This is a genomic window from Staphylococcus agnetis (genome assembly GCF_011466855.1).
GTDB lineage: Bacteria > Bacillota > Bacilli > Staphylococcales > Staphylococcaceae > Staphylococcus > Staphylococcus agnetis.
The window spans coordinates 2,364,534-2,422,204 of the sequence record NZ_CP045927.1; the positions used below are offsets into that span (position 1 = coordinate 2,364,534).

38 protein-coding genes and 4 pseudogenes (1 of these 42 only partly in view) are annotated in these 57,671 nt (G+C 38.0%); 23 read left to right on the forward strand and 19 right to left on the reverse strand.

Translation table 11 applies throughout. The features are described 5' to 3' along the window. From GJE18_RS12395 to GJE18_RS11805, 12 genes and pseudogenes are all read left to right on the forward strand, one after another. Nucleotides 1–2,871: pseudogene (locus tag GJE18_RS12395) on the forward strand (SdrD B-like domain-containing protein); its annotated part reaches 429 nt to the left of the window's first position; the annotation flags it as partial. Between the two features lie 3 nt (nucleotides 2,872–2,874). Beyond that, a pseudogene (locus GJE18_RS12400) lies at nucleotides 2,875–4,278 on the forward strand (SdrD B-like domain-containing protein); the annotation flags it as partial. 66 nt (nucleotides 4,279–4,344) lie between these two features. Then, nucleotides 4,345–5,187 (forward strand): annotated as a pseudogene (locus GJE18_RS12405) (SdrD B-like domain-containing protein); the annotation flags it as partial. 422 nt (nucleotides 5,188–5,609) lie between these two features. Beyond that, nucleotides 5,610–6,314 (forward strand): exotoxin beta-grasp domain-containing protein, encoded by a 705-nt coding sequence (locus GJE18_RS11765; RefSeq protein WP_107368450.1) that lies wholly within the window; start codon nucleotides 5,610–5,612, stop codon nucleotides 6,312–6,314. Nucleotides 6,315–6,339: 25 nt separating this feature from the next. Then, nucleotides 6,340–8,403: an LPXTG cell wall anchor domain-containing protein gene (locus GJE18_RS11770; RefSeq protein ID WP_107368451.1), complete on the forward strand. Its 2,064-nt coding sequence runs from the start codon at nucleotides 6,340–6,342 to the stop codon at nucleotides 8,401–8,403. Nucleotides 8,404–8,627: 224 nt separating this feature from the next. Further along, nucleotides 8,628–10,163: an Ig-like domain-containing protein gene (locus GJE18_RS11775; protein ID WP_107368452.1), complete on the forward strand. Its 1,536-nt coding sequence runs from the start codon at nucleotides 8,628–8,630 to the stop codon at nucleotides 10,161–10,163. Between the two features lie 136 nt (nucleotides 10,164–10,299). After that, on the forward strand, nucleotides 10,300–11,016 hold the full coding sequence (locus tag GJE18_RS11780) for an exotoxin beta-grasp domain-containing protein (protein WP_060552108.1): 717 nt from the start codon (nucleotides 10,300–10,302) through the stop codon (nucleotides 11,014–11,016). A 356-nt stretch (nucleotides 11,017–11,372) separates the two neighbouring features. Next, a pseudogene (locus GJE18_RS11785) lies at nucleotides 11,373–14,387 on the forward strand (SdrD B-like domain-containing protein); the annotation flags it as partial. 576 nt (nucleotides 14,388–14,963) lie between these two features. Then, nucleotides 14,964–18,371 carry an SdrD B-like domain-containing protein gene (locus GJE18_RS11790; RefSeq protein WP_165886168.1) on the forward strand — a complete coding sequence of 1,136 codons (3,408 nt, stop codon included), beginning with the start codon at nucleotides 14,964–14,966 and terminating at the stop codon, nucleotides 18,369–18,371. Nucleotides 18,372–18,621: 250 nt separating this feature from the next. Next, nucleotides 18,622–19,311 carry an exotoxin beta-grasp domain-containing protein gene (locus GJE18_RS11795; RefSeq protein ID WP_107368455.1) on the forward strand — a complete coding sequence of 230 codons (690 nt, stop codon included), beginning with the start codon at nucleotides 18,622–18,624 and terminating at the stop codon, nucleotides 19,309–19,311. 170 nt (nucleotides 19,312–19,481) lie between these two features. Continuing rightward, nucleotides 19,482–20,192, forward strand: coding sequence for an exotoxin beta-grasp domain-containing protein (locus GJE18_RS11800; RefSeq protein WP_165805073.1), 711 nt, complete (start codon nucleotides 19,482–19,484; stop codon nucleotides 20,190–20,192). 204 nt (nucleotides 20,193–20,396) lie between these two features. Further along, entirely contained in the window at nucleotides 20,397–21,110 is a 714-nt protein-coding gene (locus GJE18_RS11805) for an exotoxin beta-grasp domain-containing protein (RefSeq protein ID WP_107368457.1), read from the forward strand. 304 nt (nucleotides 21,111–21,414) lie between these two features. Here the strand turns inward: GJE18_RS11805 and GJE18_RS11810 are convergent, their stop codons facing one another. The 4 genes from GJE18_RS11810 to GJE18_RS11825 all read right to left on the reverse strand — a co-directional run bounded on the left by GJE18_RS11810 (nucleotide 21,415) and on the right by GJE18_RS11825 (nucleotide 25,154). After that, nucleotides 21,415–21,576, reverse strand: a complete 162-nt coding sequence (locus GJE18_RS11810; RefSeq protein ID WP_082624772.1) for a DUF308 domain-containing protein — start codon at nucleotides 21,574–21,576, stop codon at nucleotides 21,415–21,417. Between the two features lie 25 nt (nucleotides 21,577–21,601). Continuing rightward, a complete protein-coding gene (gene nrdG, locus GJE18_RS11815) occupies nucleotides 21,602–22,135 on the reverse strand; it encodes an anaerobic ribonucleoside-triphosphate reductase activating protein (RefSeq protein WP_107368458.1) in 534 nt (177 codons plus the stop codon). Next, nucleotides 22,122–23,984 carry an anaerobic ribonucleoside-triphosphate reductase gene (gene nrdD / locus GJE18_RS11820; RefSeq protein ID WP_107368459.1) on the reverse strand — a complete coding sequence of 621 codons (1,863 nt, stop codon included), beginning with the start codon at nucleotides 23,982–23,984 and terminating at the stop codon, nucleotides 22,122–22,124. The genes nrdG and nrdD overlap by 14 nt, the downstream gene beginning before the upstream one ends. 243 nt (nucleotides 23,985–24,227) lie before the next feature. Next, nucleotides 24,228–25,154: a lactate/malate family dehydrogenase gene (locus tag GJE18_RS11825; RefSeq protein ID WP_168429112.1), complete on the reverse strand. Its 927-nt coding sequence runs from the start codon at nucleotides 25,152–25,154 to the stop codon at nucleotides 24,228–24,230. Between the two features lie 223 nt (nucleotides 25,155–25,377). On the opposite strand from GJE18_RS11825, the gene GJE18_RS11830 reads away from it, so the two are divergent. Continuing rightward, a complete protein-coding gene (locus GJE18_RS11830; protein WP_240928884.1) occupies nucleotides 25,378–25,518 on the forward strand; it encodes a DUF6440 family protein in 141 nt (46 codons plus the stop codon). A 52-nt stretch (nucleotides 25,519–25,570) separates the two neighbouring features. Here the strand turns inward: GJE18_RS11830 and GJE18_RS11835 are convergent, their stop codons facing one another. Further along, nucleotides 25,571–26,461 (reverse strand): 5'-nucleotidase, lipoprotein e(P4) family, encoded by an 891-nt coding sequence (locus tag GJE18_RS11835; RefSeq protein WP_060552115.1) that lies wholly within the window; start codon nucleotides 26,459–26,461, stop codon nucleotides 25,571–25,573. Between the two features lie 355 nt (nucleotides 26,462–26,816). On the opposite strand from GJE18_RS11835, the gene GJE18_RS11840 reads away from it, so the two are divergent. The 4 genes from GJE18_RS11840 to GJE18_RS11855 all read left to right on the forward strand — a co-directional run bounded on the left by GJE18_RS11840 (nucleotide 26,817) and on the right by GJE18_RS11855 (nucleotide 32,346). Next, nucleotides 26,817–27,317 (forward strand): phage tail protein, encoded by a 501-nt coding sequence (locus GJE18_RS11840; protein WP_107368460.1) that lies wholly within the window; start codon nucleotides 26,817–26,819, stop codon nucleotides 27,315–27,317. A gap of 93 nt (nucleotides 27,318–27,410) precedes the next feature. Continuing rightward, complete coding sequence (gene aryK, locus GJE18_RS11845; protein WP_107368461.1) at nucleotides 27,411–29,639, forward strand: transcriptional regulator AryK; 2,229 nt, start codon at nucleotides 27,411–27,413, stop codon at nucleotides 29,637–29,639. A gap of 138 nt (nucleotides 29,640–29,777) precedes the next feature. After that, entirely contained in the window at nucleotides 29,778–30,965 is a 1,188-nt protein-coding gene (locus GJE18_RS11850) for a M20 family metallopeptidase (protein WP_107368462.1), read from the forward strand. Further along, complete coding sequence (locus GJE18_RS11855; protein ID WP_107368463.1) at nucleotides 30,958–32,346, forward strand: MFS transporter; 1,389 nt, start codon at nucleotides 30,958–30,960, stop codon at nucleotides 32,344–32,346. The genes GJE18_RS11850 and GJE18_RS11855 overlap by 8 nt, the downstream gene beginning before the upstream one ends. A gap of 40 nt (nucleotides 32,347–32,386) precedes the next feature. Here the strand turns inward: GJE18_RS11855 and GJE18_RS11860 are convergent, their stop codons facing one another. Together GJE18_RS11860 and GJE18_RS11865 are read right to left on the reverse strand one after the other, a co-directional pair. Beyond that, nucleotides 32,387–33,334: a S41 family peptidase gene (locus GJE18_RS11860; RefSeq protein WP_107368464.1), complete on the reverse strand. Its 948-nt coding sequence runs from the start codon at nucleotides 33,332–33,334 to the stop codon at nucleotides 32,387–32,389. A gap of 15 nt (nucleotides 33,335–33,349) precedes the next feature. Then, complete coding sequence (locus GJE18_RS11865) at nucleotides 33,350–34,204, reverse strand: GIY-YIG nuclease family protein (RefSeq protein WP_107368465.1); 855 nt, start codon at nucleotides 34,202–34,204, stop codon at nucleotides 33,350–33,352. A gap of 217 nt (nucleotides 34,205–34,421) precedes the next feature. Here GJE18_RS11865 and fabG point away from each other — a divergent pair, with 217 nt between their 5' ends. Beyond that, nucleotides 34,422–35,180 (forward strand): 3-oxoacyl-ACP reductase FabG, encoded by a 759-nt coding sequence (gene fabG, locus GJE18_RS11870; protein ID WP_060552120.1) that lies wholly within the window; start codon nucleotides 34,422–34,424, stop codon nucleotides 35,178–35,180. 110 nt (nucleotides 35,181–35,290) lie between these two features. On the opposite strand, the gene sbnI is transcribed toward fabG, so the two are convergent. The 11 genes from sbnI to GJE18_RS11925 form a co-directional block, all read right to left on the reverse strand. Further along, a complete protein-coding gene (sbnI, locus tag GJE18_RS11875; protein WP_060552121.1) occupies nucleotides 35,291–36,055 on the reverse strand; it encodes a bifunctional transcriptional regulator/O-phospho-L-serine synthase SbnI in 765 nt (254 codons plus the stop codon). Next, complete coding sequence (locus GJE18_RS11880) at nucleotides 36,015–37,226, reverse strand: type III PLP-dependent enzyme (RefSeq protein ID WP_107368481.1); 1,212 nt, start codon at nucleotides 37,224–37,226, stop codon at nucleotides 36,015–36,017. The genes sbnI and GJE18_RS11880 overlap by 41 nt, the downstream gene beginning before the upstream one ends. A 71-nt stretch (nucleotides 37,227–37,297) precedes the next feature. Continuing rightward, a complete protein-coding gene (locus GJE18_RS11885; protein ID WP_107368466.1) occupies nucleotides 37,298–38,071 on the reverse strand; it encodes an HpcH/HpaI aldolase family protein in 774 nt (257 codons plus the stop codon). Beyond that, nucleotides 38,052–39,821: a staphyloferrin B biosynthesis protein SbnF gene (sbnF, locus tag GJE18_RS11890; RefSeq protein ID WP_107368467.1), complete on the reverse strand. Its 1,770-nt coding sequence runs from the start codon at nucleotides 39,819–39,821 to the stop codon at nucleotides 38,052–38,054. Before sbnF ends, GJE18_RS11885 begins: the two co-directional genes overlap by 20 nt. After that, complete coding sequence (locus GJE18_RS11895) at nucleotides 39,808–41,493, reverse strand: IucA/IucC family protein (RefSeq protein WP_107368482.1); 1,686 nt, start codon at nucleotides 41,491–41,493, stop codon at nucleotides 39,808–39,810. The genes sbnF and GJE18_RS11895 overlap by 14 nt, the downstream gene beginning before the upstream one ends. Further along, nucleotides 41,483–42,754 (reverse strand): MFS transporter, encoded by a 1,272-nt coding sequence (locus tag GJE18_RS11900; protein ID WP_107368468.1) that lies wholly within the window; start codon nucleotides 42,752–42,754, stop codon nucleotides 41,483–41,485. The genes GJE18_RS11895 and GJE18_RS11900 overlap by 11 nt, the downstream gene beginning before the upstream one ends. Beyond that, nucleotides 42,747–44,507, reverse strand: a complete 1,761-nt coding sequence (gene sbnC / locus GJE18_RS11905) for a staphyloferrin B biosynthesis protein SbnC (protein ID WP_107368469.1) — start codon at nucleotides 44,505–44,507, stop codon at nucleotides 42,747–42,749. Before sbnC ends, GJE18_RS11900 begins: the two co-directional genes overlap by 8 nt. Before the next feature lie 43 nt (nucleotides 44,508–44,550). Beyond that, the gene (gene sbnB, locus GJE18_RS11910) at nucleotides 44,551–45,561 is read right to left on the reverse strand and encodes an N-[(2S)-2-amino-2-carboxyethyl]-L-glutamate dehydrogenase SbnB (RefSeq protein ID WP_107368470.1); all 1,011 of its coding nucleotides are present in this window, start codon (nucleotides 45,559–45,561) and stop codon (nucleotides 44,551–44,553) included. Between the two features lie 112 nt (nucleotides 45,562–45,673). Beyond that, complete coding sequence (gene sbnA, locus GJE18_RS11915) at nucleotides 45,674–46,660, reverse strand: 2,3-diaminopropionate biosynthesis protein SbnA (RefSeq protein ID WP_165886169.1); 987 nt, start codon at nucleotides 46,658–46,660, stop codon at nucleotides 45,674–45,676. Between the two features lie 251 nt (nucleotides 46,661–46,911). Further along, the gene (locus GJE18_RS11920) at nucleotides 46,912–47,613 is read right to left on the reverse strand and encodes a response regulator transcription factor (protein WP_107368472.1); all 702 of its coding nucleotides are present in this window, start codon (nucleotides 47,611–47,613) and stop codon (nucleotides 46,912–46,914) included. Further along, the gene (locus tag GJE18_RS11925) at nucleotides 47,610–50,120 is read right to left on the reverse strand and encodes a sensor histidine kinase (protein ID WP_107368473.1); all 2,511 of its coding nucleotides are present in this window, start codon (nucleotides 50,118–50,120) and stop codon (nucleotides 47,610–47,612) included. Before GJE18_RS11925 ends, GJE18_RS11920 begins: the two co-directional genes overlap by 4 nt. 276 nt (nucleotides 50,121–50,396) lie before the next feature. Between GJE18_RS11925 and GJE18_RS12390 the strand changes: the two genes are divergently transcribed. The 5 genes from GJE18_RS12390 to GJE18_RS11950 all read left to right on the forward strand — a co-directional run bounded on the left by GJE18_RS12390 (nucleotide 50,397) and on the right by GJE18_RS11950 (nucleotide 56,708). Then, nucleotides 50,397–50,471 (forward strand): potassium-transporting ATPase subunit F, encoded by a 75-nt coding sequence (locus tag GJE18_RS12390; RefSeq protein WP_370682792.1) that lies wholly within the window; start codon nucleotides 50,397–50,399, stop codon nucleotides 50,469–50,471. Nucleotides 50,472–50,488: 17 nt separating this feature from the next. Continuing rightward, the gene (gene kdpA, locus GJE18_RS11935) at nucleotides 50,489–52,159 is read left to right on the forward strand and encodes a potassium-transporting ATPase subunit KdpA (protein WP_107368474.1); all 1,671 of its coding nucleotides are present in this window, start codon (nucleotides 50,489–50,491) and stop codon (nucleotides 52,157–52,159) included. Continuing rightward, nucleotides 52,156–54,150 (forward strand): potassium-transporting ATPase subunit KdpB, encoded by a 1,995-nt coding sequence (gene kdpB, locus GJE18_RS11940; protein ID WP_060552131.1) that lies wholly within the window; start codon nucleotides 52,156–52,158, stop codon nucleotides 54,148–54,150. Before kdpA ends, kdpB begins: the two co-directional genes overlap by 4 nt. 14 nt (nucleotides 54,151–54,164) lie before the next feature. Further along, nucleotides 54,165–54,746, forward strand: a complete 582-nt coding sequence (kdpC, locus tag GJE18_RS11945; RefSeq protein ID WP_165886170.1) for a K(+)-transporting ATPase subunit C — start codon at nucleotides 54,165–54,167, stop codon at nucleotides 54,744–54,746. A gap of 516 nt (nucleotides 54,747–55,262) precedes the next feature. Then, nucleotides 55,263–56,708, forward strand: a complete 1,446-nt coding sequence (locus tag GJE18_RS11950; protein WP_107368476.1) for a C3-binding domain-containing protein — start codon at nucleotides 55,263–55,265, stop codon at nucleotides 56,706–56,708. A gap of 385 nt (nucleotides 56,709–57,093) precedes the next feature. Here GJE18_RS11950 and isaB read toward each other — a convergent pair whose 3' ends face one another. After that, nucleotides 57,094–57,591, reverse strand: coding sequence for an immunodominant staphylococcal antigen IsaB family protein (gene isaB, locus GJE18_RS11955; RefSeq protein WP_107368477.1), 498 nt, complete (start codon nucleotides 57,589–57,591; stop codon nucleotides 57,094–57,096). Between the last annotated feature and the right edge of the window lie 80 nt (nucleotides 57,592–57,671).

Here is a 57,671-nt window from a genome sequence, read left to right on the forward strand (position 1 = left end):
ACAGAAAAAAACAACACGTTTACAGAAGTTATTTACGTAAACCCTAAAAATGTAGACTTAAGCGCTGCACGGTTAATTATGGGGAAAGATACACCTAATAGTAATGCCTTAATTGATTACAACACTACCAACTTTCACATTTATCAAGTGCCTGATCCAAGTGTGTTAACAGACAGTTACTATTTTAATCCTGCAGGCTATCAAGATTTAGCTCCAGAATTTTATCAAAACGGCTGGATTTATACGAATCTTGACGGTAACTTAGAAATCGATTTTGGTGCAATCCGCACACCTTTTGTTGTGGTGATGGACGCTCATTTTGATCCTAACCACAGCAATGATTTATCAACAAGAGCCACACTCATTGCGACAGATCAAAAGAACTATACCTCAAATTATAATTTTGATAATGGCTTTTTGGTCGAAACGAGCTCTGGTACCGGTGATGGCACGGTAAAAACGTATCGTTTAGGAGACTATGTCTGGAATGATGCGAATCAAAACGGCATTCAAGATGAAGGTGAAGACCCGATTGAAGACGTCGTCGTAACACTTAGAAACAGCAACGGTGATGTTGTAAAAACAGGTGTGACAGACAATTACGGAAACTACTTATTTACTGGTTTGCCGAATGGTACCTATACAATTGAATTTGTTCCTCCAGAAGGATATCTTCCTACAGCGGTGGGGTCAGGTACGGATAGAACGATTGATTCCAATGGTGAGATTGTAGACGTAACAATCAACGGAGCGGATAATTTTACGATTGACTCTGGCTTTTATCAACCTACTCCTGAACCAACGCCAGTCCCTGCTACGTATGAGCTCGGTGACTATGTCTGGAATGATTCCAATAAGGACGGAATTCAAAATTCCAATGAAGTCGGGATTGCCGGTGTCAAAGTTACATTAACTAAGCCCGATGGTTCTACTGTGACAACGACAACGAATGCGTCTGGGAAATATGTCTTTACCGGCCTTGAAAACGGCACATATACGGTAACGTTTACTACACCAGCGGGATTTGAACCGACCAAAATAAATATCGGCGATAGTCGTTTAGATTCTAACGGTTTATCAACGACCGCAACCATTAACAACAACGACAATTATTCTGTGGACTCTGGATTCTATCAACCTACTGTCGAACCGACACCCGTACCCGCTACGTACGAACTCGGCGACTATGTCTGGAATGATTCCAATAAGGACGGAATCCAAAATTCCAATGAAGTCGGGATTTCTGGCGTCACAGTCACATTAACCAAACCCGATGGTTCAACGGTTACCACAACGACGGATGCCACTGGGAAATATGTGTTTAAAGGACTTCAAAATGGCACGTATACGGTGACGTTTAAGACACCGGCAGGATTTGAGCCGACCGCAACGCATGTTGGTGATTATCGTCTTGATTCTGATGGTTTATCTACTACTGCTATAATTCAAAACGCAGACAATTTCACCATCGATTCAGGGTTTTATCAACCTACAAGCACGCCAGCACCCGTGCCTGCCACATACGAGATTGGGGATTACGTTTGGAATGACTCCAATAAAGACGGAATTCAAAATTCCAATGAAGTCGGGATTTCTGGCGTCACGGTGACATTAACCAAACCCGATGGTTCGACAGCAACGACGACGACCGACGCGTCTGGAAGATATGTTTTTACAGGACTTCAAAACGGTGACTACACAGTGACCTTTACGACACCAACAGGGTTCGAACCGACCGCAACCCATGTTGGCGATACACATTTAGACTCTGATGGCTTATCAACAACTGTAAAAATCAATAATGCAGACAATTTCACCATCGATTCGGGATTTTATCGCCCAACCGTTGAACCGACACCTGTGCCTGCCACATATAAATTAGGCGATTACGTTTGGAATGACTCTAACAACGATGGTATCCAAAACTCCAATGAAGTCGGTATCGCTGGCGTTGTCGTCACACTCACAAAACCTGATGGTACGACAGAAACGACAACGACCGACGCGTCTGGGAAATATGTCTTTACAGATTTACAAAACGGCGAATACACGGTGACTTTTACCACACCACAAGGCTATGTACCAACACGTATTAACGTTGGTGACGATCGCTTAGATTCAGACGGCTTGTCTACAACTGTCGTTATCAACAATGCAGATAATTTATCGATTGATTCAGGCTTCCATCAACCTGTCACAAACCCTATCCCTTCTGCAAGTAAACACAACTTAGGGGACTATGTTTGGAATGATAGTAATCGAGATGGTATACAAAATTCGAACGAACACGGCATTGCTGGCGTTACTGTAACATTGACAAAACCAGATGGTACAACAGAAACAACAACGACCGATGCATCTGGGAAATATTTATTTACTGGCTTAGATAACGGTGAGTATACTGTGACCTTTACCACACCACATGGATTAGAACCAACGTTAACTAATGTCGGTGACGACCGCTTAGATTCCAATGGCTTATCGACAACCGCAACTATCGATAATGCGGATAACTTATCGATTGATTCCGGATTCTATCAACCTGTTGCGGAACCGACACCCGTGCCTGCGACATACAAATTAGGAGATTACGTCTGGAACGATTCTAACAATGATGGCATTCAAAATTCGAATGAAGTGGGTATTGCAGGCGTGATTGTGACATTAACCAAACCTGATGGTTCAACGGTAACAACCACAACCGATGCTTCTGGAAAATATGTCTTTAACGGTCTGGAAAATGGCGAATACACCGTCACTTTTACCACACCACAAGGCTATGTGCCAACAGCAATTAATGTCGGCGATGAGCGTTTAGATTCCAATGGCGTTTCAACGACAGCTATTATAGATAATGCCGACAACGTCACAATCGATTCCGGGTTCCACAAACCTGTGACACCACCGACACCCGTGCCTGCCACGTATGCGTTAGGCGATTACGTATGGAACGATACGAATAAAGACGGCATTCAAAATTCAAATGAACATGGCATTGCCGGCGTCACTGTAACACTAACGAAACCGAACGGCTCGACGGTAACAACGACGACCGATGCCTCTGGAAAATACGTCTTTAACGGTCTAGAAAATGGTGACTATACGATCACCTTTACGACACCAGCAGGTTATGAACCGACAAAAATTAATGTCGGTGATGATCGTTTGGACTCTAATGGATTATCCACAACAGCCACAATCAATAACGCTGACAACATGTCCGTTGATTCCGGATTCTATCAACCCGCTTCACAACCAACACCGGTACCTGCGACTTATGAACTCGGGGATTACGTGTGGAATGATACGAATAAAGATGGCATCCAAAATTCTAATGAACATGGCATTGCCGGCGTCACTGTAACACTGACAAAACCAGATGGCTCGACAGAAACGACGACAACCGACGCTTCTGGTAAATATGTTTTCAAAGGTTTAGAAAATGGTGACTATACAATTACCTTTACGACACCAGATGGCTATGTCCCAACTCAAATCAACATCGGGGACAACCGTTTAGATTCGAATGGGGTCTCTACAACCGCAACAATTCATGATAATGACAACTACACTGTAGATTCTGGCTTTTATCAACCAACGACAGAACCGACACCGGTGCCTGCCACTTATGAACTTGGGGACTATGTTTGGAACGATTCTAATAAAGACGGTATCCAAAATTCTAATGAACATGGTATTGTTGGCGTCACTGTGACACTCACAAAACCAGATGGCACGACAGAAACAACGACAACCGACGCCTCTGGCAAATATGTTTTCAAAGGATTGGAAAATGGAGAATACACCGTTACCTTTACGACACCTCAAGGTTATGAACCGACACAATCCCATGTCGGAAATCACTACTTAGATTCAAACGGTGTTTCTACAAAAGCAACGATTAATGACGGGGATAACTTCACCATCGATTCTGGTTTTTACCAACCGACAATAGAACCGACACCGGTGCCTGCCACTTATGAACTCGGGGACTATGTTTGGGACGATTCTAATAAAGACGGCATCCAAAATTCTAATGAACACGGTATTGCCGGCGTCACTGTAACACTCACAAAACCTGATGGCTCGACAGAAACAACGACGACTGACGCTTCTGGCAAGTATGTTTTCAAAGGATTGGAAAATGGGGTATACACCGTTACCTTTACGACACCAAACGGCTATAAACCGACGCAATCTCATGTGGGCGACCACCAATTAGATTCAGATGGTTTAACTTCGAAAGTCATGATTAATAATAGCGATAACTTTACTGTCGACTCTGGATTCTATCAACCAACGGTAACTCCAACACCAGTGCCTGCCACTTATGAACTCGGGGATTACGTGTGGAATGATACGAATAAAGACGGCATCCAAAATTCTAATGAACATGGCATTGCCGGCGTCACTATAACACTGACAAAACCTGATGGCTCAACAGAAACAACGACGACTGACGCTTCTGGTAAGTATGTTTTCAAAGGTTTGGAAAATGGGGAATACACCGTTACCTTTACGACACCAAACGGCTATAAACCGACACACACTCATGTGGGCGATCACCAATTAGATTCAGATGGTTTAACTTCGAAAGTCATGATTAATAATAGCGATAACTTTACTGTCGACTCTGGATTCTATCAACCAACGGTAACTCCGAAGCCAACGCCGGAACCAACACCGGAACCGACACCGGAGCCAACACCGAAGCCAACGCCAGAACCAACACCAGAACCGACACCGGAACCGACACCAGAACCAACTCCGGAACCAACACCTGAACCAACACCTGAGCCAACGCCTGAACCGACACCAGAACCAACACCGGAGCCAACACCGGAGCCAACGCTAGAACCAACACCTGAACCAACGCCAGAACCAACACCTGAACCAACACCTGAGCCGACACCAGCACCAACACCAGAACCAACACCAGAATCAACACCTGAGCCGACACCAGCTCCGGAATCTACGCCAAAATCGTCAGTGGTGCCAAACGTCACACACACTACGTCACAAGCAGTTTCTAGCGAACACAAACATACCACAACGCATAAAACAACATTACCTGATACTGGCCATAAAGACATGAACAGTGGTCTTATAGGTACATTACTTGCCGGACTTGGGGCACTCTTCTTATTCAGAAGAAACAAACGTACGCCTAAAGACTTGCGCAAATAAAAGACACATCCCTTAAGTGAAATACACTTAGGGGATGTTTTTTACTTCTACCACCACCTCCCCCACTAGATGCCTACTTTCTTAAAAGATTCAACATCTACCTCACCAAACACGTCATTCACATGCTACTTGATTTAGAACATCATTTTAAATACATGACCGGCCTAGACAACACACTGAAAACATTGATAAGGCAGTATTTTGTCTTTTCTAATTTTAATTCCTGGAAAAGATACTCCTTTAGTAGTAATTACGCACTAAAGCAGTCATATTTATAACATAATTAATAAACGTTAAAGTTAAGTTAAGCAATATTTAATTTTAACGTTTAACTTTCAGGTCTATAATAAGTTTGATTGTTAGTATTACGTAATCACCGATAATCAATTACTTTGGGAAATAGAAAAAAAGGAGCAATGAACATGAAATTATCTACGATTGCTAAAACAAGTTTAGCATTAGGAATTTTAACAACAGGAGTAATGACAACATACGCTCAATCAGCAGATGCAGCAGTACAGAACGTAGGAGTCCAAATAGTTTCTAAAGAGGCCCAAATCTTACACGATTATTATAGTAAAACATTTTGGGATTTACGAAATGTTAATGGTGAAAGAGAAGGTAACGTTGTTAAGGTTATTGATAAGTCTCAACTTACAGAAGTAAAATTATTAGGTCCTGAACAAAATATAATAAAAGATAAAGAATCATCTCAACTTGACGTTTTTGTAGTGAGAGAAGGAAACGGCAAACAAGCACCAACTCTTTCAATAAATGGAATCACTAAAACTAATAAAAATCAATATTATGACTATAATGCTAATCCACCAGTTACATTAACTAAGAAAAATGACAATACTATTTATCAAGAAAGCTTAGGAAGATTTGAAACAAACAAAGAACAAATTACACTCAAAGAAATCGATTTTAGATTGAGACAAAAATTAGTTAAAGAAAAAGATTTATATAAAAGTAGTGTTAGTAACGGTAAAATAGTTGTCAAGATGAAAGAAAAAGGAATTAAAAACGATTATTATACTTTTGAATTAAATAAAAAACTTCAAGAAGATCGTATGGGTGTTGTTATAAATCCAAAAGATATTAAAGAAATTTCAATTGATATTTAATAAAAATAAATTTTAGGAGTTTATGATGAGAGAGAATTTTAAGCTACGTAAAAAGAAAGTCGGCTTGGTTTCGGTTGCCATCGCTGCGATGTATATGACTATGCAAGGACAGGCGGAAGCTTCTGAAAATACGGCTGAAGTCCCTCAGCCAACAAGCATTCAAAATATTGAGGACAAACAAGTTGAACCTAAACGTCAACTTGTAACTGAATCACCAACAAATCCAGTTGTTGAACCTACTGAAGCGGTAGAGGCAAAACAAACAGATACAAAAGAGAACGTACAGGAGAACTACGTTAAATTAGATAAAGTAACGCCTGGTGATACTAAAATCACGGGAAAAACGTTACCTAATCAAATCGTTTCATTAACTATTGATGGCAAAAGTTTAGGTTCTGTTGAAGGCGGAGATGGCGGTTTTGCAGAATCTAATGAAAACGGCGAATTTACTTTTGATTTGAATGACAGAAACATTGTATATAATCAAAAGGTTGATGTGATTTCATCAAATTTAAATTTTGATATTGAATCTGAAGAAGGTTCAGAAGAAGCTATGCTAGAAGAAGAAGGTGCAGAGGCGACAGATACGACAACAACAGGTCGTTACGATAAAGCCTATGCGATTCCTACGAAACAATTAGAGAAACAAAATGGTCATCACCAAGTACTCATAGAACCGATTCTTAAAGATTCTGGCATTATTAAAGGCCACACATCTGTGAAAGGTCGTGTAGCTCTTGCTATTAATAATAAGTTTATTAATTTAGGTTACGATGATTTTGACAAAAACACACCATTAGCGCAGGCAAAAGCACGTAACGAAGGTATTTGGAAATTCATTGATGATAAAGGGTATTTTGAATTTGATTTCAAACGTACACCTTTTGAAAGTCATCAAATCAACAAAGATGACTTAATCTCGATTACATTCAAACCAGATGATGAGGAAGAAGCACTCATTCCTTTAATTTTCAACCTTAAAGCCAGTGACTTTGCAAATGTTGCTACTGCTACAACATCATATTCCCCTAATGATGTAAAAAAAGTCGCAACGTTAAACAATGGCGCATCTGATTTAGAAGTTGAAGATATTCATGGTTTTGTGTATGAAAGCGATCGTGGCATCGACAAACCTGTCGATAGCAGTCAAGGTACAAGAGAAATCAAAGGTAAAACAAAGTTTGCCAATGCAGTGGTTAATATTCATTCAAGCCTAGGTGAAGGTAATGAATTTCCTGATTTACAAGTAAATGAAAAAGGTGAATTTTCATTTAATGCTTCAGAAGTCGGAATCCGTTTAAATAATGGCGAAAAACTTCATTTCACAGTTGTTGATCCATTAACGGGTGCGATTTTAAGCAACCTTGTCACAAAAGAAATTACAGTAGCTGAAACGGAAGAAGAGAAAAAAGAACGAACGTTGAATGAGTTACTAGATATTACCCCTGCGTATTACCGTCTTGTAGGTGATGAAATTAGAGGTTACGACATTCATGGTAACGTGCTTGATTATTTCAATGCCAATGACAAGGAAGAAATTGCACGTCATTTTAAAAGCCTTGGAATAGATCAACCTAATTTTAAACTATTACCAGGATGGCCAACAGAAACAAAGTCAGCAACAATGACTGATTCTAAACCGGCTCTATCTGTTGCGGCAAACACAACAGCGATGCCTAAAGTAAGCGTACAGGCGCCATCTGAGGTTAAATCCGTGACATCACCTGAAGCATCATTAGAAACGCGTTCGGAGACAACACCTAAGACAAAGACAGAACCAACAACTAAAGCAAAGTCAGCATCTCGTCCGAATACTGCATCTCAACTAAGTACAACAGCTGAAACGACACCAGCGTCACAAACTATCCCTGTAACGACACTCGGTGTAGCTTCAATGAATCAAACAATGATGCAATCATCAAGCGCCCCAACTCCGGTATCAACTAACGTTGTATCACATGCTAAAACAACACAAGCGAAAGCTTTACCTGAAACAGGTTACGAAAAAACACATGCTGGATTGCTTGGTACATTTTTATTAGGACTCGGTGCATTGTTCCTATTAGGTAGAAAACGTAAATCAAATTAATTGATGCATTTTAATTCAAAATAATCAACACAATATATTAAGCGTGATTTCTTAAATTCCCAACAATGTCCCTATTGTTGGGAATTTGAGGTAACACGTCATTAAAAAGATGACTTTACTTTTAAACCCAACACATCACCCACCCAAAAGTATAGACGTTAAAGTCACCCCAAATGAGATTAAAGACATATTGAAAAATGTGAAATAGAGTTTAGGAGTTTATAATGAGAGAGAAATTCAAATTACGTAAAATGAAAGTCGGCTTGGTCTCAATCGCCATGACCGCGATGTATATTACCATGCAAGGTCAGGCGGAAGCTTCTGAACATGTTTCTGATGTAAGCCAGTCAACAAATTATAGTAGTGACCAAAGACGCGTTGTATTGAGCCCCCAACAAACAACTGAAGGTCACACAAATACACACGTTCAAACCACTGAACAAACAAATGAAAAACAAACCGTTGTGAAAAAAGAAACACCTAAAAATTTCGTGGAACTAAATGAAATAAAACCAGGTGACAATCAGATAACAGGTAGAACATTGCCTAATCAAACAATTTTACTAAATATTGATAAAAAGAGCGTAGATTCCGTAGAAGGTGACCTCGTAAAATCTGATAGCAATGGGAATTTCACTTATAATTTAAACGATAGAAAAATCGTTTATAATCAAGAAGTAGAAATAACATCGTCAAATTTCAACTTAGAGCTAGATATTGAGTCTGAAAATGAAGAAAACGCTATGGAAGAAGAGAGTAATGACTTAAGTAAAAGTGTTAAAACCGGTCGTTACGATAAGGCCTATTCGGTTCCCACTAGACAATTAGAAAGAAATAAAGGCCATCACCAAATTTTTGTAGAACCTATTCTTAAAGACTCTGGCATTATTAAAGGACACACGTCTGTAAAAGGCCGTGTCGCACTCGCAATTAATAATAAGTTTGTTAATTTAAGTGATAGTAGCGAATATGAAAAAGCCATGTCAAATGCTGATGCTAAATCTCGTGTTGATGGCATTTGGAAACATATCAATGATAAAGGCTACTTTGAGTTTGATTTTAAACGCAAACCATTAGAAAACTTTAATTTAAAAGATAATGATTTAGTATCTATCACTTTTAAGCCAAATGATGAAGATGAAGCGATAATTCCGTTGATTTTCAATGTAAAGGCAAGTCATTTCGATAGTATCACATCTGCTATTACTTCATATAACCCAAATAATGTAAAAAAAGTTTTTGTGCTTAATACGATTGCGGATGACTTACAAGTGGATAATATACATGGTTATGATTATGTAAGTAACCATGGTATTGATAAACCGGTTGAAGGAAGTAAAGGCACTAAAACAATTACTGGAAAAACAAAATTTGCGAATGCGGTTGTCAATGTGACATCTAGTCTTGGAGAAGGCAACGAATTCCCAGATTTACAAGTTGGTGAAGATGGTAAGTTTTCATTTAACGCATCTGGTGCAGGATTCCGTTTGAATAATGGAGAAAAACTACATTTTGTCGTTGTAGATCCATTGTCTGGTAAAGTTTTAAGTAAGCTCGTGACGAAAGAAATTAAAGTCGCAGAAACTGAAGCACAAAGAAAAGAACGCGAATTTGATGAATTAATTGAAGTTACCCCTGCTTATTTCAAATTAGCAGGTAACGAAATAAGAGGCTATGATATTCATGGTTATATCCTCACATATTTCAATGCATATGATAAAAAAGAATTAGAACGCCATATTTATAAAAAAGGTCAATAATGATTTAACAACAGCTTTATCGCTTTGATAAAAACGCTAATTTATCATTTCGATAAGCTGTTTTTTATGCCTAATTTATGGGGATATTTCCCAATTTTATGATTAAAGATTATTTAGTATTAAAGGAGTTATAGATATGAAATTATCTACAATCGCTAAAGCCAGTTTAGCATTAAGTATATTCACAACAGGTGTCGCTACAACAAATACACAAGCTGTAGAGGCTGCCTCTTACTACTACGGAGGACCATCTTATTCAAATTCATTTTACAAAAATATTTCCAATGATGCTCAAAGTTTGTATACATACTACTCAAAGCACAGTTTTGATTTTAGATATCAGAAAGGTTATGGAGATGGGAAAGTCGTTGAGGTTGAAGATTCTCGTTCACACCAATTTAATGAGATTTCGTTAGTTGGACAAAACAGAAGTCAATTTTATCAAAATCAACTTAGCAATATTGATGTATTCGTTGTGAATGAAGGCTACGGCTATCAAGCTACCAATTATTCTGTTGGTGGTATTACGAAATCAAATAGCCGTTACTATCCAGGTCCTGTTGTAAGTCCACGATTAACAATTAATCATGGTGGTCACATTTCTCACGTCAACTTTAATATTTACAAAGAAGAAATCTCGCTCAAACAAATTGATTTCAAAATTAGACATCAGTTAATTAAACATTATGGACTTTATCAAAATGGCAAAAAATCAGGAAGTATCATTATAAATATGAATGATAATTCTTCACATCATATTGACCTAAATTCTAAATTGCCTGCTGAAAAAATGGGTAATGTGATCGATTCAAGAAATATTAAAGACATTAAAATCGAGATGAAACACTATTAATGCGTGTGATTTTCATATGTCCCTTTTAACATAAATTGAATTAAAATAAACAGCTTAACAGATCATTTTATGAAATGTTCTGTTAAGCTGTTTTTGATTTAATGTAAAAATTTTTTCTACAAACGTGAGAACACAAGGGGCTCTAAAGATAGACAATTATATAATTATTAATTTCAATTAAATTTTGAATCCCGAATTATATAATCAATTGAACTTTCAGAATATTTTGCTATACTAAGTAATGCGTTGTCCATTTTATTATTTTTAAATAAAATATTGTATCGCTTTATGGCGCAATTTTATGCGTTGTTACAGTATGTTGGACAACAAAAACTTATATCATATGGAGGATTTTTATGGAGAACCAAAATTTCTTACCAAATAAGCAAAACAAGTACGCCATTCGTAAGTATACGGTGGGTACGGCATCGATTTTATTAGGTTCGATTTTATTAATGGGTCATCATGAGGAGGTTAAAGCAGCGGAAAGTACACCAACATCAACGCCTGATACGTCGTCAACATCTCAAAACACATCGTCTAATACGACGTCTTCTCCAAGTACAATCGCATCACCTACAACGAATACGACTGAAACGCCAAAGACGGCGACGGCCACAACTCCTAATTCGACTTCTAATGCGACTACTTCTACGTCTACTTCTGAGACATCGCCTTCTACAAATACCTCTACTTCTGAGTCATCAACTTCTACTAATCCAACTGCGGTAAAAGACACGACAACTTCTTCTGATCAATCCACACAACCTACAACGCCTCAGTCTAAACCGAGTACGGATAGTCAAACATCAACGTCTTCGAATACTACTTCTACTGATAATAAAACGACTACGAATTCAAATACAACATCTACCGCTAATAAAACTGCGCCTACATCAACGTCAGAGTCAACCTCTCAAGCGTCTACATCAGACTTGCAATCAACAGCTAATTCTACATCAACTAGTGCAGCTACTAAAACGACAGTATCATCAACCGTTGATAATACTGCACCATTAAGTGCTGTTACACCAAATTCAACGACTGGCATTACATCCTCTGTTCAATCTAAGCCTACAAATACAGTCACAGCACAAGGTGCAAATCCAGCCACTGTGTCTAATACAAATACGGATAATACTTCTTTATACGCATTATTGAAAGAATCTTCTGATAATAAAGATGCGAATACTGTAACGACTACATCTGAAACGACACCGACATTACGTTCCATTAGCACTTCTGCACAACCTACACGCATCTCAAGAGCTACAGCTACAGGCACAAACGTGAATGATTTAGTCACAGTTTCAAATGCATCAATCTCTCAAGATGCGATAGACCCTAACCAAAGCGGGAACTTCCGATTAAAAGCAGATTATGCGGTGAATGGTAAAGTTAAAAGTGGTGATTACTTTACACTTCAAATGCCAACATATGCCAATGTAGATGGCGAGCTTGACTATTCGGCAGATAATAATCAATTCCCTATAGATTTGTATTCCCCATCAGGCTATGTGGTCGCAAATGGCGTTTATGACACTACAACGAAAACATTAACGTATACATTTACAGATTGGGTGAATGATAAAGAAAATATCTCAGGTAGCTTTGACTTAAGTCAATTCGCTGATCGTACAACGGCTCAAAAAGCTGGTACGTATACATTAAATTACAATTTAGCAGGTGAAACGTATACTACACCAATCACCTATAACTATGATCGCCATGATTACGGCTTAGATCCCGCTTCAGTCGATTCGTTAATTACAAGTGTGGACGCGACAGGCAAAACCAATGATTTCTCAGAAGTCGTTTACGTAAATCCACAAGATAAAAACTTGAGTTCAGCACAGTTAATACTTGCCCCGAAAGACGCGAATAGTAATGCGATTATCGATTTAAACACGACGAATTTGCATATTTATAAAGTGCCAGATCCGAGTCAACTTACTGATAGTTATGATTTTAATGCGGCAGAATATCAAGATTTAGCTCAAAACTTCTATCAAAATGGCAGTATTTACACAAATGCGAACGGTCAATTAGAAATAAATTTTGGTGCCATCGACGGTCCTTATGTTGTCGTTATGGATTCTAAATTTGATCCTACTCTTGGATCTGAGTTAACGACAAGAGCTACCCTTAATGCGACAGACTATTATGGGAAATCATCAAGTTTCTATTTCGATAATGGCTTTACTGTTGAAACAAGTACCGGTTCTGGTGATGGTACGGCACAAACATATCGTTTAGGCGACTATGTATGGGAAGATGCGAATCAAAATGGTGTTCAAGACGCAGGTGAAACCCCTATTCCAAATGTCGTCGTAACTTTAAAAGATAGTCAGGGAACTATACTTGATACTGCAGTCACAGATGAATACGGTAACTATTTATTCTCTGGTTTGCCTAATGGAGATTATACGGTAGAGTTTGTAACACCAGATGGCTATACACCAACCGTGGTTAATGCAGGTGGTAATGATGCGACGGATTCTGACGGCGGTACAGTACCTGTGACGATTAATGGCGCGGATAACCTTACAATTGACTCTGGATTTTATAAGCCAGCACCAGAACCAACGCCTGTCCCTGCCAAATATAATTTAGGTGACTATGTATGGAATGACTCGAACCATGATGGTATTCAAAATTCGAATGAAGTCGGTATTGAGGGCGTTGTTGTCACACTTACTAAACCGGATGGATCAATTGTTACTACGACGACAGATGCTTCTGGTAAGTATGTATTTAATGACCTTGAAAATGGTGATTACACTGTTACATTTACGACACCAGATGGCTTTGAGCCAACGCTTACTAATGTCGGCGATAACCGTCTAGATTCAAATGGTATTACAACAACTGCGTCAATTAATAATGCAGATAATATGACAGTTGATTCTGGGTTCTATCAACCGACACCTGAGCCGAATCCGAACCCAACACCAGAACCAACTCCGGAACCTAAACCTAATCCAACTCCGGAGCCTAACCCTAATCCAACTCCGGAACCTAACCCTAATCCAACTCCGGAGCCTAACCCTAATCCAACTCCGGAGCCTAACCCTAACCCAACTCCGGAACCTAAACCTAATCCAACTCCGGAGCCTAACCCTAATCCAACTCCGGAGCCTAACCCTAACCCAGCTCCGGAACCGAATCCGAACCCAACACCAGGATCTACATCCGTACACACGACATCGAAACAACCAACGCCTATGCCAACTCATGCATCAACAATATCTAGCTCACAAGAAAAATCAGGTAAGTCTAATGCATTACCTGATACAGGTAAAGAAACGACACATACTGGTATAATTGGAACATTATTCGCAGCCCTTGGAACACTTTTCATTTTTGGAAGACGTAAGCGTTCTAATATAAAATAATAAACGTTTATAGGTGGGCACCTCGGTGCCCACCTTTCATATGTGTCGATATTGTTACAACAATTTTTTTGCATAGTCAACTAAATTTAATAACCGAAAAATTGATGTTTTAGTTTTTATTTTTTAAATAATATCGCCCTAATGTCTACAACTGCCGTTATAACAACTTTTTAGATGCCTATTTTATCTTTAAACAAGTCTTTATTTTTTGTTTTTTTATATAAAGATTATGCAAATACATAATCTATTAACTTCTCACCCCCTATCGCCCCTCTTATAAAACCCCGTCTATCCTTCGTCCTATGCGCGTTGTCTATATATGTCTTAATATTTTAGAAACTTAAATAATTTATTAGATATTATAAATCTTAAAAATTGATTGTATTTTTACAATCGTTTGATATACTGATTTAAGCGTTGCTCATTTGTTTAAATATATTAATTATGTTTTATACATCATTTATATCCTTTAATTTTATATAGCTTAAAATCATATCGACTGCACAATGAGCAATATACTTAATTTTTATTTACGAACTACGGGGGAATAACATGAAAAAATTAGATTTTTTACCGAACACACAAAACAAATATGGAATTCGAAAGTTTACAGTGGGAACAGCTTCAATTTTATTAGGAACATTATTATTGATTGGGACAAATAATGATGTTAAAGCAGCAGAAGTTACTGCGACAGCAACAAATACAACATCTACTACATCAGATACAGCTTCATCTCAGCCTTCTGATACTGCGTCAGTAGCGACATCTGAATCATCAACACCTACAGCGACAACATCTACTACTGATGCGACAACATCAAATACAAATGTTACAGATTCTACAAACACATCCAATTCACCAACTGAAAATACTACTGCGACATCTGATAACACTACAACGCATACAACAGATGCCACAACAAATACTGCATCAAGCAATACAGTAACACCTGATAGCATAATGTCTGAAACTACACCGTCAACAGATAGTACACCTGTTACAACGGACAATGCATCACCTGTTGACACATCAGTATCATCAACCAATGATACAACGACAGTGTCAACACAACCCGAAACAGTGAATACAATAACAGCTGAAAGTACAGCAGCCCCATCACTAGACAGTACGACTGCAGATACGTCTAACAACAGTCCTAATACTATTGCGACAACAGCAGAAACAACACCGACGTTACGTTCAATAAGTTTGACGTCTCAACCTACGACAACCACTTTTGCGACTGCAACTGGCACGGGTACAAATGTGAATAATTTAGTCACAGTCACAAATCCAACAATTTCTAAAACAGCCATTGATCCAAACCAAAGCGGTAATTTCCGTTTAACGGCAAATTATACAGTTGATGGTAAAGTTCAAGGTGGCGATTATTTTACAATTGAAATGCCCACATATGCCAATGTAAATGGTGAACTTGATTTCTCTGCTAGCAACAACCAATTTCCTATCAATCTTTACTCTCCAGCAGGTTATGTAGTCGCTAATGGCGTATACGATACTATAACGAAAACGTTAACGTATACATTTACAGATTGGGTAAACGATAAAGAAAACATTTCAGGTCGTTTTAACCTTGCCCAATTTGCGGATCGTAAAACAGCGCTCAACTCAGGTACATATGACTTAAGCTATAACTTAGCGGATGAAACTTACAACACACAAATTACGTATAATTACGACAAACATGATTATGGGATTTATCCTGCATCCGTCGATACGATGATTACAAGTGTGGATGGAACTGAAACAACAAACACATTTAAAGAAACGATTTATGTCAACCCAAAAGATGTCGATTTAAGTAATGCGCGTTTGATTTTAGGTACAGATACACCTAATAGTAACGCCATTATTAATTACGATACGACAAAGTTACACATTTATCGTGTATCAGATCCTAACCAATTAACAGATAGTTATTACTTTGATCCAACTGGATATCCTGATTTAGCACAAAGTTTTTATGACTCTAATCGAATTTATATGAATTCTGATGGTAAATTAGAAGTTAACTTTGGTGGTATGGATACACCATATGTAGTCATGATGGAATCAAAATTCAATCCTAATCACAGTAATGATTTATCTACACGTGCTACACTTATCGCCACTGATTTAAATAACTATACTGCCGAGTATTATTTTGACAATGGCTTTTTAGTGGAAACAAGTTCTGGATCTGGTGATGGTGTTGCTAAAACGTATAGTCTTGGTGACTACGTTTGGGAAGACTCAAACCAAAACGGGATTCAAGATGCTGGTGAAACGCCGATTCCTGGTGTAGTTGTTACTCTAAGAGACAGCAATGGGTATGTCGTGAAAACAGGCGTAACCGATAAATATGGTAACTATTTATTTTCTGGATTAAATAATGGTTCGTATACCGTAGACTTTGTCACACCTGATGGCTATGTTCCAACTGCTGAAAAAGTAGGAACGGATACGACTGACGATTCAGATGGCACAAGTGTTCCAGTGACCATTGATGGCGCAGATAATTTCACAATTGATTCTGGTTTTTATAAACCAACACCTGAACCAACGCCTGTCCCTGCAACCTATAATCTTGGGGATTATGTGTGGAATGACTCTAACAAAGATGGTATTCAAAACTCGAATGAAGTCGGTATTGAGGGTGTTGTTGTTACACTTACTAAACCGGATGGATCGATTGTTACAACGACGACAGATGCTTCTGGTAAGTATGTATTTAATGACCTTGAAAATGGTGATTACACTGTCACATTTACGACACCTCAAGGATTTGAACCAACACTGACAAATGTTGGAGATAGCCAATTAGATTCTGATGGATTGACGACTAAAGTAACGATTAACAACGCTGACAATATGTCGGTTGACTCTGGTTTCTATCAGCCAACGGTTGAACCAACACCTGTACCAGCGACATACAATTTAGGCGACTATGTATGGAATGACTCGAACCATGATGGTATTCAAAACTCGAATGAATTTGGTATTGAGGGCGTTACTGTCACACTTACGAAACCAGACGGGTCTACTGTGACAACAACAACGGATGCCTCAGGTAAATATGTATTTACAAATCTTGAAAATGGTGATTACACTATTACATTTACAACACCTAATGGCTTTGAACCAACACTGACAAATGTAGGTGATGCGCACTTAGATTCAAACGGCCTCACGACATCGGCCACTATCAACAATGCGGATAATATGACGGTCGATTCGGGGTTCTATCAACCGACACCTGAGCCGACCCCGGAACCAACACCTGAACCAACGCCGGAACCAACGCCTGAGCCGACTCCGGAACCAACACCTGAGCCGACTCCGGAACCAACACCTGAGCCAACGCCGGAACCGACTCCGGAGCCAACACCTGAGCCGACTCCGGAACCAACACCTGAACCAACGCCGGAACCAACGCCTGAGCCGACTCCGGAACCAACACCTGAGCCGACTCCGGAACCAACACCTGAGCCGACTCCGGAACCAACACCTGAGCCGACTCCGGAACCAACACCTGAGCCGACCCCGGAACCAACGCCTGAGCCGACTCCAGAACCAACGCCTGAGCCGACTCCGGAACCAACGCCTGAGCCGACTCCGGAGCCAACACCTGAGCCGACTCCAGAACCAACGCCTGAGCCGACTCCGGAGCCAACACCTGAGCCGACTCCGGAACCAACGCCTGAGCCGACTCCAGAACCAACGCCTGAGCCGACTCCAGAACCAACGCCGGAACCAATGTCTCATATGACTCAGTCACACCATGCTGTACACGTTCAAATGGTAAAACCTGTAAGCTATAAATCTCAAGCCTCTCCTAAAGCGGCTTTACCAGAAACAGGTCATGAAAGTACTCATTCTGGCCTCATCGGCACATTGCTTGCTGGGCTTGGTGCAATGTGTTTCATCCGTAGAAAACGTACGTCTCAACAAAAATAATTGTTCAAAAAGTGATAAAAAAAGAAACAACGACATGTGAAAACACGTCGTTGTTTTTTTATCTCAGTTACTCTATAAATCATCTTTTTGGACTCTCATTAATACCACTCAACTAACCTTTTATAACTTATTAACATGTTATTAATCGGTATTTAATTCTATAAAATGATGCTCCTCCTTATAATGAAAGTAATGATTTGTATTACGTAATCAATAATCATCATATTTTTAAATAAAAGGAGCAATAGACATGAAATTATCTACAATCGCTAAATCAAGTTTAGCCTTAGGTATTTTAACAACAGGAATCATAACAACACATGCTCAATCAGCCAATGCTGCAGAAAGCTTTAACTCCGGCGTACAAATTATCAATAAAGACAATACATCATTACATTCATATTATCGACAAGCTTATTATGAATTCAATAATGTATCAGGTACTAAGAAAGACAACCAAATTACAGTCGAAACTGATCATCACCCTCTACGTATTCAACTACCACAAAGTGAATTAAATAAATATCAAGACGGTCCAGTTTCTAATATCGATGTGTTTGCCGTAAGAGAATACAATGATACGAAACTTCCATCTATCGGTGGAATTACACAAAACACAATATCACTGAAAGATGACCCTATCACGCCTAAAATTTCATTACGCAAATCCAATGGTACAGGCATTTTCACAGATGATGTCCATTTATCAATTGAAAAACAAAATGTATCTCTAAAAGAGTTGGATTTCAAACTTAGACAACAACTTGTTGAACATGATGGTTTATATACTAACGGTTACAAGCATGGCAACATCTTTATTAGAATGAAAGATAATGTAAGACATGACATTGATTTGAGTGATAAATTGCCTGTGTCTCAAATGGGTACAGTCATTGATGCCACACAAATTGATCATATTCACGTAGAAATGAAATCATAAAACCGGCACACACACGTGTATTTCAACTATCGGTTTTTAAATTTATCGGACTTTTTATAGTGTGTAACGCTATTTAAACACTTTCTCACAAAGGCACTTGATGCGTGATTGGTCGTAGTATTCTAATGCGTACTGCGCATCAATTGACCTATCAAAAAGGAGCTAAAAATATGAAATTATCTACAATTGCTAAAACAACATTGGCACTTGGTATTTTAACTACAGGTGTTATAACAACAAACGTACAATATGCACAAGCAAATCATCAAGAGGATTCACGTCCAAGAATTGTTAATTCAGAAAACAAATTTTTACACGAGTATTATTCACGTCCATATTATGAATATAAAAAAGTATCTGTATTTAAAAAAGGCAATAAAGCCTTTCTTAGATCAAAGGGCCGTCTCACAAATATTTTATTATCTGGAGATGATAAAAATGCATACGCTAACGGCAAAGTACATAATTTAGATGTATTTACAGTTCAAGAAGAAGGCAATCAACGTGTACACTACTCCGTGGGCGGTTTATCAAGAACAAATTTTACAAGCAATCCGAATTGGAGCACTAAAATAGCCGTTTCATTATATAAAACGACTGAAACAGTACAAGGGGATTATCATTATAATATTAGCTCAAACAAACAGCAGCTGACTTTAAAAGAATTAGATTTTAAATTAAGACAAGATCTTATTAAAAATGCTGAGTTATATGAAAACGGCTATAAATACGGAGACATTACCGTAAAAATGAAAAATGGAAAACGCCACGTAATCGATTTAACGCAATCATTACAGTACAAAAGAATGGGCGTGTTAATTAGTCCAGAAGATATAGAACATATTGATATCCATATAAAGAAAATCGATATCAAGTTGTAATTTCAGAACATTACACGCACGCTCTGTGATTGTTCTATAAGCTAACTTTTTTATATAATTAGTAGATTATTTAAATAAACGTTATGTATAGTTAAACGTTATTTAATTTTAAAAATTAAAGTCCTCGCTTATACTAAAAGGGATTGGTCGTATTTTAAGTTTTCCATTTACTATCACTTTGTACAACATAAAGGAGCTAAGAATATGAAATTATCTACAATTGCTAAAGCAAGTTTAGCATTAGGAATTTTAACAACAGGAATTATAACAACAAACGCTCAATCTGTAAGTGCTGCAACGCCAAAAGCAGAAACTACACAAAGTAATCAAACAACTTTCGAAAAGGTTAAAGCGTATTACTCAAATGGTTATACAGAATTACGTAACGTAAACGCTTATGCAGCACCTAAGCGTGAAAATGTAGTTGTCGTTAAAGACAATACAAAAACAACAGCGATTAAACTTAAAGGCATTGATCAAGGTCTTTACACTGCGAATTTAACAGGTGTTGATGTATTCGTTGTAAACGAAAATAATCCTAATAGTAAAATCGTTAAAACGACTGGCGGTATTACGAAGACTAATAAAGCGCAATATTTTGATTATGTCGCAAGCCCTTCAATTACCGTGGCGAAAAAAGGTGCGGATGGCAAACCTGCTTTATTAGGTTCATTCCCATACCTTATTTCTAAAGAACAAATTTCACTGAAAGAATTAGATTTTAAAATCAAAAAAATATTGATACAGCGATACGGTTTATATGAAAATGGTCTCAGCAACGGTAAAATTAGAGTTGTAATGGATACTGGCAAAAAGAATGACTACTACACATTCCAATTAAACAGAGTTTTAGAAGAACACCGTATGGGTGTTGTCATTGATCCAACTAAAATCAAAAAAATTCTAGTTACAATGTAATATTAAAAATTAAACCCTACCGTAAAGCCGTGCCTTGCTATCAAGTTGCCCCCTTGATTGGCACATTTACAGGTATACTCAGCAACAACTTTTAATACACATCAATCACATGTAAGAGACAAAGAGCAAGTGATAGGACACTGGAACTGTTGCTTGATATTCACAAATCCAACAATTTAAGTGCATGATTAAACTTCAAATATAAATTAGAATTGATATGTTTCTAAAAAGCAGTGCTATCGTTACAGAGCCCCCCTCGTAACGATAGCCTGTTTTATTGATTGAAATAAATGAACGTTAGGTGTTACTGTGAGCCATTTTTCTTCAATTTAAAATATTTAAAAATATACATCACACCTACAATGATAAAAATTGTAGTGAACAACCATGAATGTTTCACGGTAAACACGATAGCACTTATCAAGAATAAAATGCCGATAAGCAACGTTAAATATCCTTGTTTCATAATGAATCATCCTTTTTATTATTTACTATTCAGTATATATGATGGGTCGATTCATTTCCAAAGCACGTGGAACATCAATCACACGTTGATTTAACGACCCTTTATACGCTAAATTGGGTTGATATAATGATTGTATAAATAATCCATCGACTAACACATCGACAAAGGTCAATAATTGACGTCTTGGACCTGTATCATTTTTCAAATATTCGAATAGGAACCCCGTCCAAACCCATAATGTTTTACGCTGGCCAAATTTTTCACGAAACGCACGCGCCACTTTTAACGTAATATCAATATTACAAAATGGCTCTCCACCCAAAATACTCAGGCCTGAAATGTAATCTGGTTCGCAGTAGGTCAAAATTTCTTCTAAAATATCGTCAGAAAAAGTTTCGCCATAATTAAATTTTTGAGCAGCAACGTTATAACACCCTTCACATTGAAATGGGCACCCTGACACATACATGCTGACGCGTACACCTTCCCCGTCAACAAAACTTTGTTGTTCGATTTTCGCAATGTAGCCTCGTCCTTCTACAATATCAAGAACGGTCATGGTTTTTGCCATCTTTCATATGTTTCACTCGAGCACAAATTTCTTTTTGACGTCCTTCAATGACGGGTCTTTGAACTGGATTTCCTAAATAACCACACGTCCGTTTGACCACATCAATCGTTTTAGGGTCACTATTACCGCAATGAGGACATGTATAACCTTGCGCTGTCGTTTCAAAATCTCCTTCAAACCCACATTCATAACAACGATCAATAGGAATATTCGTTCCTAAATAGCCGACTTTGTCATACGCATAATCCCATACCGCTTCTAACGCCTTCAAATTATGATTTAACTTTGGATACTCGCAATAGTGAATAAAACCACCACTTGCATAATACGGATAGTCTTTTTCAAAATCTATTTTCTCAAAAGGCGTCACATCTTTTCGCACATCATAATGAAAGGAATTTGTATAATAACCTTTATCTGTAATGTTCGGAATCGCACCAAATTTTTCAAAATCTAATCGACAAAAGCGGTCAGTTAATGATTCGCTTGGCGTGCTATAAATACTAAACCAAATATCTGTATCTTCAGTCCATTTTTGTTGATAATCTTTCATTTCTTTTAAAATATCTAACGTAAATGCTTTAGCTTCAGGATTTGTTTCCCAATTCGGACCGTAAAAGACCGTCGCCACTTCATATAAGCCGATGTATCCCATTGATACTGTGGCGCGACGATGTTTAAACACATCTGATACGGGTTCGTTATGCTGTAATTTATATTTAAACGCCCCACTCTTATATAAAATCGGCGCATTTTCAGGCGTTGCTTGAAGCACACGTTCTAAGCGGTACAGTAACGCTTCATGTAGGACATCCATACGTTCATGAAATATTTGCCAAAACGCGAGTTTATCACCTTTTGATTCTATCGCTATACGTGGAAGGTTTAGGGTGACTACACCTAAATTACAACGCCCATTATTTTCAAATTGACCTTCAGCATCACGCCATGCTTGTAAAAAGGAGCGACATCCCATAGGTGCTTTAAAATCACCTAATATATTCACTAATGCCTCATAATTTAAGACATCCGGATACATTCGTTTAGTCGAACATTCGAGTGCCAATTGTTTAATATCATAGTTAGGATCGTTCTCACTAAAATTCACACCTTTTTTAATCGAAAACACTAATTTTGGAAAAATTGCCGTCATGCGTGTTTTACCTAATCCTTTAATACGCGTTTTTAATATCGCTTGTTGGATTTTTCGGCTCAATGTATCCGTCCCAAGCCCAAATCCTAAAGTTACAAAAGGTGTCTGTCCGTTCGACGTATATAACGTATTAATTTCATACTCTAAACTTTCAATCGCATCACCAATATCTTTTGTCACTTGTTGGTCAACGTATGTTTCAATCGCATCTTCTTTTACAAATTGTGTAGCGATGGATCTATGGTGTGCTTCATTAAAACGTGCATATGTACTGAGTAATTCATCGACGCGGTCGACAGTACAGCCCCCGTACTGACTACTTGAAACATTCGCAATGATTTGAACCAGTTGCGCCGTCGCGGTTTGAATCGATTTAGGAGAGGTCACATTCGCATTTCCAATTTCAAAACCATGTTGTAACATTGATTTGGCGTCAATAAGGCAACAATTTGTTAAAGGTTGAAACGGATGGTAGTCTAAATCATGAAAATGAATGTCACCATTTTTATGTGCTTCCGCCACACGTTTTGGTAATAAATGTTCTAATGCGTATGATTTTGAAACCACCCCTGCTGTTAAGTCACGCATTGTTGAAAACGTGTTGCTGTCTTTATTCGCATTTTCATTCACCACTGTTGGATCTTTGGTGATGAGTCCTTGTAAAGCCACTTCCAATTGTTTCATAACATCAACCCTTTCTATATATTGTGTCTACCTACAATCTAAGACACTATATATAGTATTTCAAACAAAAATCAGACTGTTAACACAACTGTCAAAAGTTTGTTAATAAACGTTGAACTTTGAAAAGCGGGCAATTCAAAAATAATTTACATTATAACAAGTGCTAAAAATAACTTTGACGTACAACATAAAAAACAGTTAACCTCCGAATCATCGGTGTTAACTGTTCATCTTTATGGGAAATTAACGTTGATTTTTAATATTTATCGTTGCTTTAATGTAATTTTTTGCAGCCTCAAAATGTTGTTGTTCCGCTTCATCAAGTGTAATATCAAATACCTGGTTAATACCGTTTTGATGCGTTAATGTTGGTAAACTGATAGCTATCTGATCTTGTTCTTGAAGTGATGTAATCGGCATCACTGACTTCTCATTTAATACTAAACTTTTAACTAAGTTCACTGTTGTTTTAGAAATTGCGACATTTGTCCAGCCTTTATTTTTTAATACATCAAAAGATACTTTATCGATTTGTTGAGAAATGGCTTCTTTATTTATGCGTGGTTTGTCCGACAGTTTTTCAAATTCTTCAAGCGACATCCCTGAAATGGTCACTTTACTCCATACAGGCACCGCATGTTGCCCATGTTCTCCAATCACAAATCCTTCAACACTTTTTGGATCAATATCATAATGATCGGCGATGAGCGTTTTAAAGCGTGCAGTTTCGAGTAATGTTCCTGTTCCCATAATTTTCTCATTCGGATAGTCATTCGCTTGTGTCGCAATATACGTCATCGCATCTACAGGATTAGATACAAAAATGACGAGTGGTTTTGTTGTCACGCGATACAATTGATGCATAATGTCTTCAATTAATGAAATGTTCCCTTTCGTTAACGCTGTGCGATCAGGAATATCCGGATCCATCGGCACACTTGCCGTCACCACAACCACATCTGCATCTGATAAATCATTGTATGTTCCAACGCAAATATCAATATGATTTGTACGTGACAACCCTTGCGCATGATGGTGATCTAACACTTCACCTTCAGCCAATTGAGCATTAGAATCAATCACAACAATTTTTGAAAAGAGATTCATATACTGTATATCTGTTAAAAATTGACTTCCTACTTTACCAATTCCTATAATACCTAACTTCATGATAGCCACTCCTTTTTAACGATTTTATGTGTTAAAGTACATTTTAATACAATAATGATTGAAATTAAAATGAAAAAAGATAATCATTTTTGATTGTCATATGTTATGAATGATACAGTGATGTTGACACACATTTAAGAAAGGTGGGAGTCAAAGTGATGTTTACGAAAGACAACTACAATCGTTTTATTGTAGAAGCATGCGGGCAGTCTAAAGAGGTAGCTTGTTACATCTAACCGATAGAGAAACAGGGATTCAGTATCTATCAAATAGAGCTGGAGCTGGGACAGGTATAACACCTTTATTAGATAGAAATGGTAATGTATCAAAAGTCGATCCACAAGCGTTAAAATCCAATACATAAAGTAACAGCCGTAGACTCATGAATCTACGGCTGTTATATTGGTTTGAGTATCTTATTCTCCTTGATATGTTTTCACTTTATTTGTTTTCATATCAAAATATTTAAGTGATTGCTTACGTTTCTCCACTTTTTGTTTCGCACTGATGCTGTAGTCATTATTGTATAATGTCGCTTCCCAGCTACCGTACATTGGATTCGGGAAGATAATGTATTTACTTCCAAAATCATCTTCATGTTGGCGAACTAATTCATCACGTGATTTTTGAGACGCTTCTTTTGGCTCTTCAAAATCAAGTAAATTGTCACCAAATAACATCACTAAATTGTAGTCTGAACGTACTTTATCACGACGTTCTTCTTTACTCTTATCGCCCGCTTTTTTCAATAACACATGTTTTTTATCCGCTTGCGGTAATTTTTCTTTTTTCAAGTTTTTAATCGTCGCATCTAAATCTTTTTCATGAGAGCGGTCAGATACATAGAATATTTCTACATCATGTTTATCTGCATACGTTAAAAAGTCTTTCGCACCGTAAACAGGCTTCGCTTGCGCACTTTTCACCCATTCGTGCCATCCAGTTGGGAAAGATGTGCCATTTAACGCACTTGCCGCTTGAAATGGTGAATTATCTAATACCGTTTCATCAATATCTAAAACAATGGCTAATTTTTTGCCACCTTTATGCTGTTTAATTTTTTTACTTAACGTTTCTTTCGCGCTGTTATACCCTTGAGCATAAAGTGCTTTTGCCTCTGCAGAGTTTTGGTACCATGCCACACTCATCACATTTTGTTCGCTCAATTGTTTCACATAATCTGATTCAGCTTGCGTTTGAGTTTGTTGTGTTGGGGCTTCAGCACCTGCAAACGTGTCAGAAGGTACAGTAGACGTAATCATCCCTAAAGCTAAAAGTGTTGTTGCTGTTTTTGTCCATTTGTTCATAATATCCAATCACCTTTTTATGTATATTGTATAAAAGTAGAACAATTAATTATTGTCTTATACGCTTATATCATAAGTGTTTTTAAAATAAAGCTCAACAATTATGTGCGTATTTTTATTATATTTAGAAATACTGAATGGGTTCATATTTGAAGGGTGTTTCTTACATTTCCTTAAAACAGGAATACAAATGAAACTTCACATATCGATCTATATGATAAGCTAATAATGATAAAATGGTTTTGCTGTCATTTATGTTTTAATGAAATCTGTTCTGCCACACACATTAAACAACAAAACAGCCAAATTACATATCTTACCTTGATTTTACAACGATTGAGAATGGAGCATCCCAATGAATATAATCTTAAGAAATTTATCACTAACATTTGATTTAGAAAGCGAAACACCATTCTTTCAAGTTTCAATCCCTCATCGCATAAGGTTTGATGCTGATATGATTAGTAAACCTTTAGTGACCACAATCGTGAATCAGTTGTTTGACACCCCAGATACAACACATTGTTCATTCCTAAGTAAGTATCTTTCCCCGATTCATGCTAGAGAAAAAACACGTGTAGGCCGGTTTTTTAATATTATAAATTGGCGTGAAGACGTCCACGTCGGTGAAGATACATATATCATATCAACCTTTTACAAACTTACGAATGAAGCTTTGATAAATTATCTACTCTACGTTCCTCGTTCATTTATAAATCCTTATATCATTTTTTATAACAATCATCATATCGTATATATCAGTAGCGATGTATTAGATGTCATCAGCTGTTCAGAAGAAGTGATTAAAAACTATAAAGCAAAATATGCCGACATCATGGATACTGATTATGAATAATGGATTTATCATTTTATATGAAGCATAACGATTCACTTCTTACAATCTACAACATGTTAAAATGAAATTAACAAATAAAGAGTGAGTGATACGATGACTAACTACCATATTTCGTTCAATGCATTACATCCACGTACCCTGTATAAATGTAGTGGAATCACGTATATTTTTGTGCTTGAGGGACGTCTTCAATGTCTTGTTAACAATACTAATATCGATATTGAGTCCGGCAAAGTTTTACTTTTAAATCATCGAGATGAGCTTATTATTAATGATTTAGATGGCGACTTTATGCAGTTTAATATGAATTTACAATTTATTGATCATGTAATTGATGGACTTCCTGTATTTGAACCCGATTCTACTGATGATTCGATGAAATGGATTAAGAACTTTCTCGCTAAAATCGGCATTATGTACTTACGAAAAAACAAATATTTCAAACTGCTCATTGAACAACAAATGATTGAACTTTTGTTATTAATGGTGAAATACATTCCTCAAAAAGATATGGAACACGGTATGGCGACGACTGAAGATATGCGCTTGAATCGCGTCTGCCAGTATATCGAGCATCATTTTAATGAAGAGATTACACTTCATGATATGGCGCAATATGTCAATCTGTCTCCAGCTTATTTATCAAAATTGTTTACTAAAAAATTGAACATGGGCTTTTTACAATACTTAAACAAAGTACGTTTAGATCATGTCATTCTAGACTTAATTCATACGGACAAACCCATGATAGAGATTGCGCTTCAAAATGGTTTTAGTAATTCTGCACTCTTATCTCGCACGTTTAAAAAACAGATGAACACAACACCAACGCAATATCGTGAGGTACATCAAATTCATACACAACCAAAGCCACACACGAGCGTCTCTAAAAAGGAACTCATTTTAAATTTATCTCGCTATGTTATGAATGATCAACAACATTTGGTTCAAAATCCTGAAATCGGTAAACATATTCAAATGACACTTCACCCAACGGATGAAACGATTCATCATTTTAAACATATTATTCAAATTGGCAATATGGAGGCACTTTTAAGCGCGCACGTCCAACAACAATTAGTGACCTGTCAGTCTGACATCGGTCTGACACACGTCTTAATTCATGACCCTTTGTCGAGTCCAAATTTGATTTTAAACGAAGTTATTACGGATGAATCTATTTCGAATTATCAGCGCTACAACAAGGTGGATGCGTGTATTGATTTTTTAAAACAACACCGTATTGGTTTAATTATGACACTATCACCGTTTGATGACTTAGATGCCTATCTCGATCAACTTAAAGCGTTTTTAATGCATATTGTGATGCGTGATGATTCCTTAGAACACTTAAATTTAAAACTCTACATTAAACATGTAGACTTACCGGCATATCAAAAAGTCATTCGTTGTGTTGAACGTTTTATCCCGAATGTAAAATGTATCGTTCATCTAGACCTTTACCATCCGCAAAATGCCCTGAATATGCTTCAATATGATACATCACATATTGGGCATGTGAGTTTCGATGCGAACCAAAATGATTTGGTTAATTTTGATATTACAGATGATGAGCTTTTTGAAAATACAAAACATCATATTATTGATAAGGCCAATGAAGTGAAAGCCTTTTTAAATCAACATCACATTGATAAACCTCTTATTCTACTTAATTGGAATACGTTAACAGGTGATACGCATCTCACGAATGGTGAATATTTTAGAGGCGGCATTATTTTTGAACAGTTTTTACGCTTAAATAAAATGATTGATACGATTGGATATTGGCTTAATTATGATTTACATACATTACATGTGAAAAATGAAAAAGAATATATGAATAGCATTGAACTTTTCCATCAATACAATAGTAAACGACCTGCGTTTTTCACAAGTCATTTATTTAAAAAACTATCATCCCAAGTGTTATTTCATGACCATAATTGTATTGTTGTAGGTCGGCCAGAACATTTTCAAATCATTGTTTATGATGCGGAACATTTTAATCCGTATTTATCACTCAACTCACCACTGCCCTTTCTTGAAAATAAGGATGTCGCCTTAACGGTTAAACATCTATACTCTGGACTTTATCGTCTCAAACATTACACGCTAGATAAAGAACATGGCGCCTTATACCAAGTTTGGCAATCGTATAATACACGTACAGGCATCGATGCGGAATCCATTGCCTATATCGATCGGTTATCTTACCCGAAATTAGAAGTCAGCGAAAAATTCGTCACCCAAGACTTAACCTATAATCTGAAATTATTAACCAATGCGATTCATCTCATAGATGTAAAAAAGTATATGGATTAGGACAAAAATAGTTTATCTGTTTTTGTCCTATCTCTTTTTTTATGTTGAAAACAATGAGAATAGTATAGTGAAATGATATATAAGGGAAATAAATATGATACTTAATCTTTTAAAATAGAGTTAAGGAGATGAACCATTATGTGTGAAAAATTAATTCAAAAATTGACCGAAAAAGAATCAAAAATGATTGAAATTCGTCGTTATTTACACCAGCATCCCGAACTCTCTTTTAAAGAAGAACAGACGTCTAAATATATTGCCGACTTTTATCAAGATAAAGATGTGACGATAGAAGAAGGTATTGGTGAGCGTGGTATCAAAATCACTATTGATTCTGGACGTCCTGGTAAAACGTTAGCCATTCGCGCCGACTTTGATGCGCTACCTATCGAAGAAGATACGGGCTTACCTTTTGCCTCCCAAAATAAAGGTGTTATGCATGCCTGTGGTCACGATGCCCACACTGCATACATGTTAGTGCTCGCAGAAACATTAGCTGAAATGAAAGACCACTTTACGGGCAAAGTGGTGGTCATCCACCAACCTGCAGAAGAAGTACCCCCTGGTGGTGCCATTGGCATGATAAAAGATGGCGTATTAGAGGGTGTTGACCATGTATTAGGCGTCCACGTCATGAGCACGATGGAAACAGGTACTGTATATTATCGTCCTGGTTATGTCCAAACAGGCCGTGCCTTCTTCAAACTCAAAGTAATCGGTAAAGGCGGTCATGGCTCGTCACCACATGCGGCAAACGATGCGATTGTCGCAGGTGCAGAATTTGTGTCTTCAATTCAAACGGTCGTATCTCGACGCCTTAATCCATTTGAAACAGGAGTTATTACAATCGGATCATTTGACGGTAAAGGCCAGTTTAACGTCATTAAAGATCATATTACGATTGAGGGCGACGTGCGTGGTTTAACCAACGACACCAAACGCACAATTGAAAAAGAAATTAAACGCATTACAAACGGCTTAGAAGTTATGTACGGGGTGACATGCGAACTCGAATATCAAGATGATTACCCAGCATTGTATAACGACCCCGAATTCACAGAATATGTCGGAAAAACATTAAAAAATGCAGATTTAGATTTTGATGTCGCATTGTGTGAACCTCAACCCCCTTCTGAAGACTTTGCATACTATGCGCAAGAACGACCAAGCGCATTTATTTATGTGGGCGCTGCACCAGAAGATGGTGAAATGTATCCGCATCATCATCCAAAATTTAATATTAGTGAAAAAGCATTACTTACATCAGCTCAAGCTGTAGGAACTGTCGTATTAGACTACTTAAAAGGGGATGACGACCATGAATAATACACAGTCATATAAAGGGAATAATAGATTAATTTTAGGGATTGTACTTGGTGTCATTACGTTCTGGTTATTCGCTCAGTCATTGGTGAACGTTGTACCGCCATTACAAAAGAGTTTTGACGCTGACATAGGAACAATTAGTATTGCCATTTCAGTCACTGCCCTTTTCTCAGGGATGTTTGTCGTAGGTGCGGGTGGCTTAGCCGATAAAATTGGGCGCGTCAAAATGACCAATATTGGCCTTTTACTCAGCATCATTGGCTCAACGTTAATTATCATTACAAACTTTCCATTGCTACTTATTTTAGGTCGTATTATTCAAGGTTTTTCAGCAGCGTGTATCATGCCATCTACACTTGCGTTAATGAAAGCCTATTTTGAAGGCGCAGAACGTCAACGTGCCTTAAGCTATTGGTCCATTGGCTCTTGGGGCGGTAGCGGTATATGTTCACTCTTTGGCGGTGCAGTTGCTACAACGTTAGGATGGCGTTGGATTTTCATCTTTTCTATTATTGTCGCAATTTTATCGTTTGTATTAATTAAAGGCACACCTGAATCTAAATCTGAATCCACTGCAATTTCAAAATTTGATGTTAAAGGTTTAATCATTTTAGTTGTGATGTTATTAAGCTTAAATGTCGTCATCACAAAAGGTGCCACTATTGGATTTACATCCCCATACTTTTACGGATTAATTGCGATCGTCATCGTTTCATTCTTGTTATTCATAAAAGCAGAAAAAAACGTAAACAACCCGTTAATTGATTTTAAATTATTTACGAATAAACCGTATACAGGCGCTACAATTTCAAACTTTTTACTTAATGGCGTCGCAGGCACACTGATTGTTGCTAATACTTTTGTGCAACAAGGATTAGGTTATACATCCTTACAAGCAGGATACTTAACCATTACGTATTTAGTCACGGTACTATTAATGATTCGTGTTGGAGAAAAATTTTTACAAAAAATGGGTGCCAAAAATCCAATGTTACTCGGTACATTTATCGTTGTGATTGGTGTGGGTCTAATTTCTTTAACCTTCTTACCTGAAACGATTTATATCATCGGTTGTGTCATCGGTTTTTTATGTTTTGGTTTAGGCCTCGGTTTATATGCGACACCATCAACAGACACTGCGATTTCAAACGCACCTGTTGATAAAGTCGGTGTAGCATCTGGTATTTACAAAATGGCTTCATCACTTGGGGGCGCATTCGGTGTCGCGATAAGTGGTGCCGTTTATGGGATTGCCGTCGCTGCAACAAACGCATTTCAAGGTGCAATGATAGCTTTATGGGTCAACGTTGCGATGGGTATTATCGCATTTATTGCGATTGTTTACGCCGTTCCTAATGATGATCCACGTAAAGTAAAATAATAGATAAAAACCAAGTGATGACCAAAATCATCACTTGGTTTTATTTTAATTTTAACCACTTTGTAGCATCTTCTTCAGGATTATTAGATTTTACATCAGGAATAATTGGATTATTTTCATAAGCATTTCCTTGTTTATCCTCAAGGCGATGTGTTGTTAAATTCATTAATGTACCATCATATAATTTTATAGTCGTATTAGCTGATGTATATCCTCCAGAATTTTCACCAAAATATTTTATATTTTTAGCTCCTTTGAATGCTAAAGCTGTTATTTCACCTGAACTCGCAGTTTTTTTATTTATTATAATAGCAATCGGTACATTTTTAACTTTTTCTACATTATTTAATTCAATCGGCGTTCCCCCGTTTTCAGTCTGGCTACCGTCTAAATTAACATCTGTTTTATTATCGTCACCATCAACATACGTCAATAATGTACCATTTTTTAATAAAGGCGATATACTTGCTATCATCGGACCCATATCTCCGCCATAGTTATCTTGTAAATCAATAATAATACCTTTATAGTTTTCACGTTGAATTGCTTTGCTAACCTCATTAGCATAGCGTTTGCCCTCTTTTTCACTCCCCATAAAACCAGGTAATTTAATGGTCAAAATATCATTCTTAAGTGTAATCTTAGGATATTGAGTCTCACCACTTTGAGACATTTTTTCTTTTTTAGTATACAAAAATGAATGTTTACCTCCAGCAACCTTCAAAGCTTCTTCTAAATATGTATGTGTATCTTTATAATCTTGTGCCTTCTGGGTGTCATTTAAAGCTTTGTCTTTTGCACGTTCCCACTTGTCACCTTTCGCATACAGACCATGCATATCCATTTGATTAATTGCGATTTTTACATATGATTGCGTGGAAGGCGCCACAATATATAAATTAAACAATGGACCAATTTTAAGTAATGCTATAAAAATTAAACTAAAAAATAACAATGTTGATAAGCCTATTACAATTAATTTTTTCACAGCACTTTCTCCTTGTTAATTATGATTCATCCCATGTTGCTTACTATCAAGCACATTTTTCCAATAATTTTCACGCTCTAAAATGACTTCAACTTTGGTTTTCGTATCGAAAATTTCTAAAATGGAATATTGAAAATGGTTTATAATATGATCTTTGCCTTTATTTTCTAAAATATGATGGAATTCCTTGTTACCACCGGTTAAATCACTTAAATGTGCATAGCACGCCCATCGTTGCCAAATACCGTCTGTATTTCCAGAAGCAGATCCGACATACAATTGGCCATTACTTAAGTCAGTAATGACATACACACCTTTTACATAACTTAACGCCTCTCTCCAACTTGGCTCATTGTGTTGAATGATTTGTTGCAGTTCTTTATGTTTTAAACTCACATTTTGATACCCATTAAAATGGCCTAGTTTAGTGCTAGGGGCAACTTCATAGACTTCTGGGTTAAGTTGCTCTTGGATCGTTTCATAACGACGATTATACACATCACGCCCTATAGGTTTGTCTATTTTAACAATTAATCGCTTAATATACTGGCTATTTTCTTCCATTAATGTGAGATGATAACCGACATCATCAAACACTTCAGGTAGCTTCTTTTCAACTTTATAAAGTCCTCCGAATATAAAATATTGCGGCCCGTATGGATAATATTGTGCGAGCGCAACTAAATAATCGGCATGGTTTAAATTGTTGTTCGTTTGTTTGGTTTTCCATGCATTCATAATAATCCATTCTTCGCTGTCTTCTAGAAGAAAATCCCATGCTCGCTTTGAAACGTCTGCCGCATTCATATTGAATTTTATTTTTGTATGTTTCTCATCTGGAATTTTTAAAAAATCTTTTAACTTTATCATGAGCCATATACCCTTTCTGCAATATAAAACAAAATATTATAATATCATTCACTCCAATTATTTTATCAGATATATGACTTTCATCAATGATTTTTAAGGCATTTTCATTAGAAAACAACATAGAAATTCACGCAATTTTCATACCATTTTTACACTTTTTTATTACATAATTAAAGTGTAGGAAACAAGCAAAATATGGAAAAGGACGTGACTGAGGATGATATGTTTATCTGAACACATTGCACTCGTTACTGGAGGTGCAAATGGGATTGGTAAAGGGATTGCCGAAGCTTTAGCGAAAGCCGGTGCAACGGTGATTATTGGCGACATTGATGAAGTCAACGGACAACAAACTGCACAAGCCATTCAAGGACAATTTTATAAGTTAGATGTCACGAATAAGAAGACTATTGACGCTGTGGTTGAGGCAATTGTAGCAGAACATGGAAAAATAGATATTTTAGCTTCAAATACTGGTGTATATCCACAAATTGAAATTGAAGAGTTAACAGAAGCGGATTGGGATAACATCCAAAATATCAACTTAAAAGGTACATTTCTTGTGACACAAGCGGTGCTCAAACAAATGAAACAGCAGAATTATGGTCGCGTGATTCTTACTTCTTCTGTGACAGGTCCTATCACAGGTTATCCTGGATGGGCACATTACGGTGCGACGAAAGCGGGACAACTTGGCTATATGCGCAGTGCCGCTCTTGAATATGCAAAGTACGGTATTACAATCAATGCGGTACAACCAGGTAACGTACTTACGGAAGGCCTCAAAGCACAAGGTGAAGCCTATTTAGAAGGGACACGTAATATCATTCCAACCCATGAATTAGGAGAACCTGCAGATATCGGGTATGCCGTAGCATTTTTTGCTGCACCTGAAGCGAAATTTATTACTGGTCAAAGTCTCGTTATTGATGGTGGGCAGATCTTGCCAGAGGAACCCGATGCCATTAAAGATTAATAAGTCATATTTTTACATTCTAAATAGCGTTATTTAAAACACGAATCGTCTACACTACATGCGCGTTCAGCACCATTAAAGTGTAGACGATTCGTCTCTCTTAATTTAATTTATTGTTCCACAAGGTACACTTTTTCAGTGTAACAACGTGTATTCATCATTTTGTTTTTCAAAAAACGATACCACGCTAAATGGACACTGCCTTTATCATGACTTTTTAAAATCTTCAGTGGGACTTGAAGGTTTAAACACCGTCCTGAAATATTAAAGCGGGTCACACCCGCAGGAACTGTTTCTCCACGCTCCACAACGGTTTCTATTTCCTCAATGTCTAAAGGCTGATACTTCATCATCACATAAGCGTCGTCTGTACAAACCCCTTCACAATGTGCGACGCGTTCCACTGCACATGCATCGGTATAACTTTCAACTACTTTATCCCATGCCTTGAACTTTTCATTCCCAAGATCTTTGCGATATAAATACTGTTCATAGGAACCTTTACACATCGTAATAAATGGACGTTCAGAGCGAATTTCAGTCGTCCAAGGTAACGCATCATCGTGCTGTAAATGAGACCACCAATTTCCAAATGGCACCTTATGATGCCATGTTTCAATTGAATATTGCGTTTCATTAATTATTTGCACGGGGACTAACTGACATCCTAATGCTTTCAAACTCGTATATCGATGCACACCATCGATAACCATATATTTACCGCTTCGAATTTGTATCGCTAAAATGGGATGACGTATAAACTGATCTGCTTCAATACTGGTTTTGGTCTTTTCAAGTCGACAAGGTTCAAATGTTTCATGTAAAACAATTTGGTCAATGGGAATGAGTTTTAAATTTTGATACATTTGCTTCATCTTCTTCCTCCTTTGTATCTTGCAAGTAGACGAATTCAGGGTGCGGATGGCTTAAAAAATCATGATGTGAAATCGACCAACCATATGCCCCAGCATATTGAAAGACAACCACATCTCCCATCCTTACTTGAGGCGTCATACGATCCTTTGAAAACACATCTTTTGGAGTACATAACTGACCGACAAACGTCACTTGACTCTGTGTTAGCGTGGGTCGTTGGAAAGTAAACGGAAAGGCCTCCACCTCACATATTTCTAATGGATGGTTATGTTGCCAAGACACCGGCAGTCTAAAGTGCTGCGTGCCCCCTTTTAAAATGGCATAATGTGTGCCATGCACTTGTTTTATATCAATGACTTCAGTCGCATAATAGCCCATATGCGCGGTTAGATAACGTCCACATTCAAAGTTAAGTGTTATGCCTGACATTGCTTCTTGCTCAATGACTTCGTGTAGCCCCTGATTGAAAGTGTCCCAATCAAATTGTACGTCTAAATCTTGATAGTTCACCCCTATGCCTCCACCGACATTCAGGTGTTGCAATGAAAAGTGGTGTTTTTCCGCCCATTGTTTTGCCTTTATAAAGTATAAACGCATCATTTGAACATGGAGTGACGCGTCCAAATTGTTAGATATGGAATGAAAATGAAAGCCTTCTAACGTGATACGTGGTAATTCTAGTGCACGTTGAATGACTGTATCCACTTCTTCTTCAGAAATTCCAAATTGTGTTGGACGCCCCGCCATATGTAAGGTCGCATTTGGAAATGGACCCGATAAATTGACACGTAATAAAACAGGCATGGTCCTATCATGTTTCTCTAAACGCGCATTTAAACGCTCCAATTCTTGTACACTCTCGATATGAAGTCGCTTAATTCCCCGGGTAATAGCCATATCAAGTTCTTCATCTGTTTTACCGGGACCACCGAAAATCATGCGATTAGGCTTTAATACCGCACACCCTTTGTCAATTTCTCCTTGAGAAGCAACTTCAAATCCTGCTACGTAGGGTTCAATGGCTTGTAAAATGCGTGTCTCACTGTTCGCTTTCATCGCATAATACATGTCACAATTTTTAGGCAACGACGCTGTAATTTGTGAAATATGGTGTTGTAGCGCATCAAGGTCGTAAATGTAATGACATATGGAGGACCCGGATACCTTCATTTCTCTTAAAAATTGGTATATGTAATCCTTTTTAAGTAATGTTCGGTTTTGATTTTCTACGTGTTTCGCGTTCACAAAGGTTCACCTCCTTTATAAGATAAAAGGTCTTGTTTTAAGTGACGGTATAATTTACCACGGTCATCACCTAATACAAAGGCCTTCACACCTTTGTCTTTCCATGCCTTAAATTGTGCGTGTTCACGGGGTAGAGCGATAAATGCTTTATGGTGATGTGTCGTAATTTTATACATATAGGCTGTCGCTTTTTGCACAACTTCATCTGTCGTTTGCCAAGGTTTACCAAAAGATTGAGATAAGTCTGCGGCGCCTTCGATGATCATGTCTATACCGTTGACACTGGCAATATCATCTAGTGCGTTAAGTCCTTGTTGACTTTCAATCATCGCAATCACCACAATACTATTATTGGCTTCAGCCATATAGTCTGTGAGCGGCATTTCTCCGAAGCGTGGCATACGACCGCCATTTAAACTGCGCATGCCTTCTGGATAATAGCGACTTAGCTTAACAATTTCTTCAGCGCGTGCTTTACTCTCCACATGTGGAACGATAATGCCACGTGCACCCATATCCAACACTTTAATAATATCCCGTTCTATGGATTGCGTTACACGGACGATCGGTGTAATGCTAGCTGTTTCAGCCGCGCGAATCATATGTTCAAGGGTTTCATCATTAATGGCCGTATGCTCAGTATCGATAATGACGAAATCATAACCACTCGCTGCTATCATTTCAATAACTAGCGGATGCGGAATCGAATTAAATAAGCCGTATACTGTTTCGCCTCGTTGCAGTTTCTCTTTAAGTGATAGCGCCATCATGGTGGATCACTCCTAACGGGTTCGTCACGTGATGAATGCGCAGTTCATTATCTTCGCGAAGTCGACGTGTCGTTAATTTTTCAACTTGAATCGTTCGTTCAAATAAATCGAAATGCTGTTGAAGCGGCAAGTTGGGATGCGCGCGTAAATAATCTTGTATGCAGTCATACACCATGTGCCACTGATCCGATTCAGATAGGTTGTATGCCTCTTCCATAAATAAAATCTGTTGCGCGATATTGATAAAGAAAAAGGCATCCAGTACAAAATCTCTAACAAGTTGTACATCATCGGTTTCAATAAACGAGTTACGATTAATGCGTTGATGCGCTTCCGGTGTATCTTGAAGTTGAGGTTTTTTGGCGATATCGCTTAATAACGCACGTTTAAAGCGCACACCATCATGAAAATCTTTAATGGCTACACGTGTTGGCCAGCCCTTTTCATGAATGAGCATCATATTTTGCGCATGAGATTCTAAAGCAATACCATGCGTATACAACATATGTATTAATGGACGCACCGCAACGTTAATAAATTGTCGCATCCAATTATCAGCACCGTATCGTTGTATCCAACCATCGATGACCGGGCGTTCTTCAGTGTCTTTACTATAAAGCGCATGAAATGGTATCGCCTCTTCACCTGCTTCTAAATAATGATATATATTTTCACGCCATATCACGCCTAATGCACCGTAAGTTGCCGTTCTCTTGTCTTCTGGCAAATGCTGTTGATCATACGACATCCCCAGTACCTCTCCTAGAAACACTGTACGTAATTGGTCTCGCAAATATGGATCATGTGCTTGAATATGTTTCAACCAATCTGTAATATTGGCTGCATTTTCTATTGTATGCGGTGCAAGTACCCGCTTCGTTGACGTATTGGTAATATTAAGCGGGACTTTAATATAATATTTATCGGTTTCGACAGGTGACAACGTGCGTATCGATTGTTGGGGCACATAGGCTTCTCTAGATTTCCCAAGAAATATAATGTCACCATTTAACCACGCTTCAGCAAAATGATTGGCGATCATATGGTCAAACTGCCACGGATGTACGGGTAACCATACATAATCTGAGACGTTTTCGACGTGTTGACGTAAAGTGTCAGTGAATTGATCAACCGTTTCTTGACCAAGTTGATGTTTCAAAATTTGCTCAGGCACAATAGATTGAGAAATCGTTTGTTGGACGTGATGTTTAGGTACGGCAATCCATGTTAAATGAATCGTTGGTTGAAAATCAGGTCCATATTTCAAATTTTCTTCAAGGGTAAATCCAAGGCGTGACTTATAACTTGGATGATACGTGTGCCCTTCCATCGCATAGGATTCGAGCGCATTAAACGTTTTAGGTATGGCTTTATAATGGTTCAATTTATACATAAGTGCTTGGCAATCTTTTAATTCTGTTTGTATGAGTTCACCGATAAATTGCTCAATTTTCTGTGTATCTTTTGTGAATGTATATTGGACATCTCTCAATAATTGCGCATAATTTAATGTCGGACTTTCGGTACCATCTGCACCCACTTTCATAATTTGAGACGTGAGTTGTAAACGATTAAAACTCTCTGTCACACGTACATCAAAATGATAGGATGCATGTTCACCTTTTATTTCAACATGATGCATATTATCTTTAAGATGCGTCATGGTATACACGACAATCTTTTCATAAATTAACGAAGTGATGAGTTGTGCCATGATACGTGTTTTTACACGTTGTTCAATTGATTGCATCAAATGATGAGACCTCCTCTACATGACGAATTGGGTTCAGGATATTAATATAAATTGGATTTTCACTGCAATTTTTGATTTTACTCATAAAGTTCGCTTTAGCAGAAAACGTTTCAGAAGCTAATACATCTTCTACATAACGTTGTATCTTTTTATCTGTCGTCCAAGATTGGCATTGTGTGCGTACCACACGCCATAATTGCGCTTCATTTCCAGTCGCCTTTCCAAGTGTTGACACCAAATGACCGAGATGGTTCACGATCACATAATATTTAAAGCGATGCCATGCAGTCTCATGCGTTTCGACAACTGGACTATTCGAACCTACAATTTGGGGAACGAGTTGTGCTTCACGTGCGAGCGTTTCAGATAAACATACCCCTTCTAGATCACGTACATAGCACACTTTAGGGATACCTTCTTGAAACTGGATTAACGTATTTTGAACATGGCCTTCTAAACTAATACCGGTCGTTGCAAAAAGTGTGAGCATCGGTCGAATCATCACATCTAAATAGCGCTGTAACCAAGTTTCGACAGATAAACCACTTTGTTGAACGCGATCGTACAACATGGAATGTGTGGCATTTGGCATCGTTTCAAAAAGACTGGCAAGGACGTGAATGTCTTTGTTTTCGTCATATTCATTGATACCTTCACGGACGATTAACGCCGTTTCAGTAATCCAATCTTTGTCACTTGAAGACGTCTCGAGGTGTAACGCACGATAGCCTTGTTCAAACATTAATTTAAAGGTTGGGGTCTCGAACATATTTTTAACGTGTGCAATGACTGTTGCAGCATCTAGCGTTCGTTCGATTTGTTCAAAATTATTCGTACGTATAAAGTTAGTGATTTTAACGTGTATCGGTAGTTTTAAATAAACATTGAGCGCTTTTTCAAATACCGTCCGAACGGAAGACGTCGGGTAGACCGACCGACCTCTTTGCCCTAAATCTATGATGCGTCCACAATCAAGCTGTGCCTTAAATACAGGATCCTCTTGAAGGTGACGCATTTGATACGGATGAAGTGGCAATAATGTATGTCCTTGAGGTAAATCCGCTTTGTCCATGAATGCCAGTTCATATAACGTTTTCGTGACCGTATCCGTGAGTCCCTCTACATCACGTGCCAATATAAGCGAGGCGTCTACACTTAAATAATGAAGTTGAAAATGTGTATGACATTCTGGTGCATAGCGTTTTAAATCCTCTGATGTAAAACCTTTTGAACTTTTTGGGGTCGGATGAAACGGATGCCCTAAATACAATGATTGTTCTGATTGTATATAATGATCCACTGTACGTGTGTCATCTTTATCATTTAAGTAGTGCGCCGTGCGTGACATACTGTTTTGTATATCAGCGTAGATGTCTTGCACACGCGCTTGATTACTTTCATCTTTAAAAATGGATAAGAGGCGTTCAATGGCGTGTTGACATGTCACAGGTGATATCACATCACCTTTCTTTATGAAAACCTGCTTTTGATACACATGATGCCCCATCATTGACCAATAAAGAAATGTGCCTATCAATGTTTCGTTATCATTTAAGCGAATGTGCCATTGCTGATGTTCTGGGGCATTGTGATACAATTGATTTTCTCTAAAATACACATTAAGCATGCGTTCTAGTGCTGCTTGTTCAGCTATAGCTTTATTTTGAATGTTTTGCACGTTGTACTTTCAACTCCCATAATTGATTCATTAATGATTGATCTTCTTTTATACATTTCAACTGTGAGGATTTCAGGACAAAACTACTGGCGATAAAAATAATACCCATTACAATAAATGTCATCATGGGGTTATAGTGACTTGTAATGAGTGCACCGGTCATACTTCCAACTACTTGACCCAGTACCAGCATGCTGTTCGTCGACCCAATAAACGTCCCTTTTAAATCTTTATGACATGCATTTGCGACGACAAACATCACACTTTGAATCAGTGCACTGTATGTAAAACCTTGCATCATTCGAAAAATTAACAACATCCAGAAGTTAGTGGCCACGCCTTGTAACACGACACTGAGCCCACAAATTAACGTTGTTGCAATATAAACATATTTCACATATTGTTTGTCATTAAGCATGCCCCATAACGGTGCGCTTAATATTGAGGCTGTCCAAAAGACCGATTGAATCAAGCCTATAGCTGCCTTATCATCAAGTAGCGTTGTATTGGCGCCTGAAACAAGTGGTGCCAGTGCGGTCATCATGCCATACATGGCAAGATTGGCTAAAATACCCACAATAATAAATCTGCAAGTCACATGTGTACATAACAAACATCTAAATGATGTTCTCACACCGCATTGCATCGGTGGTGTCGCACATTGTTGCTTACGATGATGCGATTCAACTAAAGTCACCATGCCTACACCGCAAATGATAAATGTGGCAATACCAATTGAAAGCAATAACGTTTGAAAGCCGATGACAGTGGCTAACACACCACCGACTAAAGGTCCCACTAACGACCCTGCACTTACGGAACTTTGTAGATGTCCAAGCACCTTTCCTCGTTCATTCGCAGGTGCTTCGCTTGTCGCAAATGCATTCGAAGCGTCTACCACACCGCCGAACAGACCTTGTAATAAGCGCACAAGTACAAATTGAAATGCGGTCGTACACATCGACATCAATATTAAACAGATGCCTAAACCAATTAAGGCACGTAACACCATCCACTTTCGGCTGATTTTATCGCCAAGTTTCCCCCATAATGGAGACGCAATCATCGTTGTCACAGCAGGTGCAGCGATAGCCACACCGCTCCACAGTTGAATTTCTGTTACAGATAGTTGTTCTAATGAAGCGATATAGATGGGTAATAACGGCACGAGTACCGTTAAACCCGCTATAGAGATAAATTGACTGCTCCATAAAATGCGAAAGTTACGCTTCCAAAGATGCGCACTAGTCATACGACATCATTGGATTCACAATCTCTCCAATACTTGATGGCATACTGCCACCCCCAGAATCTTTTTGATGTAATAAAGGTAAGAGAATGCGTTTAAATGGCCATGTCTCTTTATCAAAAAGCAGCTGTCGTACTTCCTCTGCACCATTAGGCCACTTTGTCTCATCGACCGCCTGTTTCATCGTTTGACGTAAAAAAGCCATTAATCGCTGTTCATCAAGCTGATAAAGCGACGCAAATGTATCGATGATGGCATACACATTCACTAAGATGCCAAGCGTTTGAAAATACGTGAAGAACGTTTCCAAATCGTCGTTAATTAAAGTATTCGGTGTATCTTTGCGAATCGCATATTCTGGCACATCCATACCATTTAGAGTCATCCAAGCCGGATATATCCGCACCGTGTCGTGATCACGAAGAATGAATTGGCGTACTCGACCGTTTTGAAATGCGACGAGCACATTTTGACCGTGCACTTCAGGCAATATACCGCGACGCATGCAGGCAAATAGCGTATGAATGAATGATGTAACGATATCTTGATAAATAGCTTCTACTTCCTCTGTCGTAAAATCACAATGACCAAAGACAGGTTCAAGTACGCGCGTATCTGCCATCGCAAGCGCAGCCATAGAAATGACGACTGTGTTGGCCTCTTTGACAACTTCTGGATATTGGCGCAATTGCACGGTTAAATGCCCCGTACGATCTTCAAAAATATTTTTAGACGGTGCGATGAAGGACCACCATTGTTTTTCATCGCATAGTAAAAGGTGGGTTTTTAGATATTCAGATTGTTGCCTCACTTGTTCAAGTAATGCCTCTCCTTTTTCACCATTAAGCAAATAACGTGTCGGCGTGAGTCGTAAAGCACCTAACGATTGCATCGCAAAAGGAACTTTAATATGGTCAAAAGGACGCTCAATATCAATCAATGTGCGCATTGATGAGGATGAAACAAAACGACCACACATCATATCAAGGGGTACAATCACCTTTTCTTTTATCTCTTGTTCAAAGTAATGCGGTAACACATGGTTGAACTGCCAAGGATGCACAGGAAATAGCATATAGTTTTCAGGATTCAGACCCTGAGATTCCATATATTGATGAAATGTATTATCAGTCGTGATGTTTAAAGCGCGTTGTAAAGTTGTTTCATTGGCATGCTGACTTGCCATCACCCAGTCTCGATGAAGCGCCACCACTTTCAATGACATCGGCGCATTATATTCGACTTGAAAACGCGCATAGTCGGACGCATTTAAGCCACGTTTTTCTTTTGCTAATGGATGAAATGGACGATCTTTGAGACTAGCGAATTGTTCTGATTGCACAAAAGGATGTTCTGCAAGGTCTAAACCTTGATACTGCGCTGCCAATTGCTGACAGGCCTGTACGAGTCCTTCACGAAAACGCACACTATTCAGCTGTTTAGCCTCATCTGGATGCATCATGACAAGCGTGTCCCAAAGTGATACAGCATTTAAAGTAATCGTCTTATGTGATGTATAAAGTTTGACCTCTCCTTTTGAACGCGCGAACCGGTACACATTTAAACTGCTTAAATACACAGGAATTTCTAATCGTTGGTCTTCATGTTGATACACAAATAAAGTTTGTTCATCTTGATGAATCACGCGCCCTTTTGAGTACAGTTCAAAAACATCTTCAAAAAACAGTGCGTCTATCAAATCACTTAATATCACTTTTGACGCCAGTTGTTCATTATGGTTTGCTACATGGCTCATATTTACACTCCTTTATTCCATTACAATGTCGACTGCTTCATTTTTAATAAAGGCTTAGTGTCGTTCCAATCCCCTCAGCTCGCGCTTTTTTGTAAATGTAATAGGCACTTGAAATATCCTCTATTGCCATGCCCATCGGATTGAGTAAAATGATTTCATCATCATTTTCACGACCTGGTTTTTCTCCAGTTAACAATTGACCTAACTCAGCATGTAGCGCTTCTTCAGAAAAACGGCCTTCTAACACCAGTTGGTTAATCGTTTTTTTCTCACGATTCGCTTGAGACCAATCATCGACAAGCACTTTATCCGCTTTTAAGAACACTTCTTTTTTTACGTCCATAATCGAGATATTGCTAACGAACGCACCTTTTTTTAACCAGTCATATTCGATATACGGTTGATCTGTGACCGTACACGTAATCACAACATCGCCATGCTCGATGGCTTCTTTTGCTGATGTACTTCGAATAAAATGAATATCTGGTCGTCGTGCCTGCCACGTATCGACAAAAGTCGCACTGGCTTTGTCGAATTGGTCGTATACATAGACGTTTTCGATATGATCGAACTGTTCTAGCATACTTTGAAGTTGACGGTCTCCTATCAAACCACAACCGATGATTGTTAAATCAGTGAAGCCTTTTTTAGCTAGATGTTGTGCTGCAATCACTGAAACTGCAGCGGTACGCATACTACTAATAAGACTTGCTTCCATTACCGCGATCGGATAGTTTGTTTCTGGATCATTTAAAATAATGACACCACTTGCGCGTTCCATATGACGTTTCGATGGATTATCGTGCTTACTCCCAATCCATTTAATACCAGAGATTGGGTCCTTAAGCCCAATATAACTTGGCATCGCAATGATTCTATCTGCTATATGTCCGTCTTTACCATTTGCACGCAAATAAGGTTTTAATGGTTGCACAAACTTTTGTTGCGCATGTGCTGTTAGCGCTTCTGTTAACGCCTCAACATAAATATTGGAATGATGACCTCCAACGTTTTCAATATCTGTTCGGTTTAAATACAACATCTCATGTTTCATCTTTGTATACTCCTCTTTTTTAATCGTTTTACATTATTAACACTTATATGTTCGCGGGTATTGATAGAGACGTTAGTCTCCCTTCACACTCCAGGAACACTTTCCTCAACTTTTATACGGAATGTAACACCGTATCGTCATCTGTATCGCACGTTAAACGCTGTACCCATGTGTCTGAATACACCAAATCTAAATAACGCTCTCCTCGATCTGGTAATATCGTCACGATGGTTCGATTTTTATCTACGTTTTTGATTAATTGTTGTATTGCTGCAACGATTGCACCAGTAGAGCCTCCGGCAAAAATACCTTCTTTTTCTACCAATTCATGACAACCTTTCGTAGATTGATAATCATCTATATGTATGACGTCATCTATTTCATTTTTATTTAAAATCTCTGGAATTCGGCTTGCGCCAATGCCGGGCAGTTCACGATTTTTTGGCGTATCCCCAAAAATCACAGAGCCTTTAGCATCTACCGCAATAATTTTAGCGTTTGGATGATGCGCTTTAATTTTGCGACTCATGCCCATAATACTGCCTGTGGTACTTACAGGTGCCACAAAATAATCGATCGGACCTTCAATCGCCTCAACGATTTCCGTACCTGCGCCGTGATAATGGGCTTGCCAGTTTAAATCATTCGCATATTGATTGATCCAATAAGCATGTTTTGATTCATTGAGCAGTTCTTTTACACGTGCAATCCGCGTCTTTAAATAGCCACCATTTTCATCTGGTGTATGAACCATATCCACATGTGCACCATAACTTTTTATGATTTTTAAATTCGTCTCAGAAATTTTAGGATCAACCACACACGTTAACTTTAAACCTTTAATTTTGGCTACCATCGCAAGCGCTATGCCAAGGTTCCCTGATGTACTCTCAATCAAATGCGTATCTTTAGTGATGTCACCACATGCGATCCCATGTTCGATAATGTACTTGGCAGGGCGATCTTTCATACTGCCACCAGGATTCATATATTCTAATTTGGCAAAAACCTTATGATTCTCAAAAAGTGACGCTAACTGAACCATAGGTGTTTGGCCAATACACTCTAAAATAGAATGATTGTGCTGATTTGAATTCATTTTACTGCCCCCTATTTCAGGATATATCGCATTCTCAATTTAATTGATAATGATTATCATTATCAATGTTGCTATTATATAAATGATACTTTGTAAATGTCAATTAATAATTAAATCAAAAAATTAAAAGATTCTATTGGAGTGCACAGGGCCTATAACGTCAAAAAGCACTCAACCGTCTTAAAAAGATGATTGAGTGCTAAAAATGTTCGAGCTATTTTTAGAATTTAAATTACTTTGTTACACATCCATCAAGAAGATGATGAATGTTCTTGTTTCATCATTTGATAGCCAACTGAAAGATGTGTCCGAATATATTGTGGGTTTTTAGGATCATGTTCAATTTTTTTACGTAACGTCGTCATAAACACGCGTAACGAAGGTAAATCAGATTCCAAAATATGTCCCCAAACGGCTTTTAAAATAAATTTATACGTTAACACTTTGCCTGTATGTTCCGATAAAAGCACGAGTAACTTATATTCAATTGGCGTTAAATGTATTGCATTACCATCAACAGTCACTTGATGGCTATCGAAATCTATCCACAACCCACCGTTGTGATAAACGTTAGAAGGACGTGTGCAATCGTTGTATTTTCTTTGAAGTACACGGACGCGTGCTAACAATTCATCCGAATTAAAAGGTTTTGTTACGTAATCATCCGCCCCATTATCAAGACAAATTACTTTTTCCTCAGCATCCTCTCTTGCACTGAGCACGAGTATTGGGGTCTGATAGTTTTGTTTCACCTTTTGAATCACACATAGCCCTTCCATATCTGGTAAACCTAAATCAAGAATGATGATATCTGGAAGTACGTTTTCAAACTGAAATAGTGCTTTTTTACCGTTACCTGCAAGGTGTACCCGATAATTATTTTGTTCAAATAACCGCTTCAATAAGCGTTGGACAGAGGCATCATCTTCTACAATTAATAATTGCGTCTTCAATTAATCACCTTCTCTATAGGGAGTTTAAAGCCAAAAATCGCGCCCGTAGGTTCATTTTTCTTAATGTACAGGCTCGTATGATGTCGCTTTAAAATCATTTGGCATAAATATAAACCTAGACCCAAACCTTTACGTGAGCGATCTGATGTATTGTCACTCGTATAATACTGATCAAATATGCGTTCTTGCATCGCTTCATCGACCCCGTATCCATTATCCTGAACTTCAATCACTGCACTCGAGCCTTTATGACGCACACTCAACGTAATGACCGATTGTTCAGGTGTATATTTAATCGCATTTTCAACTAAATTAATAAGAACTTGCGTCATCATTTTCTCATCAATATGAACGAGTAAAATTTCGTCAGGTTCCTCAATGCGAAAGGTTCGTGTCCCTGCTCGTTTCACTGTCAATTGGTAGGCCGTATATATCACTTCAGATAAGACAATGGTCTGCTGATTACTGATTTCATCATCATGATCTATTTTCGTGATTGTCAAAATGTTATTGACCATATTATTCAGCCACGTCGCGTCTTCCTTAATACTTTTCAAAATCGGACGTTGCCCCTCACTCATCTCTTTATCAAGCACATCAAGATTACCTATCATCGCCGTCAAAGGCGTACGAATGTCATGTGAAATTGACTTTAAAAATGTACTTCTTGCTTGTTCCCGTTCCTTTTCTTTTTCTTGCTGTTTATTCTCTTTATACAAACGTATTTTCTCAAGCGTATTTGTCATATCAATCGCCATCGATAAAATGATTTCTTTTTCAAACGTTAATTGATCTGACGCTGGAATCACGATGATATAAGTACACGCTTGCGCATTCACTGGTAAGAGATAGTACGATAATCCTGGAAACGTATCTGTAGAATAGCCCGCTTCTTGTTGATGGTATTTCACCCATTTTAAATGAGCTGCCAATTTGGGAAATACCTCAGTTTGATTTGAATGGATAATCCTCACATCTTCATGTGTTAATTTTGAAAATTGTTGTTTCATCGTTTTAATGACCGCTTGTTCATCCACGCTTTGTATAAGTAACTTGTTCGTTTCAAGTAACACTTCTGTACGATATATTTTTTCTTTTGCCACTTTTGTTTGTTGCTTTACATTTCGTACGAGCGCACTCATGATGATGCCGCAAACAAACATAATTGTAAATGTCGCAGGGTAGTCTGCCCGGTAGGCTTCAAATGTAAATCGTGGTGTAGTAAAAAAGTAATTAAACAGCAGTACCGCTGCCATAGAAGAGAATATCACGTTCAGTCTCGAGCGTATCCATAAAGCACTCATAATAACGCCGAGCATATAGACGGTAATTGTATTAGACTCATTTAACTGATGCTGAAACATCGTTAGACTAATCAACGTACATACAGTCATAATGACAACCAATTTCAGCAAATCGACCATTTGAAATTGGAGCCACGGTTGAAACAAAGGTTTTGACGCTTGTTTTTGTACCGCACTTGGAATGATATACACATCGATATGCGGATAGCGCGCATTTAACTCTGAGATAATGTCTTTACGCTGAAAGATACGCGACTTATGTGGGCGACCGAGCACCACTTTATCAACGCGATTGGCAGAACACCATTCTCCTAATTGTTCACTCTCTTCCCCATAAAGACTAATAAAATGACCACCAAGTGACTCGAGTAACTGTCGATTCAAGTTCAGCTGGTGTATCGCTTCAGGTTCAAGTGTACTACTTTCAATATAAATCCCCGTTAGACTGCATTTAAATGCTTGAGCTAATCGTGCTGCATGTCGAATAACTTTCATATTTTGGGCAAAAGGTGAAATCCCAACCGCAATGACTTGTTCTTCGTTTTCAAGACCGACTTCTGTCATCTTGGCATCCACCAAATTGGCGAGTTCTCTTAACGCGAGTTCCCTCAGTTGTATCAAATGATCCAGCTGGAAGAAACCTTCTAACGCCCGCTGTGCTTGACGTTCCTGATAAATGTTCCCTTCTTTCATACGGGTCTGTAAATCGATAGGTTCAATGTCTACGAATTCAAAAGAATCCGCTTGTTTAACCAATCGATCTGGGACCCTTTCGCTCATTTCAATTTTCGTAAAATGATGAATGGTATGATACAGCGATTCAATATGTTGAATATTGAGCGTCGTATACACATTGATACCCGATTGCAATAACTCTTCTATATCTTGATAGCGTTTTTCATGACGACTCCCTGGCGCATTGTGATGGGCTAATTCATCTATAAGTATCGCATCTGGTTGTGCTTCAATAATGGCATCGATATCTGGCTCATGAAATGTATGATGGTTGTAGTGCAACGTTTTAAGTGGAATGACTGGAATTGACTCAGTTAAAGCGGTTGTTGCCGGCCGTTGATGAGGCTCAATATAACCGATACGCACATCAACCCCTTTTTCAATCAAATCATGTGCATCTTTCAACATACGATACGTTTTACCAACGCCAGCTGCATAACCTATATATATTTTCAGTTTGCCCTTCATATGTATGCCTCCTATTCTTCATCAGTGTAGTCCTTTCACATGAGTAAAACCAGTGAGAACCACACACTCACCCAAATCTTAATACGATATTAATATCATCAACGGACATGTTAACGTCCTCTTAATACCAATCGTGATATAGTTTTCTCATCTTATAAAGGGAGGCAAAAAAATGGAAGATATTCTTTATATCCTTTTGTTTCTTGGCATGTTCGGCTTACCTATTTTAGGGTTAGACATTTTAGAAAAATATTTAACAAAAAAGGAGCCTAAATGATGGTGCTACGTTTCATTATTATATGTATTTTTATATACCTGATACATGTGCTTATTTACCCAGAAAGATACTAATAAAGGAGTAATGGTTAATGGATTGGTTACTTTTAATTAGCATATTTATAGTGCTCGCCACTCTCTTAGCGTGGTACCTCTACCACATTTTTTTCAACAGTAAAAGTTATATCTATATGCACTATGCAAAGTTAGAAAATACGTTGACGCATGTTCTAAAAGTAAAAACATCTGCGCAAACCGGTAAAGCATATCTTAAAAGTTTACTACTCACCAATGGGATTGCGACAGTAATATGTTACGCCATATTACGTTTACAACATGGCTTATGGCTCAACCCAAATCATATTGATAATATGACACCGGACATGGCATTTCACACTGTCATTTCCTTTATCACTAATACCAACTTACAACATTACGCTGGTGAAACAAGTCTAAGTTATTTATCACAAATGATAGTGATTACTTTTTTGATGTTTCTGTCCGCAGCTTCGGGTTTATCGGTGGCACTTGCCTTTATCAGACGAATGACGGGCATTAGTGATTGCGTAGGTCACTTTAACTCTGATGTCATCAAAGTCATTGCATTAGTGTTACTTCCGCTTTCATGTATCATCAATTTGCTTTTGATGCATGAGGGTGTCATACAAACGTTGAACAAAAACTTATATATTTCGACAATCGACCATCGCATTCAAGCGTTACCTTTAGGTCCTGTCGCCTCACTCGAAAGCATTAAACATCTCGGTACGAATGGGGGCGGTTTTTTTAGCGCAAATAGTGCGATGCCTTTTGAAAACCCTACCGTTGTGACAAATATGGTAGACATGATTTCTATGATGATTCTGCCAGGGGCAATGTTCATTTTATTTGGCATCGTATTATATAAAAAGAACTTCCCTTCTAAAAATCAAGCGTTTTATTTCGTTGGCTTACTATTACTCATTTTCACACTTTGTTTTATCGTACACATTACTGCAGAGTATATGGGAAACCCTCACATTCCGGGTGCCAATTTTGAAGGGAAAGAAACGCGTTTTGGGATGACGCAAAGTGCCCTTTTCGCTATAGTCACAACGAGCTTTACCACTGGTGCTGTCAATCATATGCATGATTCTTTAACGGCACTCGGCGGAATGGTACCACTGATGCTCATGATGATTAATGCTATTTTTGGAGGAGCGGGTGTAGGCTTTTTAAACTTTATGACGTACGTGTTATTAACGTTATTCATTGCAGGACTCATGATTGGACGTACACCACAACTTTTCGGAAAACGTCTTGAAAGTAAAGAAATGACACTCATTTCTATTATCCTTATTATTCATCCATTCATCATCTTGGGGCTAACATGTCTAACTTTCATTTATCCACAAATGATGCATGCCATGACTAATCCGGGTGCCCATGGTATCTCACAAGTCCTCTATGAATTTACGTCAGCGAGTGCAAATAATGGATCAGGATTTGAAGGATTACAAGATCACACTCGACTTTGGAACATCACTACAGGTTGCGCCATGTTTTTCGGACGTTATCCTGCGATGATACTTCAACTCTTCGTAGCCTCGTTACTTGTCAGAAAGCCCGTACAAAACACAGCCAATGAAATGGCTATAGATACTGCAGTCTTTAATGTACTTTTAGTTGTCATTATTTTGACTATAAGTGCACTCACATTCTTACCTGCTCTCGTACTAGGTCCTATTGGTGAGTATTTGACGTCTCTAGGAGGAGTATTATGAAACAAGAACTTTTAAAATCAGCCGTTGGACAAGCGTTTGTGAAACTTAATCCAACAAAAATGATTAAAAACCCTGTTATGTTTGTCGTCTTAGTGACCTTTTTTGTAACGGTGTTGGGTGGCATCTTTCCATCCTTATTTTCTATGAAACCTGCAGGCCCTTACCACTGGACTATTGCAGTCGTTTTATTAATAACGATATTGTTCGCCAACTTTGCAGAAAGTCTTGCAGAAGGACGTGGTAAGGCAGAAGCCAGCGCCCTCCGTATGAAGAAAAAAGAGATGACTGCCAGACGTCTTAAAGACCATCAAGAACATACTATCCCTGCAACCAAGCTTAATAAAGGGGATATTGTACTTGTAAAAAAAGGCGAAACCATTCCTTGTGATGGTGAAATCATTGAAGGCATTGCAATGGTCGATGAATCCGCCATCACAGGAGAATCTGCACCTGTCGCAAAAGAATCAGGCGGCGATTTTTCAAGTGTCATTGGGGGAACGGTCGTTGTCAGCGATCAGTTGAAAATCAAAGTTACAGCCGCAGCGGGCGACTCCTTTCTCGATAAAATGATTGCATTAGTCGAGGGCGCTTCGCGTCAAAAGACACCAAATGAACTTGCTTTGTCGACCTTGTTAACCAGTTTGACGCTCATATTTTTAATCGTCATCGTTACTTTAGTCCCCATTGCACGACACTTACATTATGATTTATCGACGACAGCTTTAATTGCACTATTTATTTGTCTAATCCCGACTACCATTGGGGGATTACTTTCAGCGATTGGCATTGCCGGGATGGATCGGGTTACCCGCTTCAACGTCATTGCCAAAAGCGGGAAAGCCGTCGAAGCATGTGGTGATGTGGATATGATGATTCTTGATAAAACCGGGACCATCACCTTTGGTAACCGTATGGCACATGCCTTTTACCCTGTCAGCGGGGTCACACAAGATGTATTAACACAAGAAGCCGTACTCAGTTCTTATGATGATGATACGCCAGAAGGACGTTCTATCGTCACATTTGGCGCATCACAAGGCACGCACATTACACCCCCTAGTCGTTATACAGTCATTCCATTTACTGCAGAAACGCGAATAAGTGGGATTGAGGTAGACGGTCAACTTCACCTTAAAGGAGCTGTAGATGCCGTTATAAAACGCGCTAAAAAATGGGATATTGCGATACCTGAAGATTTATTGTCGTTAACAGATGAAGTGGCACATCAAGGTGGGACACCTCTTGTCGTCATGGATCATACACAAATTTATGGTGTCATTTATTTAAAAGACATCGTTAAACCAGGGCTACCTGAACGCTTTACCGTATTGCGTAAAATGGGCATCGAAACCGTAATGTGTACCGGGGACAACCCACTCACAGCTGCGTCCATTGCACAAGAAGCCGGAGTAGACCGTTTTATCGCCGAATGTAAACCTGAAGATAAAACACGCGTTATTAAAGAGGCACAAGCACAAGGCAAAGTCATCGCAATGACAGGGGATGGTACCAACGATGCCCCTGCCCTTGCACTCGCTAACGTAGGCGTGGCGATGAACTCTGGAACCATCGCCGCGAAGGAAGCAAGCAATATGATTGACTTAGATTCTGATCCAACAAAACTCATTGAGATTGTAGAAATTGGGAAACAATTATTAATTACACGTGGCGCCTTAACGACTTTTAGTATTGCTAATGATATTGCAAAATATTTTGCAATCATCCCAGCACTCTTTTTACCGTGGATGCCCGCGATAAATAGTTTAAACATTATGCATCTACAAACGAGTCATTCAGCTATCCTATCGGCATTAATTTTCAATGCCATCATTATTCCTTTATTAATCCCTATCGCCTTAAAAGGGGTTAAATTTAGACCAACAACTCAAAGTCGTTTACTGTTAAACAATACGTTGATTTTTGGACTTGGTGGCATCCTTACACCATTTATCGGTATCAAACTTATAGATATCATTATCAATCTATTTTGAGAGAAGGTAATACTATGTTTAAAAGTTCGATTTTGACAACACTATTGGTGTTCGTCATATGTGGTTTTGTGTACCCTATACTTACAACCGCAGTGGGTCAAACGTGTTTTCATTATCAAGCCAACGGGAGTTTAATCAAAGACCATGGTGAAATTGTCGGTTCTGAACGCATCGGTCAAGATTTTACATCGCCATACTACCTACATGGACGACCATCACCTCACCATTACAGTTCATATCCGGTCACCGAAAACCCAGACCATATCCAACCAGTGACAGGCGGTACAAACTTTAGCAATCAAAATCAAACGTTACTCGACCGCGTCGCTAAAGACCGTAAAACATTCAGTCAAAACAACGGGGTTCAACCTAACGATGTCCCGGTAAATATCTTAACTGCATCAGGCTCAGGATTAGATAGCCAAATTACGAAACAAGCAGCAAATATGCAAATACACCGTATCGCCAAACATAGTGGCTTATCCATAAAAACGATACAATCTATAATTGACAATCATACGCTACATCAATCCAAATCAGATATCGTCAACGTACTCGCTGTGAACCTAGACATCAAGCACGCTATGCATCTTTAAAAATCAACGCCCTTCCTCACACTCATCCGTCAAGGTAGACTGAGGGAGGGCTTAACTTTTCGTATGCCTCTATGTTTCTTCTACATAACATCGACACTATCACTTTTAAACCTCGCTTGACTACACAATGAATGGCTACTAAAAAATGTATACAATAACAGTCAAACTCACACCCACAATATAGAACAAAATATATATCATATAATTCGTGTTTAATTCACTTTCATATAAACACAACTTTCATAAGATATAATCTCTTTTAAGAATCACTTAAATAAAGGTACCCTTCTTGCCATCATTGTCAAAATGATTACTTACTTTTTGACGTCACATCTCTACACAAATTTATATTTAAATGCATAGCACCCCAAAAAAGTGTCGAATTATCAAATATTTTATAAACTTTGATTACAACTTCTATATTTAAGAAATATTTAATGTTACTCTAATTGGTTGCGTGTTATACTTTTTTACGTTAATAAAAGTTATTCTATTTAAAAAAAGAAAGGGATAGTTATGAAAAACAAAAATATTTCTAGATTGCTAATGGGAGCAGCAACAATCACACTTGCAACAATGGTAGCTAATGGGGAAGCGAAAGCAGCAGAATCAACAGAAACAACACCTGCACAACACACACAAACGAGCGACGTAACTGACGCACAACGCGCATTTTACAAAGTATTGCACTTAGAAGGTATCACAGAAGAACAACGTAACCACTATATTCAAACATTACGTACACAGCCTGAGCGCGCACAAGAAGTTTTCTCAGAATCCATCAAAGACAGTAACAATCAAGAGCGACGTGCTGGACAACAAAACGCATTTTATGAAGTTTTAAACAATGAAAATTTATCTGAGCACCAAAAAACAGAAGCACTCGCAGAAATCCAAAAGAATCCAGACAAAAGCCAAGACGTATGGTACCAAACATTACACACTGAAACACACACAAACAACAACTTAGAATCTACAACTCCAGAACACACTCCAAACTTAAATGAATCAACGCAAAACACAGGGCACCTCACAAGAGAACAAGCATTCGCACGTCATAACGAACTAACATCAGACGCAAACACATCACTATCCGAATTATTAAAAACAGACTCAATCGATAACCGACGCAACGCACAACGTAACGTTAATAAAGCGCCATTAGACGTTAAAGAACAATTACAAAAACAACTCGATTTAATCATTGCACAACACGATGCAAAAGTACGTGATAACAGCACTAAAACGACTGAAGACACTAATAACAGTGTTGAAGATGCACAAGCACGTATTGACGAACGTGTACGTACAATCAACGAAGCTTTAACAACATTAGAAAAAGAAGATTCAATTAAAAACCGTCGTCAAGCACAACGTGAAGTGAACAAAGCACCACACTACATGCAAGATCGTTTACAAAAACAATTAGACTTAATCATTCAAAAACATGCGACTTCAAAAACAACAGTAGCGACAGAAACATTATCATCTAATCAAAACACAGAAGCACCAAAAGTAGAAGCACCAGCGAAAACAGAAACAGCACCAAAATCACCTGGTTACTATCAAGCATTTAAAAACTACATCAGTGAAACATTCAATAACGGTTATAAATACGTAACAGATACGTACAACAGTTATAAAACAAAATATGACAATGCTAAATTTTATGCTGACAAATACTTTAAATATAAACGTCTAATTGATCCAATCGTATTAGCAACTTTAGGTGATGGATGGAAATCGCATATTACTCCAATTAAAATTGAAGAAAAAAATGGAGCTCTCTACAACTCATACGCTAAAGTCAGAAACTACGTCACTGAAGGCATTAACACAGGTAAAGTTTTATATGCGTTCTATCAAAATCCAACATTCGTAAAAGCGACAATTAAAACAGCTAACACTGTTAGTTCATTAACTAACTCTTTCACAAATTTATTCTCATCACTTTGGAAATAAATAATTGAAAATCAAAAAAGCTAGGACATAATTCCTAGCCAAAAAAGAGAATCGATCAGGTAAAATCATTTTTACTTAATCGATTCTCTTTATATTTTATTTCGAAATAAAGCCCTAATGTGTAAAAAATTATCCATAAACAAAATGATATTTTTGGTAATCTGAAAGCTAATTGAGACTTCAATAGATTGTCCGTACGTACTCCATCTAAAGTCGAATGTGAAAATATAATATTTTCATGGCACTCAACCTAAGTAAAATAGCATAATAAGTGCTAAATTTAAACAGAATTAGCGCGCAAAACACCACAAAATTGTAAATAAATTTTGTGGTGTTTTTTAATAGTTAAGATTCTATATCCCAGGCCAACTCTAATATCTATATTTTACGCGTGATAGCGGCCAATCATTACTTTCTCAACATATTTTCCATTATATGCAAAGCTAATTTGTTGTCCGTTCACATTGTACATGATTGCTCCGTGTAACTTATCTTCTGTCATTTTATATCCCGCGTATGCTTTTTTTACATCAGCCACTTTTAAACTTTTATTCTGAACCATGAAAGTAACAGAGACTGGCTTCTTATTAATATATTCAATTTCTTGATCGTATTTCTTTTTAAATGCTAATGGACTCCCACTTTTAAATGTTTGGATTTTAGCATCTACTCTCACTTTATTCATTGTAATGTTATTGTATCTTAGCGCATTAATAAAATTTTTCTCAGTAACAAATTTCGCATTATATCCAGCATACCCATTATACGTATAATAAGGTGTTGTTGCTGCGTGTGTCACAGGCGCTTCCGGATTCACTACATTAAATGTCACACCAGTTAATAAAATACTTACTGAAAGAACTAATTTACCCATTTTATTCATTTAATACCACTCCATTACATATAATTTTTTATTCACAATCATATATTACAATATTATTGCAATTATTACAATAAGATTAC

What these genes read in the sequence shown, in the direction of transcription:
- GJE18_RS11765 (WP_107368450.1), top strand. Translation starts at nt 5,610, where the DNA reads ATGAAATTATCTACGATTGCTAAAACAAGTTTAGCATTAGGAATTTTA.
- GJE18_RS11770 (WP_107368451.1), top strand. Translation starts at nt 6,340, where the DNA reads ATGAGAGAGAATTTTAAGCTACGTAAAAAGAAAGTCGGCTTGGTTTCG.
- GJE18_RS11775 (WP_107368452.1), top strand. Translation starts at nt 8,628, where the DNA reads ATGAGAGAGAAATTCAAATTACGTAAAATGAAAGTCGGCTTGGTCTCA.
- GJE18_RS11780 (WP_060552108.1), top strand. Translation starts at nt 10,300, where the DNA reads ATGAAATTATCTACAATCGCTAAAGCCAGTTTAGCATTAAGTATATTC.
- GJE18_RS11790 (WP_165886168.1), top strand. Translation starts at nt 14,964, where the DNA reads ATGAAAAAATTAGATTTTTTACCGAACACACAAAACAAATATGGAATT.
- GJE18_RS11795 (WP_107368455.1), top strand. Translation starts at nt 18,622, where the DNA reads ATGAAATTATCTACAATCGCTAAATCAAGTTTAGCCTTAGGTATTTTA.
- GJE18_RS11800 (WP_165805073.1), top strand. Translation starts at nt 19,482, where the DNA reads ATGAAATTATCTACAATTGCTAAAACAACATTGGCACTTGGTATTTTA.
- GJE18_RS11805 (WP_107368457.1), top strand. Translation starts at nt 20,397, where the DNA reads ATGAAATTATCTACAATTGCTAAAGCAAGTTTAGCATTAGGAATTTTA.
- GJE18_RS11810 (WP_082624772.1), bottom strand. Translation starts at nt 21,576, where the DNA reads ATGAAACAAGGATATTTAACGTTGCTTATCGGCATTTTATTCTTGATA.
- nrdG (WP_107368458.1), bottom strand. Translation starts at nt 22,135, where the DNA reads ATGACCGTTCTTGATATTGTAGAAGGACGAGGCTACATTGCGAAAATC.
- nrdD (WP_107368459.1), bottom strand. Translation starts at nt 23,984, where the DNA reads ATGAAACAATTGGAAGTGGCTTTACAAGGACTCATCACCAAAGATCCA.
- GJE18_RS11825 (WP_168429112.1), bottom strand. Translation starts at nt 25,154, where the DNA reads ATGAAGTTAGGTATTATAGGAATTGGTAAAGTAGGAAGTCAATTTTTA.
- GJE18_RS11835 (WP_060552115.1), bottom strand. Translation starts at nt 26,461, where the DNA reads ATGAACAAATGGACAAAAACAGCAACAACACTTTTAGCTTTAGGGATG.
- GJE18_RS11840 (WP_107368460.1), top strand. Translation starts at nt 26,817, where the DNA reads ATGAATATAATCTTAAGAAATTTATCACTAACATTTGATTTAGAAAGC.
- aryK (WP_107368461.1), top strand. Translation starts at nt 27,411, where the DNA reads ATGACTAACTACCATATTTCGTTCAATGCATTACATCCACGTACCCTG.
- GJE18_RS11850 (WP_107368462.1), top strand. Translation starts at nt 29,778, where the DNA reads ATGTGTGAAAAATTAATTCAAAAATTGACCGAAAAAGAATCAAAAATG.
- GJE18_RS11855 (WP_107368463.1), top strand. Translation starts at nt 30,958, where the DNA reads ATGAATAATACACAGTCATATAAAGGGAATAATAGATTAATTTTAGGG.
- GJE18_RS11865 (WP_107368465.1), bottom strand. Translation starts at nt 34,204, where the DNA reads ATGATAAAGTTAAAAGATTTTTTAAAAATTCCAGATGAGAAACATACA.
- fabG (WP_060552120.1), top strand. Translation starts at nt 34,422, where the DNA reads ATGATATGTTTATCTGAACACATTGCACTCGTTACTGGAGGTGCAAAT.
- sbnI (WP_060552121.1), bottom strand. Translation starts at nt 36,055, where the DNA reads ATGAAGCAAATGTATCAAAATTTAAAACTCATTCCCATTGACCAAATT.
- GJE18_RS11880 (WP_107368481.1), bottom strand. Translation starts at nt 37,226, where the DNA reads ATGAAGGTATCCGGGTCCTCCATATGTCATTACATTTACGACCTTGAT.
- GJE18_RS11885 (WP_107368466.1), bottom strand. Translation starts at nt 38,071, where the DNA reads ATGATGGCGCTATCACTTAAAGAGAAACTGCAACGAGGCGAAACAGTA.
- sbnF (WP_107368467.1), bottom strand. Translation starts at nt 39,821, where the DNA reads ATGCAATCAATTGAACAACGTGTAAAAACACGTATCATGGCACAACTC.
- GJE18_RS11900 (WP_107368468.1), bottom strand. Translation starts at nt 42,754, where the DNA reads ATGACTAGTGCGCATCTTTGGAAGCGTAACTTTCGCATTTTATGGAGC.
- sbnC (WP_107368469.1), bottom strand. Translation starts at nt 44,507, where the DNA reads ATGAGCCATGTAGCAAACCATAATGAACAACTGGCGTCAAAAGTGATA.
- sbnB (WP_107368470.1), bottom strand. Translation starts at nt 45,561, where the DNA reads ATGAAACATGAGATGTTGTATTTAAACCGAACAGATATTGAAAACGTT.
- sbnA (WP_165886169.1), bottom strand. Translation starts at nt 46,660, where the DNA reads ATGAATTCAAATCAGCACAATCATTCTATTTTAGAGTGTATTGGCCAA.
- GJE18_RS11925 (WP_107368473.1), bottom strand. Translation starts at nt 50,120, where the DNA reads ATGAAGGGCAAACTGAAAATATATATAGGTTATGCAGCTGGCGTTGGT.
- kdpA (WP_107368474.1), top strand. Translation starts at nt 50,489, where the DNA reads ATGGATTGGTTACTTTTAATTAGCATATTTATAGTGCTCGCCACTCTC.
- kdpB (WP_060552131.1), top strand. Translation starts at nt 52,156, where the DNA reads ATGAAACAAGAACTTTTAAAATCAGCCGTTGGACAAGCGTTTGTGAAA.
- kdpC (WP_165886170.1), top strand. Translation starts at nt 54,165, where the DNA reads ATGTTTAAAAGTTCGATTTTGACAACACTATTGGTGTTCGTCATATGT.
- GJE18_RS11950 (WP_107368476.1), top strand. Translation starts at nt 55,263, where the DNA reads ATGAAAAACAAAAATATTTCTAGATTGCTAATGGGAGCAGCAACAATC.
- isaB (WP_107368477.1), bottom strand. Translation starts at nt 57,591, where the DNA reads ATGAATAAAATGGGTAAATTAGTTCTTTCAGTAAGTATTTTATTAACT.